Consider the following 56110-nt stretch of genomic DNA (forward strand, 5'->3'; position numbering starts at 1 on the left):
TGAAGGTGCTGCGCTGGTCGCCGCTCACCGAGCCGGTCGTGGTGGTTGTGGGACCGTTGATGGTGGTGTTTTGCGGCGTGGTGTTGCTGAAGGTCCCGGAGAGCTGCACCGGCGTGGGTGTTGCTCCTGTCGTTTTGACGATGATTTTACGACCGTCGTTGGGGTCCAGCTCGGCCTGATAGGGGCCAGAAGGCAGCGCATTGATTTGATCCATCAAGGCGGCTGCGACATCTTGGTAGCTTGAAAAGTTCGCAATGGTCGCGGTGGTCAGCGGACCGACCGATACGGTGGTGCCGTTGATAGTCAAGCCGTAGGTATCGCCGACCCGGATGTTGTCCTGCGACGTGCCGTCCGGATAGTAATTGGTGCGACCACCGATGGTGACCGACGAGGGCGGAATGGTGGTCGTGCCGTCGACCCGCACCTGGCTGACCTGGGCCACCGGGGTCACGCCGGACACTTGGCTGCCCGCCGCCATGTTGGCGGCGCCGCCGGCGAAGGAGCCGGCGACCGGCTGCATCGAGCTTCCCGGCGCGTCGATGCCCAGGCGCCACGCGTTGGCGGCGTCCTGGCGCCAGTTGAACTGGATGGTCCGGGCGTTGCCCTGGGTGTCGTAGACCTGGATGCTGGAGGACGGGATCGGCACGCCCGGCGTCGGAGTGGCCGGCAGGTTGGCGCCCAGCGTGATGCTGTTGGTCGATTGCGGCTTGTCGGTCAGGGTGTTGACCTGGAGCGGCTGCACCACGTCCTTCTTCAGCTGGCCGGTCACGTCGTCGACGATCCAGCCGTTCAGCGCGAAGCCGGCGCTGTTCACCAGATAGCGGTTCTTGTCCAGCTCAAAGTCGCCGACGCGCGTGTAATAGACGTTGTCGGCGTTCAGCGTGCCGGTCTGGGTCTGCACCGTCTCGCCCTGCTGGCCGGGGCCGGTCAGGCCGCGGCTGAGCTTGGACACGCTGAAGAAGCCCTGGCCCTGGATGGCGGCGTTGGTCGGGCTCTGCACCTGGGTCAGGTTGCCCTGGATGTTGTTCATGAAGACGGGCGCCGCCGTCACGCCGCCCGGAGCGTGCAACCGTTCGTTGGACTGCAGCACCAGCGTCTCGAAGGCGGTGTTGACCCGCTTGTAGCCGACCGTCGAGGCGTTGGCGATGTTGTCAGAGATGTGACCGAGGGCCTTCGACTGCGCGCTCAGGCCGAGGACGGCGGTGGTCATCGAACCGAAGATGCTCATGGCCAGGGATCTCCACGCGGAAAGGGCATAAATCGTTGCCATTCGGGTAAGCAAGGACGATGCCAACTGCGCGGCCGTTGTTAGGCCTTTGTTTTGTAATGAAAATCCTGACGAAAGGCCGCGCCGGCCCCGTTTTTGCCGCGCGCTGGGAAAAATTGGCCTAGCAGCCCTTGCGGTGCAGGGAAGAAAGCTCCCGTCGCTCCGTCCGTCCTCCGGTATGACCAAAGGACAGGGCGTGGCCGGACGGGGGCTGCGCTAGAACGGGGGAGGGGAAACGGGATGCGCGCCGGCGGAGGAGCCGCCGGGGGGGAGGCCGCCTTGGACCGCGTGGAGCAATGTCTGATACCCCTGCTGGGGGCGGCCCTGCTGGGGCACGCGCTGAGCAGCGCGCCGCTCCGCTTCGATCCGCCGGACCCGCGGCCCTTCGACGTGGCCGCCTTCAACGCGTCCCTGCCGGGGATGGAGTTGCCGGCGCTGCCGGCCGCGGCGCCGCGTTCCGGCTGGAGCGGAAACGATCCTTACGACTGCTTCTGCGGCGCCAACTGAGCCGCGGCGAACCGTTCCAGCTCCTGGGCGACGGCGTGCAGGACGCTGTCCCAGTCGCCGGGCCTGGGCTGGCGGAACAGGCGCAGCGACGGGTACCAGGGGCTGTCCGCGCGGTCGAGCAGCCAGCGCCAGTCCGGCGCGTAGGGCAGCAGCAGCCACGCCGGCAGGCCGAGCGCGCCGGCCAGATGGATGGTCGCCGTGTCCACCGCGATGACGAGGTCGAGATTCGCCAGGATGGCCGCGCTGTCGGCGAAGTCGCGGACGCCCGCGGTCAGGTCGGGCAGGGCGGCGGGCCGGGCCGCCGTCGCGTCGCCGGTCTGCAGGCTGAACAGCCGCGGGCCCGGCTTGTCGAGCAGCGGGGCCAGCCGCTCGACGGGGATGGAGCGGTTGCGGTCGTTGCGGTGGTTCGGGTTGCCCGCCCAGACGAGGCCGACACGCGGCCCCGACCCTGACCCCGTGTCAATGTCGGCGATCCGGCGGCCCCAGCGCGCCACCTCGTCGGCCTCGGCCGAGAGGTAGGCGGGAGGGGCGGGGATGCTCGCCAGATCGGTGCCGAAGGCGCGCGGCAGGCTTATCAGCGGGCAGTGAAGGTCGTGCGGCGCCGGGGCGGGGCCGCGCACCAGCACCTGGATCTCCGGCCCCAGCGAGCGCAGCAGGCGGAACTGCAGCGGGTGCACGTCCAGGATCACCCGGCCGCCGGCGCGGGCGACCAGCGGGGCGTAGCGAGCGAACTGGATGGTGTCGCCGAAACCCTGTTCGGCGTGCAGCAGGATGCGCCGGCCGTCCAGCGGCTCCCCGGCCCAGGGCGGGGCGGGCAGGCGGCGCGGGCGCCACTCGAACTCCTCCCATCCGGCGCGCAGGTCGCCCCGCACCAGCCGGCCGACGGCGCGCGCCAGATGCGCGTCGGCGTGGTCGGGCCTTGTGGCCAGCAGGGCGTCCAGGCAGGCGTCGGACTCCGCGAATCGGCGCGCGTCGCGCAGCACGACGCCGCGGTTGAGCGCGGTTTCCGGATGGCCGGGGCGCAGCCGTTCCGCGCGCTCCAGCCACGCCAGCGCGGCCGGATAATCGGCCAGGGCGTGGCGCACCGAACCCAGATTGGTCAGGGCGTCGGCCAAGGCCGGGTCGAGCGCCAGGGCGCGGGTCAGCGCGGCATTGGCCCGCTCCGCGTCGCCGAGCGTGCGCAGGACGCCACCGAGGTTCGCCCAGGGCGCCGCCGCGTCGGGGCGGAGCCGCAGCGAGCGGGCGATCAGCGTTCCCGCCGCAGCCTGGGCGCCGCGCTGGGCTTCCGCCACGCCGAGCAGGTGCAGCGCGTCGGGCTGCGCCGGATCCACCGCCAGCACGACGCGGTAGTCCTGCGCCGCCTCGGCGAGGCGCCCGGCCATGTGGTGGTTGACGGCGGCGTCGAGAACGTCCAGGAGTGTCGCCATGCCCGTTGTCTACACCGGGGCCGTGCCGAAGGCGAGCCCCCGGACCTTCCCGGAACGAGGATTCCCATGGACGACCGTCTGCCGACTCACCTCTGGGTGATGGCGCACATCCGCGCCGCCGATGCCGAGGGCGTCACCATGATGGTTCTGCGCAAGGGCGACCCCAGCCGCGGCACGGTCATCCTGAAACTGAACCGGCTGGACCGGACCTTCAGCGTGCTGGTCCAGGTGCGCGACGAGGAACGGCTGCGCTGGTCGCGCGGCACCGGCGCCGAGCCGGTGGACGAGGCGACGGCGGACGCCTACATCGCCCGCCAGACCCGCTACGACCCCGACGTCTGGGTGATCGAGGTGGAGGACCGCAAGGGGCGCCACTGGTTCGAGGGCGAGGTGCGCTGATCCGGCTCCTCGGAACGGCGCCGGATCACACCAATTCCGCCTTGCCCACCGTCGCCCCCGCCGTTGGCGTGACGCGCGGGAAGCGCAGGGTGAAGCGGGTGCCCTCGCCGGGGATGCTCTGCACCGTGATGGTGCCGCGCAGCGTGCCGGTGATGAGGTTGTAGACGATGTGCAGCCCCAGCCCGCTGCCGCCGCTGCCGCGGCGGGTGGTGAAGAAGGGGTCGAAGATCTTCGGCAGGATGTCCGACGGGATGCCCAGCCCGTCGTCGGTCACCGTCAGCTCCACCTGATCCTGCGGCAGCAGGCGGGCGGCGATGGTCAGCCGGCCGGGATGATGCGGCGTGAAGGCGTGGGTCAGGGCGTTGAGGACGAGGTTGGTCAGGATCTGAGACAGGGCGCCGGGGTAGCCGTCCAGCTCCAGCTCGTCGGGGCTGTCGACGGCGATGTCGAGACCGGCCACGTCCTTGTAGACCGGGCGCAGGCTGCGCAGCAGTTCGCCGATGTAGGTCCTCAGCTCGAACCGGCGGCGCTCGTCGCTCGACTGGTCCACCGCGACCATCTTGAAGCTCTGCACCAGATCGGCGGCGCGCATGCTGTTGGACAGGATCAGCCGGGCCATCTCGCCACCGTCGGCCAGGAAGCGCTGGAACTCCGACTTCTTGATGGCCCCGGCGGCGAGCTGGCGGGCCAGCTCCTCGAACTGCAGGGCGAGCTGCGAGGCGCCGGTGATGGTGATGCCGATCGGCGTGTTGACCTCGTGCGCCACCCCGGCGACGAGCTGGCCGAGCGAGGCCATCTTCTCCGCCTGGATCAGGCTGGCCTGGGTCTCCTTCAGCTCGCGCAGCGCCTGTTCGGCCGCGTCGCGCGACCGGCGCAGCGCCGCCTCCGCCTCGACCTCGCGGGTCACGTCCACGACGATGGACTGGACGGCGGTCTCCCCCTTCCAGTCGATGCGGCGGCTGGTCAGCTCGATCCAGCGCTCCGACCCGTCGAGCCGCCGGGCGCGCAGGCGCCGCCGCTCGCTGGGCAGGCCGGTGGCGACGATGTGCCGGTAGTTGTCCTCGACCAGCGGCCGGCTGTCCTCGGCGATGAAATCGAGCACCGAGCGCACCCGCAGCGCGCGGTCCAGGCTGCTGCCCAGAATCTGCAGGAAGGCGTCGTTGGCGTAGAGCGGGCGGAAATCGCGGTGGATGATGATGCCCTGGATGGAGCCCTCGACGAGGTCGCGGAAGCGCCGCTCGTTGTCGGCCAGATCCATCTGGCGCCGGTCGATCTCGTCGATGAAGTAGCGGATGGAGGCGGCGATGTCGGTGATCTCGTCGTTGCCCTCCACCGGCACCGTCGCGTCGCTTCCCGACAGGCGCGCCAGCACCGCGCCGTTCAGCGCGACCAGCCGCGAGGTCAGGAAGCGCCGGAAGAACAGATGGACCAGGATGGCCAGCAGGATGGAGGCGCCGCCCAGCACCATCACGAGGCGCGAGCGCTCCTGGATCATCGCCGCCAGATCGCCGGTGCGGTCGGTGGACTGGTCGTGGATGGCGTCGAACAGGGCCAGCGTGAAGCGGTCCACCGTCTCCACCAGGACGCGCGACTGGCCGGACAGCGCCTGGGCGCGGTTGCGCGCCTGCAGCCGCTCGGCGGAGCTGTCGAACAGCCCGCCCGGCGCCACCAGGATCGCGGCGAGGTCGGCCCGGATGCGCTCCATTGCCGACCCCTCCGGCTCGGGCGTGGCGGCGGCCAGCCGGCCCAGCTCGGCCAGCGTGTTCTCGGCGTTGCGGCGCTCCACCCGGAGCCGGTTCAGATGGTCGGTCTGCATGGCCCCGGCGGCCCGCGCCATCAGCGCGCCCGCCCGAACCGCCCAGGCGCCCAGCATCCCGCCGCCGCCCGGCCCCGCCGTGGCCGGGCCGGTGCCGGGCTCCGCCCCCGGCAGCCGCTCCAGCGCGTCGGCGAGCTGGGCCAGCGCGCGGATCGCGTCCGCCTGACGGGCGCCGGCCTCGATCTGCCGCCCGACCTCGGCGTTGAGGTCGGCCACCGTCGCCGCCAGGATCAGCAGGGTGGACTGGGCCTGTTCCAGAAGCCGCAGCTCGTCGCTTTCGCCATCGCTGCCCGGCTCCCCCTGCTGGTGGAGGTCGCGCATGCGCTCCACCAGCTTCCTCAGGAACTCCAGTTCGCTGATGAGTTCGTCGTAGATGGCCCGGCGCTGCGGGGTGGTGGCCGCGCCGGCCAGGACGGGCAGGCGGGCGACCAGCTTCTGGAGCGAGCCGCGCAGCTCCGCGCTGGTGATGACCTTCGGCAGGGTGGTGGTGGACAGAACCGACACCTCCCCGCGGAAGAGCTGGAAGGAGGACAGCGACACGACGCCGACCAGCAGGACCAGCATGGTCATGATGGTCAGGCCGATGGAGATGCGCAGCACGATGCCGGCGCGCGCGCGCCGCCGGCGCAGGGGCGCTGTGGAGCCGCTGCGGTCGGTGGGCGGCGGCGTGGCCGACTTGGGGGTGCTCGCGTCCATTCCGCGGCTACCGCTGGACCGTCAGGCGGCCGTCGAGCCGCGGTGCGAAGCCGCCGGTGCGGGCGATCCGGCTGGCCAGGATGGTCGAGACGAAATCGGCGTCCCGGTCGTCGACCAGACGCGGGGCGGTGGACAGCATCGCGTAGCCGTCGCCGCCGTTGGCGAGGTAGCTGCCGGTGGCCAGCCGGAAGCGGGCCGCCGGCTCGACCGGCTTGCCGCCCACCGTCAGCGCCACCACGCGCTGGCCGGGCGGGCGCGACGCGTCGACGGTGATGCGGGCGTTGGACAGGTGCGGGAAGCGGCCCTGCAACTGCTCGATTCCCGAAAAGCCGAACTCCAGCGCGTCGCGGAGCTGCTGCCCGGTGATCTCGATCAGGACGGCGGTGTCGTGGAAGGGGAATTCGGTCTGGATGTCCCGGCGCGTCCACACCGTGCCCGCCGCGTAGGCGCGGTCGCCGCGGAAGGAGCCGCCGTTGATCAGCGCCACGTCGGCCTCCATCGCCTCGCGCAGCGAATCGGCGACGGTGTTGGCGAAGGCGTTCTCGCTGGCGCGCACCGCTTCGCGCCGCGTGTCGATGGGCGCGTCCAGCCGGCCCACCTGCATGCCCAGCATGCTGTCCAGCCGCGCGCGGTAGGCCTTGGCCTGCGTGTCCAGCGCCGGGTCGGGGGGCAGGGTGGCGGTGTCGATGGCGCGCACGCCGCTGCTCCACACGGTGCGCGCGGCGCCGCCCTTGGTCACCGTCTCGGCGGTGATGTCCAGGGCGAGCACCCAGGCGGCCTGCGGCTCGACCGTCGCGTTCAGCGTTTTGCCGTCGTAATCCACGGCGATCACCCGCCCGCGGTCCTGGTAGAGCACGATGTCGGCGGCGCCGGAGGCGATCACCTCGCGGTGTGTGCCGCCGGAATCGCCGGTCAGCGCGACGACCAGATCGGCCCCGGCGCTGCGCAGTTCCTTCGCCTTCTGGGCCAGGACCGGTCCCGGCGGCAGGAAGGCGGTGCGCGGCGAGCGGGTGATCTCCCCCGTCCGCGCCGGCGCCGCGGCCAGCACCCCGACGCGCACCGGCCCGGCGTTGAGCATCGCCCGGTCCTCCAGCCCGTCCAGCGGCTTGCCGGTCTGGCGGTCCACCGCGTTGGAGACGACCATGGGGAAGCTCGCCTCGAAGGCGCGGGTCATCAGCACGTCGTCGCCGTGATGGAATTCCCGGTTCAGCGCCGCCATGGCGTCGATGCCGACCCCGTTCAGCAGGTCGATGACGTGCGCCCCCTGGTCGTAGAAGGACAGGACGGAGGGGGCGAGCGCCTGCCCGCCGTGCAGGACCAGCACGGTGCCGCCCGCCGCCCGTTCCTGGCGGACCAGCGTGGCGAGCCGGGCGATGCCGCCGCGTCCCTGCACGTCCTCCAGCTCGGTCGTGCTGTGGGCATAGAGGATGGTGAAGCGGGTGGGGTCCGCCCAGGCGGGTCCGCCGGTCGAAATACCGCTGGTCAGAATCCCGAGAACCAGCGCGACCACCGGGCGCAGCCAGACGCCCCTGCCGAATCCCATGCCGTCGTTCCCCATCCAGCGCCCGCACGGCCGTTGCTGCTGCGGGCCGCACCCCCAGTTCCACGCCGGATTATGCGCGTTCGCGCGTCGGTGGTGAAGCTGTACCGAGGATGACAAATCGCCCCGTTCCACGACGGGACGGCACCGGGACACTATAGGACGGAGGAAATACCGAAAGGCCATTGCCTCCAGCGAGGCTAAAGCTTGTCCGAGCAAGCTTTGCGCCTGCTCTCAAACGGCGGACGCGGCTTGCGGGAACGGATGCTCCTGCACGGCCGCGGGACGGATTAGTCGGTGCGGTCCGCGAAGCCGGTGAGCATCTTGTAGGTAATCTCGGTGCTTGTCGCTGAGAGTATTTCGAATCGGGCTCCCTTGAAGCCGATGACGCGACTCTCTGAGAGATCGAAGTTCAGATCCTGCGAAAAGGCCGGGCGGTCGAGCTCGCTGGTATGCTCCTTGTATCCGAGATGCAGTACCGGCCCAGACTTGCCAGTGTAGACGAGGTAGCGCCGGAAACCAACGCTGTCGAACGCAGCCGCGCGGCTATATCGGATCAAGTTCGGATTGATGTTGATGGCTTCGAGTCCAAACTTTCCTAGAACATCAATTTGGGACGGTGACTTTCCCTTAACAAAGCAAACGGGCTGCCCTTCCTGGCAATCGTTGTTAAATCCACCACAAATAAAACCCTGTCCACAGTAAGCCGCTTGACCGTTGATGATCTGGTCTGCCACATATGGGGTGTCTTTTCGGAATCCTACATACAATGCAGTCATAGCATATTTGAGGTCGTGGCCGAAATAGGCTGCGGGGAAAACTTTAATATTTTCCTGATCAATGATTGTTTCGCCGACTTCGCGAGTGACGGACTTGCCAATTTCCGGGAAACTCTTGATGGAAACCTCCGGAGTGGCGGGTGTCATAGTGACGCAGCCGCTTAACGTTAAGGCAAAAGCCACGAAAATCGCGAGTTTGTGACCCATGACTATCTCCACACATGAAGGTGAGGGTAACCCCCCTGGAATATACCACGGTAGGTTTTGGGGTTTTTAAACTTTTCACGAGCGGAAGAAGCGGTCGGCTCAAGCGCGACGCCGTTGCTCATAGAGCAACCCTGGCCTATGCGGGTGCTGCACTGCACCCATTCCGGATTGGTAATACCAGTTCGAAAGGGTTGCCCCTATTCTCCGCCAGCCCATTCTCGGGGCGTTTCCTCCCTAGACTCAAGGCCGGAGCGATTGCTCCGGCCTTTTTTTCGTCCGCGATGCGCCGGACGCAGAGGGTCGTCCGGCGGGAAATCGGGAAGGCTTGCGGTGGATTGCGGACGGTTAGGGTTGCGGTATCCTGCGGCCCATGCCTCCCCTGCCGCCTCCGGAAACTCTGGACATCGCCCTCAGCCGGACCGCGAAGGTCCCGCTGTCCACGCAGATTCACGCCGCCCTGCGCGACGCCATCCGCGATGGCCGGTTGCCGGGAGGGGCGCGGTTGCCGTCCTGGCGGGATCTGGCCGTGCAACTCGGGGTGTCCCGCGGCACGGTGCGCGACGCCTATGAGCGGTTGATCGACGAACAGCTTGCGGTCGGCCTGGGCGCCGCGGGGACGCGAGTCGCCGAGGGGGCCATGGCGGGGCCGTCCCCCATCGGGCTGGTCAAGGCTCCGTCCTTTTTGGAGTTGTTTTCAAATTTCGAGCGGGCGCCGCTGCCCTTCCAGATGGGCGTGCCGGCGCAGGACGCCTTCCCCTTCACCCTGTGGTCCCGGATCGTCGGGCGGGCGGCGCGGGCCGCGGCGGCGGCCCCGGTCGGCTATCCCGATCCTCGCGGCCATCCCGATCTGCGGCGCGAGATCGCCGCCGTGCTGGCCATCGCCCGCGGCATCCGCTGCACGCCGGAGCAGATTTTCGTCACGGCTGGCTATTCCGGCGCGCTCGGCTTGGTGATTCGGGCCTTGCGGCTGGACGGCGCCACCGCCTGGATGGAGGAGCCCGGCTTTCCCCTGACCCGCCGCGCCCTTCACCTCGCCGGCATGACCGTGGTGCCCGTGCCGGCGGACGCCGCCGGAATCGACGTCGATGCGGGACTCGCACGGGCGCCGGCGGCGGGCTTGGCCGTGGTGACCCCCGGCCAGCAGGCGCCGCTCGGTGTGACCATGACGCTGCAACGCCGCCTCGCCCTGCTGGACTGGGCGTCGCGGGCCGGGGCGTGGATCGTCGAGGACGACTATCTCAGCGAACTGCAACTGAAGGGCCGGGCCGCTCCGGCACTGGCCTCCCTCGACCGGGATGGGCGGGTACTGCACGCCGGTACCTTCAGCAAGACGATCACCCCGGCGCTGCGGCTCGGCTTCCTGATGGTGCCGCCGGGGCTGGCCGGCCTGTTCGGCGAGGCCGCCGCCTGCCTGTCTCCGGCTCCGGCGGCAACGATGCAGCGGGCGGTCGCCGACTTCATGGCGGGCGGGCATTATTTCCGGCACCTGCGCCGGATGAAGCGGCTCTACGCCGTCCGCCAGCAGGCGCTTCTGGCGGCGCTGCGCGACGCCGCAGCCGCGGAGCCGACGATGACGGTGGAGGCGTCGGGAAGCCTGTCCGTCCGTCTGGTCCTGCCACCGGGCCGTCGCGACATCGCCGTCGCCGCGGCGGCACGGGCGGACGGCCTCGCTCCCGTGCCGCTGTCGCCCTGGTATGCCGATGGCCCGGAGGACGCCCACCCCCGCGGTCTGCTGCTGGGCATCACCAACCTGCGGGAGCGGCGTCTGCCCGACGACTGCCGCCGCCTGATCGAACTGGTGAAGCGGAATGGCTGACCCGGCATGGCCGACCCGGCGGAAGGGGCTCAGCGGGCCGCGGCGGGAACCGTGCGGAAGCTGATGGCGAGGCGGTTGTAGAGGTTCATCAGGCCGATGGCGATCGTCAGGTCGGCCACCTCCTTCTCGGAGAACTGGGCGGACACCGCCTGGAACTCCGAATCCGGGACGGCGGTCTCGGCCACCCGCGTCACCGTCTCCGCCCAGCGCAGCGCGGCGCGCTCGCGGTCGGTGAACAGCGTTTCGGCCTCATGCCAGACCGGCACCAGCACCAGCTTGTCGATGGTGACGCCGTTCTTCAGAAGATCGCGGCTGTGCAGGTCGATGCAATAGGCGCAGCCGTTGATCTGCGACACCCGCAGGTACACAAGGTCGATCAGCGTGACCGGAAGCCCGCACTGGCCGATGTAGCCGTGCGCGCCGGCGAGGGCCTTCATGCCGGCGGGGGTGGTGGCGTGGTAGTCGAGACGCGGGGACATGGCGGTTGGTCCTCATTGGGGATGCGGGAGGTTCCCGGCTGCCGCGGATCCTGCACCGCCCGCCGGTCAGCCGTAAGGACCAAGACGTGATGGAAATCCTGCACCATCTTCCGCAAGGGGACCGGTCAGGCGCCCGACAGCTCCCGGCGGAAAGCGCGGTCCATCATGGCGGCCACCCGCTCCAGCCTGTCCCGGTCCGCGCCGTCGCGGGCCGCCGCCGACATCCCCATCATCGCGACCACCACCAGATCGGCCAGCGCGTCGGCGCGATCCGGCGCTTCGGTGGCGATGAAGTCGCGGACCGCCGCGCAACCCTCGCGCTTGGCCGCGTCGGCCAGGGCCTGCGCCTCCGGGTCGGCGCTGTTGCGCGCGCCATCGAGCACGAGGCACCCCGCCGTCCCATTTTGGCCGGGATAGAGCGCCGCGGCGAGCGCCAGCGTCCGTCCGATCACCGTCGCCACATCGCCGCCCTCCGCCAGAGCCCTGGCGAAGATGTTCGCCTCGCCCGCCGCGTAGCGCCGCAGCGCCCGCTCGAACAGCCCGGCCTTGCTGCCGAAGGCGGCGTAGAAGCTCGGCGGCTTGATGCCCAGCTCGGCGCCCAGCTCGGCCACGCCGACCGCGTCGTAACCGCGGGCGTGGAACAGCCGCATCGCCGTCTCCACCGCCTCGTCCACGTCGAAGGAACGCCGCCGTCCACGCGGCTCCGATTTTTTTGTAGCAGTCACTATAAAAAATCCTTGCGCGATGCCCTGGAGTGATTTTATATAGTGGTCACTACATTAATTCAAGGAACCGATCATGAGCGACTTCGCGGGCAAGAACATCCTGGTGCTGGGCGGCAGCCGGGGCATCGGCAAGGCCATCGTCCAGCGCTTCGCGGCGGGCGGCGGGCAGGTCGCCTTCACCTACGCCGGCTCGGCGGAGGCCGCCGCGGCGCTGGCCGCCGAGACCGGGTCGGAGGCGATCCGCACCGACAGCGCCGACCGCGACGCGGTGATCGCCACGGTGGCGGGGCGGGGCGCGCTGGATGTGCTGGTCGTCAACGCCGGGGTCGCCATGATCGGCGATCCGCTGACCTTCGACCCCGACGAGGTTGACCGCATGATCGACATCAACGTGCGCGGGCCCTACCACGCCGCGGTCGAGGCGGCGCGCCACATGACCGGGCCGGGGCGCATCATCGTCATCGGGTCGGTCAACGGCGACCGGATGCCCTTCGCGGGCGGTGCCGCCTACGCGCTCACCAAGGCGGCGGTCCAGGGCATGGTGCGCGGTCTGGCGCGCGATTTCGGGGACCGCGGGATCACCGTCAACGCCATCCAGCCGGGGCCGACCCACAGCGACATGAATCCGGCCGACGGCCCGATGGCCGCCGCCATGCACGGCTTCATGGCGATCAAGCGCCACGCCCACGCCAGCGAGGTCGCCGAACTGACCGCCTTCGTCGCCGGTCCGCACGGCGCGATGATCACCGGCTCGTTCCAGACCATCGACGGCGGCTTCGGGGCCTGACGGCCGCGGTTCTACTCTTCCCCGCCCCAGCGGTCGCGGAAGACGAGGTCCTCCAGGGGAAGCCGGCTGCGCCAGCCGGCTTTCTCCAGTTCCGGGGTTTCGTGGAAGTGGGAGACGTAGCCGAGGCAGAGATAGGCGACCGGGACGATCCGCTCCGGGATGCCCAGCGCCTCGCGCAGCCTGTCCTCGTGGAGGATGCTGACCCAGCCGACGCCCAGCCCTTCCGCGCGGGCGGCGAGCCAGAGATTCTGCACCGCGCAGACGCAGGAGTAGAGGTCCATGGTCGGGATGTGCGTCCGCCCCAGCACCACCGGGCCGGAGCGTTCCCGGTCGCAGGTGATGCACAGGTTGACCGGCGCCTCGCGGATGCCTTCCAGCTTCAGGCGGCTGTAGAGCGCCTTGCGCTCCCCGGTGAAGAGGGCAGCGGCCTCCTCGTTGGCCTGGGAGAAGTCGGCGTGAACCCGCGCCTTCACCGCGGGGTCCTGGACGATGATGAAGTTCCACGGCTGCATGAAGCCGACCGACGGCGCGTGGTGCGCGGCGGTCAGCACGCGGGTCAGCACCTCCTCCGGCACCGGGTCGGGGGCGAACTGCCCGCGCACGTCGCGGCGCGAGAAGATCGCCTTGTAGAGCGCGTCCCGCTCCTCCGGTGCGAAGGCGTGGTCGTTCATGGCGTTTCCCGATCGGGGTCCGCCGCGATGACGTGGAAGAAGGAGGCGAAGACGCTGCCGCGCCGCCCGCCGAGCGGGCCGAGGTCCGACCCGTCCGCCGCCGTCGCGGTGACCAGCGGCTCGTCGGCCCCGCGGTCGAGGATTGAGGCGTAATGGAACTCGTGCCCGCGCAGCGCGGTGCCCGCCCGGCCCAGCGGCGTGTCGCCGAGCAAGACGGCGCGGCGGTATCCCAGATGCAGCTTGCGCTTGGCGAAGGAGGTCCGCACTCCGAGCAGCCCGAGCATCGGGTGGGTGGTCCCCGCCGCGTCCTCCAGCGACTCGCCGAGCGTCATGTAGCCGCCGCACTCGCCATAGACCGGGCGCCCGAGCGCGGCGACGCGGTGCATGCCGTCGCGGAAGCGTCCGGCGGCGGCGAGTTGCCCGGCGTGCAGTTCCGGATAGCCGCCGGGCAGATAGACGGCGTCCGCGTCGTCGGGCGGCGCCTCGTCGGCCAGGGGCGAGAAGTGGGTCACCTCGGCGCCCGCCGCGCGCCAGCCCTCCAGCAGATGCGGATAGACGAACGTGAAGGCGGCGTCCCGCGCGATGGCGATCCGCTGGCCCAGCGGCGGCAGGGCGGGGGCGAAGCTCCCCTCCGGCGCGCGGGAAGCAGTGGCGAGTGCCGCCACCCGGTCGAGGTCGACGTGCTGCGCGATGAAGCGGCCGAGCGCCGCCAGACGCTTCTCAAGGTCCGCCGTCTCCTCCGCCTGGATCAGGCCGAGATGGCGTTCGGGCAGGATCACGTCGGGGGTGCGGGGCAGGGAGCCGAGGACGGGAATGCCCAGCGCCTCGATGGCGCCGCCGGCCAAGGCGAGGTGGCGCGGGCTGGCGATGTTGTTCAGGATCACCCCGCCGATCCGGACGTCGTCGCGGTAGGTGGCGAAGCCCTTGACCAAAGCGGCGGCGGACTGCGACTGACCCTTGGCGTTGACCACCATGATCACCGGCCAGCCGGTGCGCGCGGCCAGCTCCGACGTGGCGCCGGTGCCGGTCGCCCCGACGCCCGCCACCCCGTCGAACAGGCCCATCAGCGCCTCGCAGACCAGAAGGTCGGTGCCCTCCCCGGCGCGGCGGGCCAGCGAATCCAGCAGGTCCGGTCCCATCGCCCAGTTGTCGAGGTTGACGCTGGGCCGCCCGGTCGCCGCCTGATGGAAGGCCGGGTCGATGTAGTCCGGCCCCGCCTTCACCGCGCCGACGCGCAGGCCGCGCGCCTTCAGGGCGACCAGCAGCCCCAGCGTGACGGTGGTCTTGCCGGTACCCGACGCCGGCGCCCCGACGATCAGCCCGCGCGGCGCAGCCTCAGACATGGGGGCCTCAGCCATGGGGACCCTCCTTGGGCAGCCAGTCGAGCACGGGGCGCAGCCGCACCACCTCGCCGATCACGATGATGGCCGGGGGCTCCATCCCGCTCGCCTCCAGGTCGGCGACGCAGGTGCCGAGCGAGGTCACCAGCACGCGCTGCCGCTCGGTCGTCGCGTCGGTCACCACGCCGACCGGCGTGTCGGCAGACCGCCCTCCCTCCATCAGCGCCGCGGCGATGCCGGGCAGGCCCTTCCAGGCCATGTAGAGGATCAGCGGCGCGCCCGTCGCGGCCAGCGCCTTCCAGTCCGGCCCACCCGCGCAGGAATGGCCGGTCGCCAGGATGACCGCTTGGTTGGCCGTGCGGTGGGTGGCCGGGATGCCGGCGTAGGCCGGGCCGGCGATGCCCGCGGTGATGCCGGGGATGATGCGGAAGGGGATGCCCCGCTCGGCCAGCGCCTGCGCCTCCTCGCCGCCGCGCCCGAAGACGAAGGGATCGCCGCCCTTCAGCCGCAGCACGCGGTGCCCCTCGCGCGCCAGCTCGATCAGGCGGTTGGTGATGTCGTCCTGGTGGGCGGAGGGCTTGCCGCCGCGTTTGCCCGCGAACTCCAGCCTTGCCGAGGGCGCCGCCAGCGCCATGATCCGTTCACCGACCAGCGCGTCGTGGACGATCACGTCGGCTTGCCTTAGACCTTGCAGGGCCAGCAGGGTCAGCAGGCCGGGATCGCCGGGACCGGCCCCCGCCAGCCACACGCTGCCGGGCCGGAAGTCGGCCAGTTCCAGAGGAAGAGAGAGGGAGTCGGGCGACGGCTCTGCGGTCATGGACGAGCACTCAGCGACGGAAAACGGTGTGGACGGCGGCGAGGGGAACGGCGACGGAAGCGGCGACGGCAAGACGCTGCGGCGGGGCTGGACGACGGGCGCCTGCGCCACCGCCGCCGCGCGCGCGGCCTGCGGGGCGCTGTTCTCCGGCGACTTTCCCGATCCGGTGACGGTAACCCTGCCCGGCGGCCAGACGCCAGCCTTCGCGCTCGCCTGGACGGAGCGCGGCGACGGCTGGGCGGCGGCGGGGGTGGTCAAGGACGCCGGCGACGACCCGGACGTCACCCACGGCGCGCTGATCCGCGCCCGCGTCAGCCGCGCCGAACCGGGCCAAGGCGTGGTCTTCCGCGCGGGCGAGGGGGTGGGCACGGTGACCCGCCCCGGCCTGCCGGTCCCGGTCGGCGAGCCGGCCATCAACCCGGTGCCCCGCGCGATGATCCGCCAAGCGGTCACGGAGGCCGCGGCGCTGGCCGGCGAGGCCCCCGACATCGTCGTCGAAGTCTCCGTCGAGAACGGGGAGGCGCTGGCCCGCCGCACCATGAATCCGCGGCTGGGCATCCTCGGCGGCCTGTCGATCCTGGGGACGACGGGAATCGTCGTGCCCTATTCCTGCGCGGCCTGGATCGCCTCGATCCAGCGCGGCGTCGACGTGGCGCGGGCGGCGGGGCTGGGGCACGTCGCGGCCTGCACCGGCGACACCTCGGAAAAGGCGGTCGTCGCGCGCTATGGCCTGCCGGAGCACGCGCTGCTCGACATGGGGGACTTCGCCGGGGGCACGCTGAAGTACCTGCGCCGCCAACCGATTCCGCGCCTGACCCTGTGCGGCGGCTTCGCCAAGTTCGGCAAGCTGGCGCGCGGCCTGCTCGATCTGCATTCCAAACGCGGCAGCGTCGACCTCGACTGGCTGGCCGACCGCATGGCCGAACTGGGAGCCGCCCCCCACACCGTGGCCGAGGCCCGCGCCGCCAACACCGCCGCGCACCTCCTGGCCATTGCCAGGGAGGCCGGCCTGCCGCTGGCCGACCGTGTGGCGGCGCTGGCCCAGCGCACGGCGCTGGACACGCTCGACGGCGCCCCCGTGGCGGTCGAGGTGCTGGTCACCGACCGCCAGGGCAACATCGTCGGCGGTTCCGGCTGGGCGGGACCTTAATCCCCTCTCCCCCCCGGGGAGAGGGTTAGGGTGAGGGGGATGTCGGGGGACAGGAGAGTACGGCAATTGCCGGCCCCCCTCACCCCGACCCTCTCCCCAGGGGGGAGAGGGAGTGAAAACCACCCTCACACCCCCAGCCCCCGGTAGCGGCGCACATGCGACCCGTCGTAGAGCGCGCTGCACCGGAAATCCTCCACCCCCAGCGCCGGGCCGACCAGGATCAGGGCGGTGCGCTCCATCGGCGACTCCGCCACCTGGGCGGCGATGTCGGCCAGCGTGCCGCGCAGCACGCGCTCGTCCGGCCAAGTCGCCCGGTAGACCACCGCCGCCGGGCAGTCCGCGCCGTAGAGTGGGGCCAGCCGCTCCACCACCCGGTCAATGACGTGGATCGACAGGTGGATGGCCAGTGTCGCGCCCGACCGCCCCAGCACTTCCAGAGTCTCGTTCGCCGGCATGGCCGAGGCCCGGCCCTCCGTCCGTGTCAAAATCAGCGTCTGGCTGACCTCCGGCAGGGTCAATTCCCGCCCCAGCGCGGCCGAGGCCGCGGCGAAGGCCGGCACGCCCGGCGTGATGTCGTAGGGGATGCCCAGCTCCCGCAGCGTCCGCGTCTGCTCGCCGAGCGCGCTGTAGACCGACAGGTCGCCGGAATGCAGCCGCGCCACGTCCTTCCCGGCCTCATGGGCGGCCTTGAACTCGGCGACGATCTGGTCGAGCGTCAGCGGGGCGGTGTCGACGATCCGGGCGCCCGGTGGGGCGTGGGCGATGATCTCCTTCGGCACCAGAGACCCGGCGTAGAGGCAGACCGGGCAGGACGCGATCAGGTCGCGCCCGCGCAGGGTCAGCAGGTCGGGCGCGCCCGGTCCGGCGCCGATGAAATGCACGGTCATGCGAAACAATCCCTGGAAATCGCCAGCGCGCAGGTGGCGCGCGGGGTGGAACGGCGCGGCAGCAGAAGGGTCGAGCCCGGTCCGGCAGCGGCCAGGGCGGCGGCCTCGGCGACCGAGGCGACGCCCACGGCGGCCTCGACGCGGGCGGAACAGGTCTGCACCCGGTCCTGAACCGCCATCAACGCTGAATCGTCAACGAACTGCAAAGGCAAGGCGAGCAGGCGCGCCGCGTCCGCCACCCCGGCTTCGTTCCGCTTGCGCATCGGTGCCGCCAGCTGAACGCCGCGGCGCGCGCCTTCGTCCAGCGCGGCTTCCTCGAAGGCCGCGCGGACCAGCCCGGCGATCTCGGCGCCGGGGCAGCCCGCCCGGCAACCGATGCCCGCCGCGATGAATCGATCCGCCGTCACAGCGGCTTCTCCGCCAGCCACAGCGTGACCGGCATCAGCGGGCGCCAGCCGGTGAAGCCGCCGATAGGTGCGGCGCGGCTGACCGCGATCTGCGACAGTTGCCCGCCCCGCCGCTTGTGCGTGGCGATCAGCAGCGCCTCGCTCTCCAGCGTCACGGCGTTGGCGACGATCCGCCCGCCGGGCTTCAGTGCCGACCAGCAGGCGTCCAACACGCCGTCGTTGGTCAACCCGCCGCCGATGAACACGGCGTCCGGCGCGGGCAGCCCGTCCAGAGCCTCCGGCGCCTTGCCGCGCACCAGGTCCAGCCCCGGCACGCCGAAGGCGGCGGCGTTGGCGGGGATTCGGGCGGCGCGGTCGGCCTTGTACTCCACGGCGATCGCGCGGTTCGTCGGGTCGCTCAGCATCCATTCGACGCCGATGGAACCGGAGCCGGCGCCAATGTCCCACAGCAGCTCGCCGCGGCGCGGGGCCAGCCAGGACAGGGTGACGGCGCGGATTTCCCGCTTGGTGATCTGGCCGTCATGCTCGAACCAGTCGTCGGGCAGGCCCGGCGTGCGCGGCAGGGCGCGGGCGCCGGAGGCGGCGACGCACTCCACCGCCAGCGTGTTCAGGTCGGCCACGCGCTCCGCCGACCACTCTTCCGCCGTCGCAACGAGGCAGCGCTCGCGCGGCCCGCCCATCGATTCCAGAGCCGTCAGGCGCGACGGTCCGAAGCCGCGCGCCGTCAGCAGCGCCGCCAGCTTGGCCGGGGTCGTTCCGTCCCAGCACAGAACCAGCAGCCGTGCCCCCGGTTGCAGATGCGGAATGACCAGCTCCAGCGGGCGTCCGTGCACGGTCAGGGTGCCGCAGTCCTGCAACGGCCAGCCCAGGCGGGCGGCGGCGAGGCTGAAGGATGACGGGGCCGGAACGATCGACAGTTCCTCAACCGGAACGAGTTTCGACAGGGTGGCGCCGATGCCGTACCAGGACGGGTCGCCGCTCGCCAGCACGCAGACCCGTTGGCCGCGCCGCGCCCGCAGGGCGGGGTAGGCGTCCGACAGGGGGGAGGGCCAGGGCAACCGCTCCTGCCCGCTCAACTCAGGCACCAGCGCCAGATGGCGGGCGCCGCCGGCCAGAAGCTCGGCGCCTTCGACCAGCGCGCGGGCGGCGGGCGACAGACCGTCCCACCCGTCCTCGCCGATGCCGACGACGCTCAGCCAGCGCCCCGGTCCTGTGCTAATCATGGCGCACCCCAAGGAGGACAAGCATGAAGGCGCTGATTCTGGGCGGCACCACTGAGGCCACGGCGCTGGCCCGCCTGCTGAGCGGGCACCCGCGCATCGACGCGGCGGTGTCGCTGGCCGGGCGGACCAAGAAGCCGGTTCTGCCGCCCCTGCCGACCCGCATCGGCGGCTTCGGCGGGGTGGACGGCTTGGCGGCGCATCTCGTGGAGACCGGCATCGGCGCGGTGGTGGACGCCACGCATCCCTTCGCCGAGCAGATCTCCGCCAACGCCGCGGCGGCCTGCGAGCGGGTGGGCGTGCCGCTGCTGGTACTGACCCGTCAGGCGTGGGAACCGGGCGCGGGTGACCGCTGGATCGGCGTGCCGGACATGGCCGCCGCCGCCGAGGCGCTGCGCCCGCTGGGCGGGACCGTCTTCCTGACCATCGGCCGTCAGGAGGTCGCGGCCTTCGAGGCGGTGCCGGACAAGCGCTACCTGATCCGCGCCGTCGACCCGCCGGAACCGCCGCCGAACCTGCCGGATCACCGCCTGATCCTCGACCGCGGCCCCTTCACGCTGGAGGGGGAGGCGGCGTTGCTGGCAAAGCATCGGGTGGAGGTCATGGTCAGCAAGAACAGCGGCGGGAGCGCCACGGAAGCGAAGCTGGAGGCGGCGCGCCGCCGGGGCATTCCCGTGGTGATGGTCGAACGCCCAAAGGGTAATGGCGTGGCTGAGGTGCACGATGCTGAGGCGGCACTCAGGTGGTTGGAAGGGCTGTAGAGTCGGGCCCCCCTCCCGACCTCCCCCCGCTGCGCAGGGGGAGGAGATGATTCCCTCCCCTGCAAAGCGGGGGAGGGTTAGGGTGGGGGCAACGGTCGGCGACACCTTCACCCCCGCACCGCATAGCTGCGCGGCGTGTAGACCCACGGCTGCGCGCCCTCGCGCGGCACCAGCCGGGTGTGCGAGGCGCCGATGATGACGCAGGTCCGCATGTCGGCCTGCGCCGCGTCCACCGCACCCAGCGTCGTGATCGTCAGCGCCTCGTCGGGGCGGCCGACCGCCCGGGCGAGGATCACCGGCGTCTCCGGCGAGCGGAGGTCGCGCAGCGCGTCGAAGGCGGCGCCGAGCTGCCAGGGGCGGGCGCGGCTGATCGGGTTGTAGAGCGCGATGACGAAATCCGCCTCCGCCGCCAGACGCAGGCGCTTCAGCACCACGTCCCACGGCTTCAGGTTGTCGGACAGCGAGATGGCGCAGAAATCATGGCCGAGCGGTGCGCCGGCCCGTGCCGCCGCCGCCTGCATCGCGGAGATGCCGGGATCGACCGACAGCGGCACGCGGTGCCACGCCGCGGGCGCGGCGGGATCGTCCAGCGCCTCGAACACGGCGGCGGCCATGGCGAAGATTCCGGGATCGCCGCCCGACACCACCGCCACCCGGCGGCCCTCCGCGGCCAGTTCAAGGGCGTGGCGGGCGCGGTCCAGCTCCACCCGGTTGTCGGAGGCGTGGCGCACCTGCGGCCCCGGCGGCACGCGGTCCACATAGGGGAAATAGCCGACGAGGTCGGTTGCCTCGGCCAGATCGCGCCGGGCCTCCGGGGTCAGCCAGTCCTCGGTGCCGGGGCCGAGCCCCACCACCTTCAACCATCCGTTTTGAGGATCGGCCGTCATCGCCGCAGCCCCTCGCCGGGGATGACGATCTGCGAAAAGTAGGGAGCCGTCTCCGGCGCCTCGCGGAAGGGCATGACGCGCTGCTCGGCCATGCTCGCCCGCTCGATGTACCAGGCGCGGTCGGCCAGCCCGGCGGCCTCCACGGCGCGGCGGACCTTCGGCAGGTTCTGGCCCAGTTTCATGATGACCGCGGCGTCGGCGTTGCGCAGCGCGCGCAGCAGCGCCTCCTCCCCCAGCGTGCCGGGGATGACCGACAGCACGTCGTCGCGCAGAGTCAGCGGGCGCGGCAGCAGCGAGGCGCTGCACATCATCGATGTCACGCCCGGCACCACCTCTGTCGGAAAACGCGAGGCCAGCCGCAGGAACAGATGCATGAAGCTGCCGTAGAAGAAGGCGTCGCCCTCGTTCAGCGCGGCGATGGAACGGCCGGCGGCGAGATGCTCGGCCAGCTGCTCGGCGGACTCGTCGAAGAAGGCCTCGATCTGGCGGCCGTAATCGGGGTGGCTGGGCGGCAGCTCGACCGTCACCGGATAGACCATCGGCAGCTCGATGTGCTCCGCCGTGATGCAGCCGTCGGCAATGCGCCGAGCCTGTCCGGAGGTGCCGCGCTTGCAGAAATAGGCGACCACCGGGCAGGCGCCGATGGTGCGCATGGCGCGCACGGTCATCAGGTCCGGGTCGCCGGGGCCGACGCTGACGCCGTAGAGGGTGCCGGTGGGTGAGGTGTCGTTGCTCATTATTCCACGTCGCTCGCCAGGGCGTTGACGGCCGCCGCCGCCATGGCGCTGCCGCCGCGCCGGCCCTTGATCGCCAGGAAGGGCAGGCCGAAGGGCGCCTCGGCCAGCGCATCCTTGCTTTCCGCAGCGCCCACGAAGCCGACCGGGAAGCCCAGCACCGCTGCCGGTTTCGGCGCGCCGTCGCGGATCATCTCCAGCAGCTTGAACAGGGCGGTCGGCGCGTTGCCGATGGCGACGACGGAACCGGCGAGCCGGGGCACCCACAGCTCCAGCGCGGCGGCGGAGCGGGTGTTCCCGACCTGTTTGGCAAGCTCCGGCACCGCCGGGTCGCGCAACGTGCAGACGACGGGGTTGTCGGCCGGCAGCCGCGCCCGCGTGATGCCGTGGGCGACCATCTCGCTGTCGCAGAGGATCGCCGCGCCGCCGCGCAGAGCCGTCCGCGCCGCCGTCCCCACGTCGGGGGAGAACATCAGGTCCCGGGCCGCGTCCACCATGCCGCAGGCGTGGATGACGCGCACCGCCACCGCCTTCAGGTCGTCGGGGATGGCCGACAGGTCGGCCTCCGCCCGGATGGTGGCGAAGGACTGGCGGTAGATGGCCGCTCCATCGCGGATGTAGTCGTAAAGCGGCTCAGCGGACACGGGGCAACTCCTCAACAGACAGATCGGCCACGGCGGTGACGGCCTCGGACGGTGTCAGGCCGGACCGCCAGGGCGTGCCGCCGGGGGCGGCGTTCAGCGCGACGTCGTAGACGCCTTCCCGCGCGGTGAGCGTGACATCCGCCGCGCCGGGATGGGCGCAGCCCTTCGCGCAGCCGGAGACATGCACCATCCGCACCGCCTCCAGCAAGCCCGCCGCGCGCCCGGCGATGGCGAGGCCGTCCGCGTGGGTGTCGGTGGTGCCGACGTCGCAGCCGGTGACCCCGCTGCAGGCGGTGAGCTTCAGCCGGATGTCACCGTGGTCGAGGATGCCGCCGAGGGCGGCGGCTTTCTCCGCGGCGCCCTCCTGCGGGGCGGCCAGCAGCAGGGCGCGCCAGGGGGTGATGCGGATCTCGTGGGTGAGGGCGGCCAGCGCTTCCAGCTTGTCGCAGTTGAGGCGGCCAAAGGGGAAGGCGACGCCCAGCCAAGTGGGTTGGTGGCCGAGGAAGAGTCGGGTGGGCGATGTTGCCCCCTCCCTAACCCTCCCCCTCTGCGAGGGAGAGGGAACTGCCGCCGCCTCGCCCTCCACCGCCACCGGCGGGGGAGGGAGGGACCCGCGCGCCAGCGCGGGGGGGAGGGGGCCGGTCAGTATCCCCGCCACCCGCTCCCGCAACACCTCCCCCCCCAGCGCCTTGACCAGCCCGGCCATGCGCCGCGGCGGCTCGGCCAGGGTCTGGCGAAGCTCCAGGAAGGCCCGCGCCAGCGCCGTCGCAAGCTCCACCAGATCGTCGGCGCGGCAGTGCCCCAGCACCACCGCTCCCTCAAAAGTTCCCCCCAGCCCGACGCGGAACAGCGGCCCGTCTGCCGCCTCCGCCACCGCGTCGAAGCGCACGTCGGTGCTGCTGTCGAACAGGGTGGCCTGCCCGCCGCCATCAACCAGCCAGCCGAACTTCGGCGGCAGCCGGTGGAGGTCCCGGTCGGCCGCCAGCCGGGCGTCGAGCGCCAGGGCGTAGGGGCGCACGTCCAGCACCGCCCTCCCGTCCAGCCCGGCGGTGGGCGAGGTCAGCACGTTGCGGACCGCCTCGCTCTCCGCGTCCTCCGAGACGTAGCCGAGCGCGCGAAGTTCGGCGACCAGCGCCGCCATGTCCGCCGCGGCGACGCCGCGCAGTTGCAGGTTGCCGCGGTGGCTGAGATCGACCAGACCGTTGCCGTAACGCCGCCCCAGCTCCGCGATCCGCGTCGCCGAGGCGGCGGGAAGCACCCCCGCCGGAACGCGCACGCGGACCAGCAGACCGTCGCCGACCTCCATCGGGGCCAACACGCCGGGGCACATGCCGCGCCGGCGCGGCGGGTTAGGGCGCGGATTGCGGCGTTGGGTGATCGCGCTCATGCGGACATCTCCTTGCGGCGGCGCAGATCGTCGCCCGTCGAATTGCGGCGTGGGTGCCAGAGACCGCGCTCCAAAGCCTCGGTCAACCGGTCCAGGATATGCCGGGCGGCGGCCGGATTGGACTGCGCCAGGAAGTCCCACACCCGTTGGTCGTCCACATAGGCGTCGTACAACTGGTCGAAATGATGGGGCCGCACCGCCGTGGTGGTCGCGGCGAAGGCGAACAGCGTGTCCACGCTCGCCGCCAGCTCCCCGGCGCCGCGGTAGCCGTGGCGCATCATGCCGTCGATCCAGCGCGGGTTGGCCGCCCGGCCGCGCAGCACGCGGGCGATCTCCTCGCCCAGCGTGCGGACGGTCACGCTTTCCGGCTCCGAACTGTCGAGGTGATAGAGCGCCGGGTCGTTGTCGACCAAGGCGGCGGCGGCGGAGAAGCCGCCCTCATACTGCATGAACCCGTCGGTGGAGAGGACGTCGTGCTCCCGCTGGTCCTGGTGGTGGACGAGCGCGTCGGCCCCGCCGATGCGGCGGCGGAACAGGCTGGGCAGCGGAACGCCCTCCAGCCCCTTGCCGTAGGCGTGGCAGCTTCCCTCCAGATAGGCGGCGCCGAAGTCGGCCCGCGCGCTCCAGTCGCCGCGGGCGATCAGGCCGGGCAGCGCCGTCCCATAGGCGCCGGGGGCCGCGCCGAAGACCCGCGCGCTGGCCCAGCGTTCGGCCTTCGCCGCCGGGGTGCCGCCGGCTTCCAGCTCGGCGCGGTCGGTGCGCAACGCGACGGCGACGGGATTCACGTCCTCCGGTTCGTCTTCCGCCATCACGGCGCGGACGGCCTGGTCGAACAGGGCGATCTGCTGCGGGAAGACGTCGCGGAACAGGCCGGAGATGCGCAGCGTCACGTCCACCCGCGGGCGGCCGAGGACGGAGGCCGGCATCACCTCGAAGCCGGTGACCCGGCCGGACCCGTTCTCCCACAGCGGGCGCACGCCGAGCAGCGCCATGGCCTGGGCCAGCTCGTCGCCGCCGGTGCGCATGGCCGGGGTGCCCCAGCAATCGACCACCAGCCGCTTCGGCCAGTCGCCGTGGTCCTGCAGGTAGCGGGTGATCAGCGCGTCCGCCGCCTGCCAGCCCAGCGTCCAGGCGGTCGGTGTCGGCACGCCGCGCGGATCGAGCGCGTAGAGGTTCCGCCCGGTGGGCAGCGTGTCCGCCCGCCCCCGCGCCGGAGAACCGCCGGGACCGGGCTTGACGAAGCGCCCGTCGAGCCCGGCCAGCAGGGCGGCCATCTCCGCCTCGCCGCAGGCGTCCAGCGCCGGGGCGACGTCCTCGGCCTTGCCGAAGCGGGCGACAGCGGCGAGCAGACGGGCGCGGCGCTCCGGCTCCGGCGTGGTGCCGAAGACGTGCAGCCCGTCGCGGATCTGCATCTCCTTGATGTCGCAGAGATGGGCGTCGAGGCGGCTGAGGATGGCGTCGGGGTCGTCGTCGGGCCGCAGGTTGCAGTCGGCGGCGACGCCGGAGGTCCAGGCGAGGTCCAGGATGGTCTGGCGCAGCGTGCCCAGGCGCCGCGGGTCCAGCCCGGTCGCCATGGAATATTCGTCGATGGCCGTTTCAAGCGCGGCGAGGTCGCCGTGCAGCCCGGCCTCGACCGGCGGCGGTGTCAGGTGGCCGATCAGCACGGCGCCCAGCCGGCGGCGCGCCTGCACGCCCTCGCCGGGGTTGTTGACGATGAAGGGGTAGAGGCAGGGCAGAGGACCGGCGACGATCTCCGGCCAGCAGTCGGCCGACAGGGCGACGGCCTTGCCTGGCAGCCATTCCAGCGTCCCGTGCGCCCCCACCTGCACCAGCGCGTGGATGCCCAGCACATGGCGGAGCCAGAGGTGGAAGGCGAAGTAGCCGTGGCTGGGCGGCGTCTCCGGGTCGTGGTGCTGGGTGGTGGTCAGCGGGCCGTGGCCGCGGCTCGGCTGCACGGCGACGGTTGCGTTGCCGCAGGCCAGCACCGTGAAGCGGAAGGCGGTGCCATCGGCGAGCGGGTCGGCCTCCTCGTCGCCCCAGCATGCCGCGATGCGGGCGCGGGCCTCGGCGGGGGCGAGGCGGCGGTAGTCCTCCAGGCTCAGCAGGGCGGTGGCGCCGCCGGTCAGCGCCTCCATCAGGGCGGCGGGGCCGTCGGGAAGCCCGTCCAGCGCGTAGCCCTCGGCGCGCAGCCGCTCCAGGATGCCGACGACGCTCGCCGGGGTGTCGAGGCCGACCGAATGGCCGATGCCGCCGCCCGGTCCCGGATAGTCGGACAGAACCAGCGCCAGCTTGCGCTCGACCCGCGGCGTGACGCCCAGCCGCACCCAGGCGGCGGCCAGATCGGCGGCGAAGGCCACCCGGTCGGGCACCGGGCGGATCAGCGTCGGGGCGAATTCCAGGTCGGGGTCCGGCGCCCCTTCGGCCTTGAAGGCGATGGAGCGGGTCAGGATGCGCCCGTCCATCTCCGGCAGCACGACGTTCATGGCGAGGTCGGACGGCCCCATGCCGCGGGCGGAGCCGCGCCAGCCCTCCTCGGGCGTGGTGGACAGCACGGCTTGCAACACCGGCGTGCCGTTGGCCTCCAGCGGCGACCCGTCCTCGCGCGCCGCCGAGAAGCCGGTCAGGTTCATCACGACGGCGGCATCGCGGGCGGTCAGGGTGGCGCGCATCCAGGCGGCGCAGTCCGGCTCCTTCAGGCTCGCCACGAACAGCGGCAGCGGGGCGAGGCCGCGCGCGGCCAGCGCGTCGCACAGGGCGTGCACCGGCTCCAGATCGCCGGCCAGCAGGTGCGAGCGGTAGAAGACGACCGGCGCGCAGGGTCCGGCAATCGGACCGGACCAGCTCTCATAGACGCCGAAGCGCGGCACGGGCGCCGGCTCGCGCCAGGGGCGCTCCTGCCCGGCCAGGGTGGCGGCGTAGGCCAGCAGGCTGGCCATGTTGTCCGGCCCGCCCTCGGTGAACCCGCGCCACAGCCGTTGCGCGGCCTCGGCCGGGATGGTGCCGTAGCCTTCCAGGGCGGGGTTCGGCTGGGCGCAGCCGGGCAGCACGGCCAGCGCCACCCCGGACTCCCGGCAGGCGGCGGCGACATGGTCCAGCCCGTAGCGCCAATAGCCCGCCCCGCCGAGCAGCCGCAGAATGACCAGCTTCGCCTTGCGGATCACGGACTCGACGTAGAGGTCCACCGACAGCGGGTGCCCCAGCCGCGCCAGATTCGCCAGCCGCAGGGTCGGCAACTCGTCACGGTGGCGCCTCCAGCAGGCGGCGAGCGCCGTCAGGTCGCTGTCGGAGAAGGACAGGACGACGAGGTCCGCCGGGCTCTGGCCCAGATCCACGGCCTGGGGGCCGGCGTCGAGGTCTTCCTGGCGGGCGGCGAGTAGGTGCATGGTGACGGTGCTTTACGAAAATCCCCTCTCCCCTCTGGGGAGAGGGTTAGGGTGAGGGGGTCGTGCGTGGCGGAACGCCCGGCGTAAGCGCAACCCCCTCACCGGCCCTGCGGGCCACCCTCTCCCCAAAGGGGAGAGGGTTGTGAAGGCTAAAAATCACCCCAGCGCCGTGGTCACGGCGTCGCGGTCCAGGCCCGTTTCGCCGATCACCACCAAGCGGCTGCGGCGCGGCTCGTCGGGCTTCCAGAAGCGGTCGAAATGGGTCTGGATGCGCGTTCCCACGCCTTGCACCAACAGGCGCATCGGCTTGCCCGGCACGTCGATGAAGCCCTTCAGGCGCAGCACGCCATGGGCGGCGGCGACCCGCTCCAGAGTCTTCGCCAGCGCCGCCGGGTCGGGCTGCGGGCCGAGCTCCACGACGAAGCTGGTGAAGTCGTCGTGGTCGTGGCCCTCCTCCTCGTCATGGTGGCTGGGGCGGTTGGCGAGGTCGTCCTCGGCCCCGGCGCCCACGCCGAGAAGCACCACCGGATCAACCTTGCCGTTGCTGGCGCGCAGGATCTTGGCTTCGCGCCCGGTCCCGCCCTCCGCCATGGCGGCGCGGATCAGATCCTCGACCTTCGCCAGATCGGCGGCGTCCACCAGATCGGTCTTGTTCACCACGATCAGGTCGGCGCAGAGGAGCTGGTCCTCGAACACCTCCTCCACCGGGGTCTCATGGTCGAGCTGCCCGGCCTCGGCGGCCTGGGCGGCCAGCGCCGCCGGATCGGGGGCGAAGCGGCCCTCCGCGGCGGCGGCGGCGTCGACCACCGCGACCACCCCGTCCACCGTCACCCGTGTCTTGATCGCCGGCCAGTGGAAGGCCTGGACGAGCGGCTTCGGCAGGGCGAGGCCGCTCGTCTCGATGATGATGTGCTCCGGCGGCTGCGGGCGGGACAGCAGCTTCTCGATGGCCGGGACGAAATCGTCGGCGACGGTGCAGCACAGGCAGCCGTTCGCCAGCTCGATCACGTCGTCCTCGGTGCAGGTCGGGTCGCCGCAGGCGCGCAGGATCTCGCCGTCGATGCCGACGTCGCCGAACTCGTTGATGATCAGCGCCAGACGGCGCCCGCCGGCCTGCTCCAGCAGGCTGCGGATCAGCGTCGTCTTGCCGGCTCCGAGAAAGCCGGTGATGACGGTGGCCGGGGTCTTCCCGGCGGACGGACGGAGGGCGGCGCGATTCGTCATGATCTGGTTTCCCTGTCTCCGCCACACCCGGCGGATTGGATGAATGTCGGTCCGGCGGCAGGTTTCCTGGCTCGCGGGTCGTCGCCGCGCCTCCCGCCTTCCCGGCCTGACGGCCCGTGGCATTTCCGGAGGCGGACTCGCCGCATACAGTTGCGGGGGCAGCCGCGGCCTTGGACTCCATCGGGGTCCGCACCGCATTCCCTATTATCCCCGCGCCTTCACGGCGGACGGGGCACCGTCGGAGGCGCAGAATTGCAGGCGGACCCTCGATTTGCAAGCGGCCATTTGGCGCCTGGAAACCGTGTCGCCGTCCCCGGAACGCTCCGCCGGTCCCGCCGTTGGTGTGTCGGAAGATCGGTACAGTCTGTCTGGAAAGCTGACACTCCGGACGGTGTGCGACACCCACGGTCTCAGAGGGGGAAATAAGTAATTTCAAAGACTTGTTCGAATGCTGCGCGGTTGGCATGTTCTGTGCTTATATCAGCCTAACCAAAAACGCGGACCGGCAGACGACGCGGACGAACAGGGAGGGAAAAGCGGCACCCATGGCCGACGACATCATTCTGGAAGCGCGCGGACTCTCGAAGGAGTTCAAGGGCTTCATCGCGGTGAAGGAGGTGAACCTCCGGGTTCGCCGCGGCACCATCCACGCGCTGATCGGCCCGAACGGCGCCGGCAAGAGCACGGTCTTCAACCTGCTGACCAAGTTCCTGACGCCGACGCGCGGCCAGATCCTCTACAAGGGACGCGACATCACCGCCATGAAGCCCGCCGACGTGGCGCTGCTCGGCATGGTCCGCTCCTTCCAGATCTCCGCGGTCTTCCCGCATCTCAGCGTGCTGGAGAATGTCCGCGTCGCGCTGCAGCGCCCGCGCGGCACCAGCTTCCATTTCTGGAAGCCGGAGGCCAGCCTGCACGACCTGCACGACCGCGCCGAGGAGCTGATCGAGGCGGTGAACCTGACCCCCTGGGCCGGCCACACCGCCGCCGAGCTGCCCTACGGCCGCAAGCGCGCGCTGGAGATCGCCACCACGCTGGCGCTCGACCCGGAGGTGATGCTGCTCGACGAGCCGCTGGCCGGCATGGGCCACGAGGACATCGAGGGCACCGCCGCGCTGATCAAGCGCGTCTCCGCCGACCGCACCATCCTGATGGTGGAGCACAACCTGTCGGTCGTCGCCCACCTGTCGGACACCATCACCGTGCTCCGCCGCGGCGAGATCCTGGCCGAGGGCGCATACGACGTCGTATCGCGCAACCCGCAGGTCATGGAAGCCTACATGGGCACGGGTGAGGTGGGCCATGCCTGACGGTGCGACCGTGAAGACCGCGATGCTGGAAATCCGCGACCTCCAGGCCTTCTACGGCGAGAGCCACGTGCTGCACGGCGTCAACATCGACGTGCGCCAGGGCGAGGTGGTGACCCTGCTGGGCCGCAACGGCGCCGGCAAGACGACGACCATGCGCTCGATCATGGGCATCGTCGGCAAGCGCAACGGCTCGATCCGCTTCCAGGGCAAGGAACTGATCGGCATGGCGCAGCACAAGATCCCCCGCCTCGGCATCGGCTACGTGCCGGAGGAGCGCGGCATCTTCGCCTCGCTCAGCGTGGACGAGAACCTGATGCTGCCGCCGGTGGTGAAGTCGGGCGGCATGACGGTGCCGCAGATTTACGAGCTGTTCCCGAACCTCCAGGGCCGCGGCACCACCCAGGGCACGCGTCTGTCCGGCGGCGAGCAGCAGATGCTGGCCATCGCGCGCATCTTGCGCACCGGCGCCGACCTGATCCTGCTCGACGAGCCGACCGAGGGGCTGGCCCCCGTCATCATCGAGCAGATCGGCGTGGCGGTGCGCAAGCTGAAGCAGCGCGGCTTCACCATCGTGCTGGTGGAGCAGAACTTCCGCTTCGCCGCGACCATCGCCGACCGCCATTACGTGATGGAGGAAGGCCATGTCGTGGACATGATCCCCAACGACCAGCTCGCCCAGAACATGGACAAGCTGCACACCTATCTGGGTGTCTGACCAATCACCCCCTCTGCTGAACACACGCAAAACAAAGCCAATCGAAGGGAGTTCGAAATGCTCAAGACGTTGCTGTGCGGGACCGCACTGCTGGCGCTGACCGCCGGGGCCGCGCACGCCCAGGTCTCCAACAACGTGATCAAGATCGGCGTGATGAACGACCGGTCCGGCATCTACGCCGACCTCGCCGGCGAAGGCTCGGCCATCGCCGCTCGTCTGGCGGCCGAGGAGTTCGGCGGCAAGATCGCCGGCGCGCCGATCGAGATCGTTGTCGCCGATCACCAGAACAAGGCCGACATCGCCGCCAACACGGCGCGCGAGTGGATCGACGCCGGCAACGTGGACGTCATCGCCGACGTGCCGAACTCCGCCGCGGCGCTGGCCGTCCAGGGCATCACCAAGGACAAGAAGCGCATCTTCCTGATGTCCGGCCCGGGCTCGACCGACCTCAGCGGCAAGTCGTGCAGCCCCTACGGCTTCCAGTGGACCTACGACAACTACGCCATGGCCGCCGGCACCGCCCGCGCGCTGGTCGAGCAGGGCAAAAAGAACTGGTTCTTCATCACCGCGGACTACGCCTTCGGCCACTCGCTGGAGGATGAGACCACGAAGATGGTCAAGCAGCTCGACGGCAAGGTCGCGGGCAACGTCCGCCATCCGCTGGGCACCGCCGACTTCTCGTCCTACCTGCTTCAGGCCCAGGCCTCCAAGGCCGACGTGATCGGCCTCGCCAACGCCGGCGGCGACGCCACCAACGCTGTCAAGCAGGCGTCGGAGTTCGGCATCACCCAGTCGGGCCAGAGCCTCGCCGGCCTGCTGCTGTTCATCAGCGACGTGAACGCGCTGGGCCTCCAGGCCGCCCAGGGCCTGCTGCTGACCACCGGCTTCTACTGGGACACCGACGACCAGACCCGCGAATGGACCAAGAAGTTCGAGGCCAAGGCCGGCCGCAAGCCGACCATGGTCCAGGCCGGCGTCTACTCCGCCGTGCGCCACTATCTGAAGGCGGTCGAGGCCGTCGGCTCCGACGATCCGGACAAGGTGGCCGCCAAGATGCGTGAGACCACGGTCGAGGACATGTTCACCAAGAACGGCAAGATCGCCGCCAACGGCCGCATGTTCCACGACATGTATCTGGCCCAGGTGAAAACCCCGGGCGAGTCCAAGGGCCCCTGGGACTACTACAAGATCGTGAAGACCATCCCGGCCGAGCAGGCGTTCCTCGACCCGGCCAAGAGCGGTTGTTCGCTGGTGAAGTAAGGGTTTGAGTTTCGGGGCAGGCCCCCACCCAACCCTCCCTCGCTGGGCGGGGGAGGGCTCAAGTTCCCTCTCCTGCGCAGCGGGGGAGGGTTAGGGTGGGGGCCTCCTTCTGACATCAATCAAAAAAACACAAGTCCGATACACAGGGAGGGACGGTCATGTTCGACTTGCTGGGGGTGCCGCCCCAGGTCCTGTTCGGCCAGCTTCTGCTCGGCCTCATCAACGGGTCCTTCTACGCGCTGCTCAGCCTTGGGCTGGCGGTCATCTTCGGCATGCTGAACGTCATCAACTTCGCCCACGGCGCGCTCTACATGATCGGCGCCTTCGTGGCGTGGCTGCTGCTGACGAAGCTCGGCCTCGGCTACTGGTGGGCGCTGGGCCTGTCGCCGCTGATCGTCGGGCTGCTCGGCGTGGCGCTGGAAAAGACCATGCTGTCGCGCCTCTACAAGCTCGACCATCTCTACGGCCTGCTGCTGACCTTCGGCCTCGCCCTGATCATGGAAGGCGCCTTCCGCCACTTCTACGGCGTGTCGGGCCAGCCCTATCCGATCCCGGACGCGCTCAAGGGCGGCCAGAACCTCGGCTTCATGTTCCTGCCCAACTACCGCGGCTGGGTCGTCGTCGCCTCGCTGATCGTCTGCTTCGGGACATGGTTCGCCATCGAGCGGACGCGGCTCGGCGCCTACCTGCGCGCCGCCACCGAGAACCCGGTGCTGGTCCAGGCCTTCGGCATCAACGTGCCGGTGATGATCACCGCCACCTACGGCTTCGGCGTCGCGCTGGCCGGGCTGGCCGGGGTGCTCGCGGCACCCATTTATCAGGTGTCGCCGCTGATGGGCACCAACCTGATCATCGTCGTCTTCGCGGTGGTGGTGATCGGCGGCATGGGCTCCATCCTGGGCGCCATCGTCACCGGCCTGGGGCTGGGGCTGCTGGAGGGCCTGACCAAGGTCTTCTACCCGGAAGCCTCCAACATCGTGGTGTTCGTCGTGATGGCGATCGTCCTTCTCATCAAGCCCGCGGGCCTCTTCGGACGGGAGCGCTGAGCCATGGCCACCCAAAGCAAGACGGCCAACATCAAGACGGCCGACACCCCGACGACGACCATTGCGCTGCGCCGTCCGGGGCAGGACAGCACCCGAAACGCCATCATCCTCGGCATCGGCCTGCTGATCGCGCTGGCCGCACCCTACGTGCTGTATCCCGTCTTCGTGATGAAGGTGCTGTGCTTCGCGCTGTTCGCCTGCGCCTTCAACCTGCTGATCGGCTTCGCCGGTCTGCTGAGCTTCGGCCACGCCGCCTTCTTCGGCGGGGCGGCCTACATCACCGCCCATTCCGCCAAGGTCTGGGGGCTGGGGCCGGAGGTCAGCATCCTGCTCGGCATGGGCTTCTCCGCGCTGCTCGGCCTCGCCTTCGGCGCGCTGGCGATCCGCCGTCAGGGCATCTACTTCGCCATGATCACGCTGGCGCTGTCGCAGATGGTCTTCTTCATGGCGCTGCAGCTCAAGTTCACCGGCGGCGAGGACGGCATCCAGGCGGTGCCGCGCGGCCATCTGTTCGGGGTGATTGACCTCAACAACTCGCTGTCCATGTACTATTTCGTGCTGGCGGTGTTCCTGGTCGGCTTCGCGGTGGTCTGGCGCGCGGTGCATTCGCCCTTCGGCCAGGTGCTGAAGGCGATCCGCGAGAACGAGCCCCGCGCCGTGTCGCTGGGCTACCGGACGGAGCGCTACAAGCTGCTGGCCTTCGTGCTGTCGGCGAGCCTCGCCGGTCTGGCCGGCGGCACCAAGGCGCTGGTCTTCCAACTCGCCTCGCTGACCGACGTGACGTGGCAGATGTCCGGTGAGGTGGTGCTGATGACGCTGCTCGGCGGCATGGGCACGCTGCTCGGCCCGGTGGTGGGGGCGGCCATCGTGGTCACGCTGGAAAGCTATCTGGCGGCCACCAGCATGCCGGTTCCGGTGGTGATCGGCGCCATCTTCGTGGTCTGCGTGCTGGTCTTCCGCCGTGGTATCGTGGGCGAGCTCCAGGCCCGCTTCGGCCGCCGCTGAACGTCAAGAACCGAACGGCATAAAAAGCCAACATCAGGAACCGCAAGATGGATCAACCGTCCTCTGGTCAATCGCTTTCTGGTCAGCCGCTTTCGGATCGGCCGTTGTGGACCCCGTCGGAGGCGCGCGTGGCCGCCTCCAACCTGACGGCTTTCCGGCAGGCCGCGAGCGCCCGTTTCGGGCTGCGGCTGGACGATTACGACGCGCTCTACGACTGGTCGGTCGCCGGCAAGGAGGATTTCTGGCGCTTCCTGTGGGAGTGGGCCGGACTCAAGGGCGATCTCGGCGGCGTGGCCCTGGCCGACGGCGACAAGATGCCCGGCGCCCGATGGTTCCCCGAGGCCAGCCTGAACTACGCCGAGAACATGCTCGCCAACGCGCCGGACGGCGAAGCGGTCGTCTTCTGGGCCGAGGATAAGGTCAAGCGCCGCTGGTCGGGCACTGAGCTGAAGGCCGAGGTGTCCCGCCTCCAGCAGGCGCTGAAGGCCGCCGGCGTCGGCAAGGGCGACCGCGTCGCCGCCGTCGTCCCCAACATGCCCGAGACGCTGGCCGCCATGCTCGCCACGGCCAGCCTGGGAGCCATCTGGTCCTCCTGCTCCCCCGACTTCGGCGCCCAGGGCATCACCGACCGCTTCGGCCAGATCGAGCCGACGATCCTCTTCGCCCCCGACGGCTATTGGTACAACGGCAAGAGCCACGACATCCGGGCCAAGATCGCCCAGGTGCTGACCGAGCTGCCCACCGTCAAGGCCGCGGTCGTCATTCCGTACATCGACGAGACGCCGGACGTCTCGGCCATCCGCGGCGGCGTCGCCTGGAACGACTTCACAGCCCCCTTCGCGGCGGCGGAACCGAGCTTCGAGCGGGTGGCCTTCAACCATCCGCTGTTCATCCTCTATTCGTCGGGCACCACCGGCAAGCCCAAGTGCATCGTCCACGGCACCGGCGGCACGCTGCTCCAGCACGTCAAGGAGCACCGGCTGCACAGCGACGTGAAGCCGGGCGATCGGGTGTTCTACTACACCACCTGCGGCTGGATGATGTGGAACTGGCTGGTCTCCGGGCTGGCCGCCGGGGCGACGCTGCTGCTCTACGACGGCTCGCCCTTCGCGCCGGACGGCAACATCCTGTTCGACTACGCCGACGCCGAGGGCATGACGCTGTTCGGCACCTCGGCCAAGTTCATCCAGCAGGCCGAAAAGACGGGGCTTGAGCCGATCCGCACGCACCGGCTCGACACGCTGCGGGCGCTGGCCTCGACCGGCTCGCCGCTGATGCCCGAGAACTTCGCGTACGTCTACCGGGCCATCAAGACGGACATCCATCTGGCCTCGATCAGCGGCGGCACGGACATCGTGTCCTGCTTCGTGCTGGGCAACCCGACGGCGCCGGTGTGGGCGGGCGAGCTGCAGACGGCGGGGCTCGGCATGGCGGTGGCGGCCTTCGACGACAGCGGCCACGCGGTCAGCGGCGAGAAGGGCGAGTTGGTCTGCACGCGGCCCTTCCCCTGCATGCCGGTGGGCTTCTGGGCCGACCCGGACGGGGCGAAGTACCGGGCGGCCTATTTCGAGCGCTTCCCCAACGTGTGGACGCACGGCGACTTCATTGAGCGTACGGCGCATGGCGGCTGGGTGATCTACGGGCGCTCGGACGCGGTGCTGAACCCCGGCGGGGTGCGCATCGGCACGGCGGAGATCTACCGGCAGGTCGAACAGCTTCCGGAGATCCTGGAGGCGGTGTGCATCGGCCAGGAATGGGACGGCGACGTGCGCGTCATCCTGTTCGTGGTGCTGCGCGAGGGGCTGACCCTCGACAAGGCGCTGGAGGACACGATCCGCAAGCGGATCAAGGAGAACTGCTCGCCGCGGCACGTCCCGGCGCGCATCGTGGCGGTCAAGGACATCCCGCGCACGCGCTCCGGCAAGATCACCGAACTGGCGGTGCGCGACGCAGTGCACGGCCGCCCGATCAAGAACACCGAGGCGCTGGCCAATCCCATGGCGCTCGACGAGTTCCGCGAGCGCCCGGAACTGGAAGGCTGACCGCCGTTCCGCCCTCTCCCCGAACGGGGGGAGGGCTCCCAAACCATCAAGACAGCAGAGGATAAGCCATGACCTTGACTCAGAAGGTCGCGGTGGTCACCGGCTCGACCAGCGGGATCGGCTTGGGCATCGCGCGGGCGCTGGCCGGGGCCGGGGCGGACGTGGTGCTGAACGGGTTCGGCGAAGCCGCCGCCATCGAGGAACTGCGCGCCGGTCTGGCGGCAGAATTCGGCGTTCGCGTCGGCTACCACGGCGCCGATCTGTCCAAACCGGCGGAGATCGCCGCGCTGATCGGCCACGCGGAGGAGACCTTCGGCTCCGTCGATGTGCTGGTGAACAACGCCGGCATCCAGCACGTCGCCCCGGTTGAGGAATTTCCGGCCGACCGCTGGGACGCGGTGATCGCGCTCAACCTGTCCGCCGTCTTCCACGGCACCCACCACGCCCTGCCATGCATGAAACGGCGCGGCTGGGGGCGCATCCTGAACATCGCCTCGGTGCACGGCCATGTCGCGTCGGTCAACAAGGCGGCCTACGTCGCGGCCAAGCACGGCGTGGTCGGGCTGACCAAGACGGTGGCGCTGGAAACGGCGGGCACCGGCGTCACCTGCAATGCCATCTGTCCGGGCTGGGTGCTGACCCCGCTGGTGCAGAAGCAGATCGACGCGATCGCCTCGACCAAGAACATCCCGGAGCCGCAGGCGAAAGCGGAACTGCTCGGCGCCAAGCAGCCCTCCGGCGCCTTCGTGACGCCGGACGAGCTGGGTGGGCTGGCGGTCTTCCTGTGCTCCGATTCCGCGGCGCAGATGACCGGGGCCAGCCTGCTGATGGACGGCGGCTGGACCGCGCAGTAGGAGCTATGGCGGAACGGCAGGCGGTCGTGCGGGGCGTGCTGCGCCTCTTCCGACCGCCGTCCCGCGCGCCCTCGGTCGTCGGTCCGGCGCCGGACGATCCGTCCCGGCGCTACTCCGCCGCGATCGCCAGCGGGGTGTAGCCCGGGGTGTAGCCGTTGTCCGGCCGCTTCGGCGTGCCCGCCCTGAAATAGTCCAGCACATAGACCCGCACGGCGCTCGACAGATTGCTCGCGTCCACCGCGTCCACCCGCTCGGCGAGGCGGTTGCACAACTCGCCCAAGGTCAGGCTCTCCCTTTGCGCGATCTCCTCCAAGCCCTCCCAGAAGGCGGCCTCCAGCCGCATGCTGGTGCGCTTCCCGGCGACGTAGACGTTCCTGAGCTTCTTCGATGACATGGCATGCCCGCTGCGTGACACGTTGCACTCTTATGTGTGAAGCGTCGCGGAGTTCGAGCCGAAAAACATGTGATGAACTTCACATGAAATGCAGGGTTTCGTGCCGCAAGTCCAGTGATCGCAGGGCGGCTGCCACCCATCCGTGAAATGCACCGGGTTGTGATAGCGCCAGAGGAGAAAACTTGAGGCTCCCTGGCGACACGCTGGTCCAGCCTGGGTGTCAATGTCAGGCACTGGGGAAGGTGGTGCCGTGCCGAAGCCGCATTGCAGCGCATTCGTCGGTCGGGTTTAACGCGATGGTTCTGCGTTGAACCGATGTGCGACAACCCTTGCAACACTTAGCTCGGCCGTTGGGCGAGGTTAAGAACCTGTTTCCAGTAAGGAGATGAACTTCCAGACGGTGATGGCGCAGACGATGTGGAGCATGGCCTTGTAGGTGAGGGCGCGCTTTTCCCGGCGGACCAGGATGCGGCGGTCGCGGTTCAGCCAGGAGTGCGCTCGCTCCACCACCCATCTTCGTGGTTTTCCGGGTTGGGCGGGGGTGGCGGATCGATCCTCGCCCCGGTGCCGGATATGGGCGGTGCGGCCTTGTCGTAGGCGATCTGGCGCGGGCCATCGTAATCGTAGCCCTTGTCCAGGCAAAGATGCTGCGGCTGCGCTGCCGTCGGTGCGGGACGCGGCACGGCGGTGGCTTCAAGCGTTTGTTCCAAAACAGCTTGAAGTCGATCACGTTGGCGCCAGCGACCGCGAGGCCGAGGGTGAGACCGCAACCATCGGTCAGCAGCGAACGCTTGGTCCCCAACTTGCCGCGGTCGGTCGGGTTGGGACCGACTTTTTTCCCCGCCCAAGGGCGCCTTGGTCGTCGCCCCATCCACTGAACCGCGCCGGGTTTCCCAGAGGCCGATTTGGTTGAGTCACGCCGCCATGGCGACGTCCTCGGTTTGAGCATAGTAGCGCGCTTCGGCCTCAGCGGGGGGAATGTTGCCGATGGGTTCGAGCAGACGCCGGTGGTTGAACCAGTCCACCCATTCCAGGGTGGCGAACTCGACGGCTTCCAGGGTGCGCCAGGGTCCGCGGCGGCGGATCACCTCGGTCTTGTAGAGGCCGTTGATGGTCTCGGCCAAGGCGTTGTCGTAGGAATCGCCGACGCTGCCCACGGAGGGCTCGACGCCGACGTCGGTGAGACGCTCGGTGTACTTGATGGCCACATATTGCGCCCCACGGTCGCTATGGTGGATGAGGCCGCTGCCCTTGGCCGGCCGGCGATCGTGGAGTGCCTGCTCCAGGGCATCCAGCACGAAGCCGGTGTGGGCGGTGCGCGACACCCGCCAGCCCACGATGCGGCGGGCAAACGTGTCGATGACGAAGGCCACGTAGACGAAGCCCTGCCATGTGGCAACGTACGTAAAATCAGCCACCCACAAGGCATTCGGGCGGGGCGCCTGGAACTGGCGGTTCACCCGGTCAAGCGGACAGGGAGTCGCCCGGTCGCTGAGCGTCGTCCGCACCGCCTTGCCGCGCGTAACGCCCCGCAGCCCCATGCGCCGCATCAGGCGAGCCACCGTGCAGCGTGCCACGTCGAGGCCCTCCCGCCGCAACTGCCGCCAGACTTTGCGTACCCCATAGACCTGGAAGTTCGCATCCCAGACCCGTCGGATAGCCACGCTCAGCTCCGCGTCGCTTCGCGAGCGGGCCGGCGCCTTGGCCGGATCGACCGTCCGGGCGGCATGGGCGTAGTAGGTGGACGGGGCGATCGGCAATACCTTGCAGATCGGCTCGACCCCGTGGACGGCGCGGTGCGCGTCGATGAAGGCGATCATTTCTTGAACGGGCGGTCGAGCTCCGCCTGGGCAAAATAGGCCGACGCCTTGCGCAGGATCTCGTTCGCCTGGCGCAGTTCCCGGTTCTCGCGCTCCAGCGCCTTGATCCGCTCCTGTTCGTCCGTCGTCGGCCCCGGCCGCTTGCCCTGGTCACGCTCGGCCTGCCGGACCCAGCCGCGCAGTGTCTCCGCCGTGCAGCCGATCTTCGCCGCGATCGAACTGATCGCCGCCCACTGCGAGGCGTGATCCCCCGCGTGCTCGAACACCATCCGCACCGCGCGTTCGCGGACTTCAGGAGCGTATTTGCGTGATGCCGCTTTCGTCATGATGACCCCAGTCTCTCAAGAAACGGGGCCTCTGGGAAACCCGGCGCGGTTCACCGCCCTGGTGCAGCAGCAACTGGGGGCGGATCCCTTCAGCGGGGTCATCTACGTCTTCCGCTCCAAGCGAGCCGACCGGGTGAAACTCCTGCACTGGGACGGCACCGGCTTGACCATCCCCCCGACAAGGAACCTCTGCAAAGGAGGTCGGGTTTGATTCAGCGCCCGGTGTCGGCGCGGAGGCCCTGCGGGCGTTGGCGCACTGGGTGGCGAGGCACCATGCCCGAACCAGCGACAATAACCGAGACGGTGTCCTGGGGCGACCTGCCGCGCACACGCCGGCAGAGGCTGGCGGTGCTGGTGGGGCAATTGGCTTGGCGGATGGCGCAGGGCCGCGCCCCGGCGGAGGCCGGTCATGAGTCGCACGAGGCGGATCAGCGGGACGCTGTCGAGCAAGATCGAGGGCCGCCATCTTGACCGTCAGGCCGTCGTCTATGTTCGGCAGTCGACGCTTCAGCAGTTGGAGCACAACAAGGAATCCACCGCGGTCCAGTACGCCCTGGTCGAGCGGGCCTGCTCGCTGGGCTGGGCTCGACCGCGGGTCGCCGTCATCGATGACGATCTCGGCTGCTCCGCCGCATCCGCCGCTGGGCGGCCCGGCTTCCAGCGCTTGGTGGCCGAGGTTGGGCTCGGTCACGTTGGCCTGATTCTTGGCTTCGAAGTCTCCCGGCTCGCCCGCTCCTGCCGGGACTGGTACCATCTCCTGGAGATTTGCGCCCTGGCCGGAACGCTGATCGGCGACAACGACGGCGTCTACGACCCCGGCCTCTACAACGACCGGCTCCTGCTCGGGTTGAAGGGCACGATGAGCGAGGCGGAACTGCACATCATGCGTGCCCGCTTCGAGGAGGGGCGCTGGAACAAGGCCGAGCGCGGGGACTTCGGCTTTCCGATGCCGCGCGGCTTCCTCCGCCGGCCCTCGGGGGAGATCGTCCAAGATCCCGACGAGCGGGCGCGCGACAGCCTTCACCTGGTCTTCGAGATCTTCGAGCGGCGGCGCAGCATCCACGGCGTGGTGCGGTACTTTCACGCCCACGACCTCCAACTCCCCGATCGGGTGCGGGGCGGGCCGGCCAAGGGCGACCTCGTGTGGGCGCCCGTCACCCGGAATGCCGTGCTGAAGCTCCTGACGAGCCCTGCCTATGCCGGCGCCTACGCCTATGGCCGGCAACGGCCACCGCCAACGGACCCCTCGAAACGAAGCCGGGCGACCAGCCCCGGTGAGTGGCAGATCCTGATCAAGGACCGCTGGCCGGCCTACATCGATTGGGACACGTTCGAGAGGAACCAGCGCCAATTGAAGGCCAACCAGAGCAAGCACATCGGCGTCGCCCGCGGCGGGCCGTCGCTGTTGACCGGGATCCTGGTCTGCGGCCGCTGCGGCTCGCGCATGGTGACGACCTACCGCAACAACGGCCACAGCCTGCGCTACGAGTGCACGCGGCGGATGATCAACCGCGGCGAGGAGCATTGCCAGGGGTTCGCCGGCGAGACCCTGGACACCCTCATCGCCGACCTGGTCCTGGCGGCGCTGCAGCCCGGCGCCGTCGACGTCGCCTTGCAACTCGCCGAGGACGTGGAGATCGAACGCGCCCGGGAGCATCGGCAATGGGAATTGCGGCTCGAGCAGGCACGCTACGAGACCGAACGGGCGCAACGCCAGTACGACGAGGTCGAGCCGGAAAACCGGCTGGTCGCCCGCACACTGGAACGGCGCTGGGAAGCGGCGTTGCAGACCGAGACGCAGCTCGCGGCCGAGCATGCCCGCTTCCTGGCCCGTCAGCCAGTTCGGCTGACCGCGGCGGATCGGGCCGCCATCGAACGGCTCGCCGCCGACGTGCCGGCGATTTGGCGGGCGGCGAGCACCACCGCGGTCGAGCGCAAGGAGATCGTCCGCCTGATGCTGGATCGGGTCGTGGTCACGGTGGAGGGCGAGACGGAGAACATGGAGGTGGAGTGTCACTGGGCCGGCGGCCGCCGAACCCGCCACCGGCTGCGGCGGGCGGTGCGTCGCATGACCCAGTTGGCCGGCCACGACGAGCTTTTTTCCCGGACCACGGCCCTGTTCGCTGACGGACTGCGCCCGCCGGCCATTGCCCGAACCTTGGCAGCCGAGGGCTGGCTTATGCCACACGGCGGACCAGCCACGGAAAAGGGCGTGCGTTCCTGGCTGCAACGCCGGGGCCTGCTGCCGGACGGGCGGCACCGGCCGACGCTGGTGGTGGAACGGGCTCCGGACGAGTTCACAGTGGCAGAATTGTCGGTCCGTTTGGGTGTCCCCGAGGGCACGATCTACCGGTGGCTGTACAAAGGATTGGTCCCGGCACGTCGGGCGCCGGCGGTAAGCCAGAACCTCTGGCTTGTCCGCTTGGAGGACGCCCTGGCTCACGACCAGCAGCGCCGCCCCCGCAAGCCGACCAAGGTCAAGCACGTTACCTGATGACAAGGAACCTGCTCTGGAGAGGCATTATGACGCCAGGACGGTTCTCATCGCGAAGAAATGGGAGGCCGGCCGGTTCCGCTGGCCAGCGATCCGCGACGGCGTGATCCGGCTGACCCCGGCTCAGCTCTCGGCGCTCGTCGAGGGTCTGGACTGGACCCGGGTGCGGGGCGTGCGGGTGCCTCGGCCGACGTCCGCCGGCTGAGCTGCGACACAGCGACTCGCTTGCCGCTTCGGAGGCGAGGACTGCGCAAGCCGCCGCTATACTGGTGGACGTGACGACCGCGCCTGAAACCCTTCCCAGCGATCCGGACGAACTGCGTGCCCTGCTGTTGGCCGAACGGCTCCGGCATGCCGCGGAGTTGACGGCGGCCCGCTCCTCGGCCGAGGAGGAGATCGCCCGGCTGCGCCAGATCATCCGGGAATTGCAGCGCCATCGCTTCGGCCGCCGGGCCGAACCGCTCGATCCGGATCAGCTCGCCTTGGCCTTGGAGGACCTGGAGCAGACGCTGGCTGCCAAGGAGGCCGAGCCCACCGGCTGTGCTGCAGCCAAGCCGGCCCCTTCGCCGCTACGGCGTCGGATGAACCGCGGCAACCTGCCGACCGATCTGCCGCGCGAAGAGATCCTCATCGATGTCGCCGACAAGACCTGCCCGTGTTGTGGCGGCACGCTGCATCCCATCGGCGAGGATGTCTCGCAGCGTCTGGATCTCATCCCAGCCCGCTTCCGGGTGCTGGTGACCCGCCGGCCGAAATACGCCTGCCGCCAGTGCGAGGAGGGCGTCGTGCAAGCCCCGGCGCCGGCGCGCATCGTGGACGCCGGCATCCCCACCGAGGCGCTGATCGCCCACGTGCTGGTGTCCAAATTTGCCGATCACCTGCCGCTCTACCGCCAGGCTCAGATCTACGCGCGCCAGGGTGTCGATCTCGACCGCTCCACCCTGGCCGACTGGGTTGGGCGGGCGGCGTGGTACCTGCGGCCCCTGCACGACCGGCTGCTGGCCAACCTGAAAGCCTCGGGCAAGCTGTTCGCTGACGAGACGACGGCGCCCGTGCTCGACCCCGGACGGGGCAGCACGAAGACCGGCCAGCTCTGGGCCTACGCGCGCGACGATCGCCCCTGGAACGGACCGGAGCCGCCGGCGGTGGCCTACGTCTATGCTCCCGATCGCAAGGCGGAACGCCCCGTGATGCATCTGCAGGGGTTCACCGGCGTGCTCCAGGTCGACGGCTATGCCGGCTATCGCAAGCTGGCCGAGGGCGGAGCCGTGCGCCTCGCGTTCTGCTGGGCGCACGTCCGCCGCGGCTTCTATGATCTCCAGACCGGCGCCTCGGCACCGATCGCCAGCGAAGCCTTGCGGCGCATCGCCCAGCTGTACGCGGTGGAGGCCGAGCTCCGCAGCCGTGACGCCGAGGCGCGCCGCCGAGAGCGCCAGGCCCGCTCGACGCCGCTGATTGCCGAACTGAAGACGTGGCTGGAAAAGCAGCTGGCGACGGTGTCGCGCAAATCGACGTTGGCCGAGGCGATCCGCTATGCGCTCAGCCGCTGGGAGGGGCTGACGCTGTTCCTCGACGACGGCCGGGTGGAGATCGACAGCAACAGCGTGGAGCGCAGCATCCGCCCGCTGGCTCTCACGCGCAAGAATGCTCTGTTCGCCGGCAGCGACGGCGGCGGCGAGCACTGGGCGACCATCGCGTCGCTGGGGGAAACCTGCAAGCTCAGCGGTGTCGATCCGCAGGCCTGGTTCGCCGATGTCCTGACCAAACTCGCCAGCGGCCACCCGATCACCAAGCTCGATGAGCTGCTGCCCTGGGTCTATGCCCGGCAGGCGGAACCCGCCGTGGCCTGAGAACACCGCTTACGACTGGTTCCCGGATCGGCAATCACCAACACTTCCCTTCAGCATTCAGGCCTGCATAGGTTCGCCCAGGCTCTCGGGTGAGACAGGAGGGCGGGTGGCTTGGCCTGAAGCAAGGAGGAAAGTTGTTTCTCTGGGTGTCTTGCGGTCAAAAACTGTTTATATTCCCTCTGGGAACCCGCTTTGATGGCGCACTCTTTGGTGGGCGCATGCTTGAGTGTGTATTGCGATGGCACTCGCCGCCTAGCCGGCTGGGGTCGCCTCATGATTGAAGGGGGCATACATGTCGGAAGAGCATTCTGTGGATCAACCCTTGAAAGGAAAGCAATTTGATTGCTACGGAGAAGTGCTGTCTCTCCTGGATGATGAAATAAGAGAAAAATCTAAATGGGAAAGTAAGGACTGGAAGCGTGTTCAAGTAATCGGATGGGCGTCATTAATTTCAAGTTTTCTGTCAGTTATGCTGGTTTCTTCGGGGGAAGTTCAGGGTTTATTGAGGTTTTTTTGTTGCTGCGATAGCGGCTGTGCCGGCTCTCATGGTTGCAATTGAGAGTGGATTTAACTACACGACGAGGCATAAACTAAACGCAAAAGCTCATAGAGATCTTGTTAAATTAAGGTATAGATTAAAATCTGGAGATAGCCCGCACGTCATTTGGGGCGAAGCGCATGATTGCCTTCGTGACTATGATGATAAAATGCCGGTCGGCGTGGTGGTGCCGGGAGTCGGGACAACATTCAACGTACAGGCCCAAAAAGCCGCGGCCTCAAGCGCGGCTGCTCCAACGCAGCATTCCCCTTAGCGCGCAAACGCCGCCAAGCCAGACAGGAGCTTAGCGGCCCGGATCAAGTTTATCTCAGCGACAATCATCGCTCAAGCCGGAAGTCCGAGTCGTCTCACTAGAACAGAAAATGAACGCGGGGCCGTCGCCGTGTCGCATCCACGTTGCACGGAATTTTTGGCAAATCTTGTAAACCGTTGATTCCTCAGTGAATTGGTCTGCAACCCCTGCAACACAAAACCCCGCCGTTGGGTGGGGTTAAGCACCTGAATTCTCAGGAAATTAGTTGGCTGGGGCGCCAGGATTCGAACCTGGGAATGGCGGTACCAAAAACCGCTGCCTTACCGCTTGGCGACGCCCCAACCGAACGGCGCGATCAGCGCCGGAAGGGTCGGGACCATAAGCGGAAACCCGACCCGATTGCAACAGCTTCGTTGACCCTTACCGCCCCTCCCGACGCCACGCCATCAGCAGCGCGCCCAGCGCCAGCGCCAGCACCGCGGCCACCGGCAGCAACGGCACCTCGGACACCCCCGTCACCGTGAAATCGCCGTTGGCGCGCAGGCCGATCCAGTCGTTGCCGGTCTGCGCCCGGTCGGGGCGGGTGCGGCGCACGTCGATGCCGGGGCGCACGCCGCCCTCGGTGTCGGAAATCCAATGCACGCCGCCGCCGGTCTCCTCGGCGACGCCCGACAGGCGGTCGCCGGTGGAGCGCACGTCGGCCAGTTCCGGCGGGTTGACGGCGCCCACCACGGCCAGGGCGGTGCGCTCGCCGTCGGTGATGCGGTAGATGCCCGGCTCGCCGGCGACCACGGTGGCGCTGGCGCGGCCGGTGCGGTCCTCGGTCATCTCCAAAGTCCGGGTCTCGTCGGACGGGGTGGTGAGGGTGATGCTGCGCGGGTCGGGCTCCAGGGAGCGACGCTCCACCGTGATGCGGTTGCCGTCCACATGGGCGCGCAGGTCGTTCTCCTCCAGTTCCGGCTCCTTCATCAGCCAGTGGGCGAGACGGCGCAGAAGCTCGGCCTGCGGGCCGCCGCCCTCGAAGCCGCGGCTCCACAGCCACATCTGGTCGGACGCCAATTGCGCCACCCGGCCCTTGCCGACGCGGTCGAGGATCAGCAGCGGCCGGTCGTCGGCGCCGTTCATCACCACCGCGCCGTTGCCCGGCACGACCTCCACCTGATGGAACCAGCGGCCCCAGCTCGGCTCGCCGTCCGGGCGGTCGCCGGGCAGGCCGGCGGTCACCGGGTGGCGGCGGCCGACCTCCGTCACGGTCGGCTTGAAGGGGCGGTCGATGGCCTGTCCGGTCGGCTCCGCCGGCATCACCTGGCCCAGCGGCGTGCGGAACAGCGACAGCGGCGTGGCGTAGCCCTGGCCGGACGCCTCCAGCAGGGCGCCGCCCTTCTGCACGTACTCGGCTATGTTCTCCAGATACATCTGCGGCAGCACGCCGCGCCGGCGGTAGCGGTCGAAGATGATCAGGTCGAACTCGTCCAGCTTGATCTCGAAAAGCTCGCGGATCGGGAAGGCGATCAGCGACAGCTCGCGGATCGGCGTGCCGTCCTGCTTTTCCGGCGGGCGCAGGATGGTGAAGTGGACGAGATCGACCGACGGGTCGGCCTTCAGCAGGTTGCGCCACGTCCGCTCCCCGGCGTGCGGCTCGCCGGACACCAGCAGGACGCGCAGGCGGTCGCGCACCCCGTTCACCACCACGGCGGTGCGGTTGTTGGCGAGCGTCAGCTCCTGCCGCGCCGCCTCGACCTCCATCTCCAGCACGTTCTGGCCGCCGTGATTCACCGGCAGCTCCATGTGGAAGTCCTGGCCGACGGGCACGCGGATGGTGCGCGGCGGCCCGCCGTCCTGGCGCAGGGTCACCGCCGCGTCGGCCGACTGGCGGCGCGGCATGTCGTCGACCCGGATGGTCAGCTCCACCGGCTTGCCGACGAGGCCGTAGGCCGGCGCCTGGACGATGGCCAGACGGCGGTCGCCCTCGTCGCGGTTGCCGGTCAGCAGCGTGTGCACCGGGCCGATCTCGGCCAGCCGGGCGAGGTTCTCCGGGACGTCGTGGACCTGCCCGTCGGTGATCAGCACAGCCCCGGCCATGCGGCGGCGCGGCACGTCGGCCATGGCCCGGTTCAGCGCGTCGAACAGGTGCGTCTCGTTGATGGCGGAGGCGCCGGAGTCCGCGTCCCCGGCGCGGACCACCCGCAGCTCGAGATCGTCGAAGGCCTTCAGCCGCTCGGTCAGGCGCTCCAGTTCAGCCTCGGCGCGGGCGCGGCGGTCGCCGATGTTCTGGCTGGGCGAGGCGTCGAGCACGACCACCGCCACGTCCTTGATCGGCTCCCGCTTCTCCTGCACCAGCGACGGGTTGATCAGGGCGAGCGCCAGCACCGCCACCGCCAGAGCGCGCAGCCAGACGCCGCGCGCCCGGCGGACGACGGCCAGCGCCAGGATCGCCAGCGCCACCACGAACAGCGGCACCAGGAAAATCCAGGGCAGCAGCGGCGCCAGAGCGATGGAGGTTCCGTCAAGCAGGGTCACTGGCCGAGCCTCTCAAGGATCGCGGGCACATGGACCTGATCGGCCTTGTAGTTGCCGGTCAGCGCGTACATGACGAGGTTGACGCCGAAGCGGTAGGCCATCTCGCGCTGCCGCTCCCCTCCGGGGACGACGGCGTAGAGCGGTTGGCCGTTGCGGTTCGCCGCCCAGGCGGCGGCCCAGTCGTTGCCGCCGATCAGGACCGGGGACACGCCGTCGTTGGCGCGGCCCTCGCGCGCTTCGATCCACAGATTGCCGCCGTTGTAGCGGCCGGGGAAGTCGTTCAGCAGGTAGAAGGACTTGGTCAGCACATGGTCGGGCGGCACTAGGGCCAGCGGCGGGATGTCCAGCCCCTGCACCATGCCCTGGAGCGCCTGGTTGCCGCCGACTGCCCCCGCCGACTGGTCGCGCGTGTCGAACAGGATGGTGCCGCCGTTGCGCATGTACTCGTTCAGCCGGGCGCGGGCGTGGTCGCTCAGCGCGCGCTGCCCGCCGGACATCGGCCAGTAGAGCAGGGGGTAGAAGGCCAGTTCATCGGTTTCCGGATCGACGCCCACCGCCCCGGCGGCCTCCACCGCGGTGCGGCGGGTCAGCACGTCCACGAGGCTTTCCAGCCCGGCGCGCGAGGTGTCGTCCACCGCGCCGTTCCCGGTGCGCACATAGGCGAGGTAGGTCTCCGCCGTCACCTTGGTCGATTGCGCGTCGTCGGCACGGGCGGGGGACCAGGGCGTCGCGGCCATGGGGAGCGCCGCACCCAGCGTCAGCAGGACCGCCGCGGTGGCCCCGGCGCGGCGGCGCTTGCCGCCGAACCCCTTGCCGCCGAAGCGCCAGCCGCCGAGCAGGCCGCGCAGCATCAGGGCGATCAGCAGGTCGATCATGGCGAGCGACAGGGCGATGCCGAGCAGCGCCGGCTTCAGCGCCACCTCGCCCCGCGTGCCGTAGGGGCCGCGGGCGACGCCGCCGGGCATGGCGCCCAGCGGCTCGATCCGCGTCAGCGTGGCGGTCAGGTTCAGGGCGCGGCGGGACTCCTCCGTACCGTAAAAGCCCGGCGGGTGGCGCGGGCCGAGCACGTCGGCCCCGGCGTCCCCGGCGATGGGGAAGGCGGCGGCCGGCGGCGGCACCAGCCGGCCGAAGCCGTCCAGCACCTCCAGCGGCTCCAGCGTGCCGCCATGGGCGCCCCCGGCGACGCCGCCGCTCAGCGTCACCAGACGGCGCAGCATGTCGACGAACAGGCCGGACATCGGCAGGTTGGACCATTCCGGGCTGGCGGTGGTGTGGACGAGCACGATGTAGCCGTCTCCGCGCTTCTCCGAGGTGACCAGAGGGGTGCCGTCCTGGAGCCGCGCCCAGGTGCGGTCGGCGAGGTCCAGCGCCGGCTCGGCCAGCACCTGCCGCGAAACGGCGACGTCGTCGGGGATGTGCAGGCCGGCGAAGGGGCTGCGGCCGTCGAAGGGCTGGAGCTTCGCCGGCTCCGACCAGGACAGGGCGCCGCCCAGCGCCCGGTCGCCCAGCCGCAGGCGCACCGGGACCAGACGGTCGGGATTCTGGGCCAGCCGCGGCCCGGCGAAGCGCAGCAGCACGCCGCCCTTGCGCACCCAGTCCTCGATGGTCTGGGCCTCCTGCCCGGTCAGGGCGCCGATGTCCGACAGGACGAGCACGGCGAGGTCGCGCTTGAGAAGCTCGTCCGGCTCGCCGCGGCGCACCTCGTTGTAGGGGGCCAGCGCCCGTTCCAGATAGTGCAGGTCGGACAGCAGCGGCTGGTTCTCGCCGTTGGCGCGGCCCGAGGCCAGCCCGACCGGGCGGCGGCGCCAGCGCTCGTCGAGCAGGACGGTGGCCCCGGCGGTGGTGTCGTTCTCCACGCGCAGGCTGGCGGCGTCGTTGCGCAGCTCCGCCGGCACCTCGAAACGCACCTCGCGGGTGAGCTGCCCAGCGTCGAACGCGACGGGTTGGCGGGTCAGCAGGCGGCCGTCGGCCCCGGACAGGCGCACGGTGACGCTTTCCAGGCGGGAGGCGTCGGCGCGCACCACGCGGGCCGACAGGCCGGCGCCCTCCGACGACGGGGGAAGCAGCAGGTGGGGCGGCTTCTCAGCGGAATCGTCGAGGATCTCCAGGGAGCCCATGCGTTGCAGCGTCTCGGCGAGGCCGCGGGCGCTGCGGTCGCCGATGCCGTCCGACAGCCATACGGTGTGGGCGGAGCCCCGCGCGGCGAGCCCGCGGACCGCCTCCAGCGCGCCGGCGCGGTCGGTCGGCCAGGGGTGCGGCTCCAGCGCCTGGATCAGGCGGCGGGCTTCCGAGGCGGGCAGGAGCGGGCTGGCCTTCACCGGCTCGCCCCCGGCGGGCCGGGCGGTCGGCAGCAGGACGACGGGACGGTTCTGCCGCTCTGCCTGCGACACCAGCTCCTCCATGGCCGCGCGGCGGCTCGTCCAGTCGCGGCCCGACGCCCAGCCGTTGTCGATCAGGAGCAGCAGCGGTCCGCTGCCCGGCAGAGCGGCGCGCGGATTCAGCAGCGGCCCGGCCAAAGCCAGGATCAGTAGCGCGGCGACGATCAGGCGCAGGATCAGCAGCCACAGCGGGGTGCGGGCGGGAGTCTCCTCCCGCGCCGTCAGGTCGCGCAGCAGCCGGATGGCGGGAAAGCGCACAACCCGCGGGGCTGGCGGCGTGACGCGCAGCAGCCACCACAGCACCGGCAGGACGGCCAGGGCGGCCAGCACCCACGGAACGGCAAAGGCGATCGGTCCGAAACCCAGCATCGGCGTCTACGCTGTTGGAGGATGGGGAATGGAGTGCGAGGGCTTTGCCCCCTCCCTAACCCTCCCCCGCTTCGCAGGGGAGGGGATTTTGCGTACTGGCCCTCCCCTGCGAAGCGGGGGAGGGAGGAACCCGCGAAGCGGGAAGGTGGGGGCAATACTCCGCCCCACCTAAACCGCCTCGCGCGCCAGGGCGCCCCACAGCCCGAGCAGGGCGGTCTGGGGCGGCCGGTCGGTGCGGTGGACGGCGTAGGTCCAGCCGGCGGTGCGGGCGAGCGCGTTCAAGCCGTCCTGGTGGGCGCGCAGCCGCTCCAGGTAGGTCTCGCGCACCGCCTCGACCCGCGGGACCAGCAGTTCCTCCTCGCCCTCGAAGCCTTCGAACTCGACGCGGCCCTCGTAGGGCAGTGTCTCCTCCGCCGGGTCGAGGATCTGCAGCAGGTGGCCGCGCACGCCGCGTCCGGTGAGCGCCGCCACGGTGGCGTGGATCTCCGGCAGCGGCGACAGCAGGTCGCCGACCAGGACCACCTGGGCGTGGCGGGGCAGCGGTTCGGGCTGCGGCAGCGCGTCGGGGGAATGGGCGTTGCGCGGGTCGGTCATCTGCCCGGCCATGCGGTTCAGGGCGAACTTGCCATGGTCCGGGCGTTGGCCGGAGTTGAGCAGGCCGACCCGCTCGCCGCCGCGCACCAGCAGAACCGCGGTGGCGAGGGTCAGCAGGTCGGCGCGCTCCCGTTTCGTCGGCAGGCCGCTGACCGAGCGGTAGTCCATGGAGGGCGAGCGGTCGCGCCACAGCCAGACGGTCTGGGCGGCCTCCCACTCGTTCTCGCGCACATAGACGGGCTGGGTCTTGCCGGATTGCCGCCAGTCGATCATCTGCGGCGAGTCGCCGGGCTGGTAGCGGCGGAACTGCCAGAAGGTCTCACCCAGCCCGACGCGGCGCCGCCCGTGCACGCCCTGCGCCACCGTGGAGGCGACGCGCTCCGCCGCGACCAAGAGCGGCGGCAGGGTGGCGGCCAGCCCCTCCGCGCGCTGCTGCGCCCGCAGGGTGGTGGCGCCGAGGGCCCCACGGTCGGATGTCGAAGAGGCCATCGGCGGGTCCTTACGACAGCGGGGCGCAGAGGCGGTTGATGATGTCGTCCAGCGTGATCCCGTCCGCCCGCGCCGCGAAGTTCAGCGCCATGCGGTGGCGCAGCACGGGCTTCGCCAGGGCCACCACGTCGTCCAGCGACGGCGCCAGCCGCCCGTCCAGCACCGCGCGGGCGCGGGCGGCGAGCATCAGCGCTTGGCTGGCGCGCGGGCCGGGACCCCAGGCGACGTGGCGCTGCACCTCCGGCAGGTCGGTCGCCTCCGGACGGCCCCGCCGCACGAGGTCGAGGATGCCGTCGACGACGCCCTCACTGACCGGCACGCGGCGGACCAGCCGTTGCGCCACCTGGAGGTCGGCGGGGGAGAGCACCGTCACCGCCTGCTCGTCCAGTGAGCCGGTGGTGGCGATCATCATCCGCCGCTCGGCGTCGCGGTCCGGGTAATCGACGTCGATCTGCATCAGGAAGCGGTCGAGCTGGGCTTCCGGCAGCGGGTAAGTGCCCTCCTGCTCCAGCGGGTTCTGGGTGGCCAGCACGTGGAAGGGCTGGGGCAGGGCGTGGTACTGGCCGGCGACCGACACGCGCCGCTCCTGCATCGCCTGGAGCAGGGCGGACTGGGTGCGCGGGCTGGCGCGGTTGATCTCGTCGGCCATCAGGAGCTGGCTGAACACCGGCCCCGGAAGGAAGCGGAAGGAGCGGCGGCCCTGCTCGTTCTCCTCCAGCACCTCCGACCCCAGGATGTCGGCGGGCATCAGGTCGGGCGTGCACTGGATGCGCTTCTCGGCGAGGCCCAGCACGGTGCCCAGCGTCTCGACCAGCCGCGTCTTGGCGAGGCCCGGCACGCCGATCAGCAGCACGTGGCCGCCGGCCAGGAGCGTGATGAGGGTGAGGTCGACGACCTCCTGCTGGCCGAAGATGATCCGGCCGATGCGGTCGCGGACATGGGTCAGCCGGCCGCCCAGCGCCTCGATCTCCGCCATGAGCTGGTGCGGGTTCTCGCCGGCGGGAAAGCTCTGACTCGGGTTAGCGGCGTCGGTTGCGCTCACGTCTCTGCTCCCGTTAAGACCATGCACTCGGTGGGCAATCCTGTCCGCCCCATCATGACAGCGGGGGGTCGAAACAGCCATCGTGGCAAATCCGCCAGTCCGGACCTATGTGACGAGTATGGCGAAATTACGTTGCGCGGCCAGTTCCCTCTGTGCCCCTCAGGCCCGAAAAAGACGAGAAGGCTAGCGATGAAGGTCGGCAATGACGGGGCGAATGACAAGCGCCCAAATGATACGCGCTCCGGCGGAGCGAGTGGCGACAGCCTGCCCCCCGCGCTGCCCCTGACCGCGCGGGAACAGCGGTTCGACATCCGCATCGCCCGCGACGGCACCTGGTTCCATGAGGGCGACCCGATCCGGCGGATCGAACTGGTCAAGCTGTTCGCCACCGTCCTGCGGCGGGACGAGGCCGGCGACTTCTGGCTGGTCACCCCGGTCGAACGCGGGCGGATCGTTGTCGAGGACACGCCGTTCGTCGCCGTGGAAATGGCCGCAAGCGGACATGGAGACGAACAGGTCCTGTCATTCCGTACAAATTTAGACGAATGGGTTGAATGCGGCCCCAATCATCCAATTCGGGTCGTCCACAATCCTGAAAATGGCGAGCCGACGCCCTATATCCTCATAAGAAACGGGCTCGAAGCGCGAATTCTCCGGCCGGTCTACTACGAATTGGTGGACCGGGCCGATACGCGCGGCCATGATGGTGAGGCTGAGGTGGGGGTATGGAGCAAGAAGGTCTTCTTCGCGCTGGGCAGGCTGCTTGGCGGGTGAGTCTCGATGAGGTCCGCAAGCGCTTTCCGGGAAGCGCCGCCGCCGATCTGCGCCCGGTCAAGGTGCGCGGCGACCATGATCTGAATCCCGGTTTCGAGCCCTCGCAGGGCAAGCTGCGGGAGGCCGCCGTCCTGGTGCCGCTGGTCGACCGTCCGGAGGAGCTGACGGTCATCTTCACCCAGCGCACCGCCAACCTGACCGCCCATGCCGGGCAGATCAGCTTCCCCGGCGGGCGGATGGAGAGCGACGACCGCGACCCGGAGGACACCGCCCTGCGCGAGACCGAGGAGGAGATCGGGCTGGGGCGCGACCACATCGAGGTGCTGGGACGGCTCGACACCTATGTGACGCGCACCGGCTTCCGGGTGACTCCGGTGGTCGGGCTGGTGCGCCCGCCCTTCCAGGTGACTCCCGACCCGACCGAGGTGGCGGAGGTGTTCGAGGTGCCGCTGGCCGCCATCCTCGACCCGACCAACCCGCAGCGCCACAGCCGCGAGTTCCAGGGCGCCCAGCGCTATTTCTACGCCTTCCCCTACGAGCAGCGCTTCATCTGGGGGGCGACGGCGGGGATGCTGGTGAACCTCTGCGATGTCCTGCGCGCCGAAGGGCTGGGGTGCGACGGCCTGGGAAGCGATCGTCTGGGCGACGCGCCCGCCGGCGGCACACCGTAAGGCGGGCGCGGTGCTGCGGATCTTCCTGACGGTCATCCTGCCGCTGGTCCTGCCGACCGCCGGTTACGCCCTCTATGTGCTGGTCGTCGAGCGCCGCCGCCGCGAGGCGGAGGAGGCGCATGTCCCGGCGCCGTGGTGGGCGACGGCGCCCTGGCCCTGGCTGGTCTTCGCCGGGGTGGCGGCGATGGCGGTGACTCTGGGGTCCGTCGCGCTGACCAGCGGGGTGGCGCCGCACACGCCCTACACCCCGGCTCATGTCGAAGACGGGCGGGTGGTCGGCGGCGGGGCGTCTGGCAATTGAGCGTCTCTGGCAATTGAGTGCCTTGCGGGCTAGCCTGCCGCCATGACCGTCAACGCCCGCATCGCTCCCCAGCCCTGGATGACCGCGCCCGAGACGCGCGCCGTGTTCGACGCCCTGGCCGCCGGAGGGGCTGATGCGCGCTTCGTCGGCGGCTGCGTGCGCGATGCGTGGCTGGGCCGCAAGGTCAAGGACATCGACATCGCCACGCACGCGCCGCCGGAACGGGTGATGGCGCTGCTGAAGGCGGCGGGCATCGGCGCCATCCCCACCGGGATCGAGCACGGCACCATCACCGCCGTGGCCGGCAAGGCCCATTACGAGATCACCACGCTGCGCCGCGACGTGGAGACCTTCGGGCGCCACGCCCGCGTCGAGTTCACCGACGACTGGCGGGAGGACGCGGCCCGGCGCGACCTGACCATGAACGCGCTGAGCTGCACGCTGGACGGCTGCGTCTACGACCCCTTCGGGGGGCTGGCGGACATGGCCGCCGGGCGGGTGCGCTTCGTCGGCGACCCGCGCCAGCGCATCGAGGAGGACGTGCTGCGCCTGCTGCGCTTCTTCCGCTTCCACGCCCATTACGGGCGCGGCGCGCCGGATGAGGCGGCGCTGGCCGCTTGCGCGGAGATGGCCCCCCGCCTGCCCACTTTGTCCGGGGAACGGGTGCGGGGCGAGCTGTCCCGCCTGCTGGCGGCGCCCGACCCGGCGTCGGCCTGGGCGTTGATGATCCGGCTCGGCGTGATGGCGCACCTGTTGCCGGACGCGGTGCGCACCGCCCGGCTCGACGGTCTGGTGCGGCTGGAGCACGATCTGGACGAGCCGCCCGAGGCGGTGCGCCGCTTCGCCGCCGTGCTGGACGCCGATCGGGCGGGAGCGCTGGCCGTGGCGCAGACTTTGCGCCTGTCCAACGCCGACCGCGATCGCCTCGCCGCCCTGACCGAGCCGCCGATGGCGGTAGCTCCCTACGATGGTCCGGTGAAGCGGCGGCAGGCGCTCTACCGGCTGGGCGACGCCGGACTGTACCGCGATCTCGTGCTGCTGGCGGCGGTGGACGCTCCCGGCCCGATGACGCTCGACGCGGTGAAGGCGGCGCTGGCGACCGCCGAGGATCTGCCGTCTCTGGTCCTTCCCATCGCCGGGCGCGACCTGCTGGCCATGGGGATGCCGCGCGGCCCGGCGGTGGGCGCGTTGCTGAAGCAGGTCGAGGCGTGGTGGATCGCCGAGGACTTCCGGCCCGGACGGGACGAGTGTTTGGCGGAGGCAAAAAGGCGGTTGGGCAAACCCTCTCCCGCCCCGGGAGAGGGTGCCCGCGCAGCGGGCGGGTGAGGGTGCCGGCAAAGATCAACGCACTATTCTCGGCGGTACCCTCACCCTCCCGCCGCTTTGCGGCGGGTCCCTCCCTCTCCCGGGGCGGGAGAGGGGATTATAAAGGTTACGGCCACTTCACCTCGGGCGGCATGCTCATCAGGATGGCCTCGGTGTTGCCGCCGGTCTTCAGGCCGAAGGTCGTCCCGCGGTCGTAAAGCAGGTTGAACTCGACGTAGCGGCCGCGGCGGATCAGCTGGTGCTCGCGCTGCTCCGGGGTCCAGGGCCGGTTCATGTGGCGGCGGACGAGGGCGGGGAAGACCTCCAGGAAGGCCAGCCCGACGTCGCGGGTGAAGGCGAAGTCGGCCTCCCAGGTCCCGGAATCCAGATTGTCGTAGAAGATGCCGCCGACGCCGCGCGCCTCGCCCCGGTGCGGCAGGAAGAAGTAGCGGTCGCACCACTCCTTGTAACGCGCGTAGCAGGTCGGGTCGTGGCGGTCGCAGGCGTCGCGGAAGGCGGCGTGGAAGTCGGCGGTGTCCTGCTCGTCGGGCACCATCGGGGTCAGGTCGGCGCCGCCGCCGAACCAGCCGAGGCTGGTCACGATGTGGCGCGTGTTCATGTGGGTGGCCGGAACCAGGGGCGAGCGCATGTGCGCGACGAGGCTGATCCCCGACGCCCAGAACCGCCCGTCCTCCGCAGCACCGGGGATGTTGGCGCGGAACTCCGGGCTGAAGGTGCCATGCACCGTCGAGACGTTGACCCCCACCTTCTCGAACACGCGGCCGCGCATCACCGACATCACGCCGCCGCCGCCCTCGCCGCCGCCATGGTCGGGGCGCTGCCAGGGCTTGCGCTCGAAACGGCCCGCCGGCAGGTCGGCATGGGTGCCGGTCAGCTCGTCCTCGATCCGCTCGAACTCGGCGCAGATGCGGTCGCGCAGTTCGGCGAACCAAGCGCTGGCCTGGGCCTGACGGGCGGTTCTGATGTCCATGGCGTCGGTGGGGGAGGTGGTCATGGGCGGGCGTCCGGCGTCGGTCAGGGCGAAGGGTGGGGCAGGGGGGCGTGCAAGGGGCTCGGCCATGCGGCCGTCTGCCGCAGCGCTTCACCCAACACCATCGCGGCACTCAGCGCAACATTCAGCGACCGGGCAGGCGGCATCAGGGGGATGACCAGCCGGGCGTCGGCGGCCTCGTGCACCTCGTCGGGCACTCCGGCGCTCTCGCGACCGACCATGATCCGGTCGTCCGGGGCGAAGGCGAACTCGGTGTAGGGAACGGCGCCGCGGGTGGTCAGCAGCACCAGCCGCCCGGACTGCGGCAGTGCTTGGTAGGCCGCCCAGGAGCTGTGCCGGACCAAGGCCAGCTGGTCGATGTAGTCCATGCCGGCCCGCCGCAGCTTGCGGTCGTCCAGAACGAAGCCGCAGGGCTCGATCAAGTCCAGCGGCACCCCGAGTCCCGCCGCCAGACGCATCAGAGTCCCGGCGTTCTGGGGAATGTCCGGTTCGAAGAGAACGAGGCGCATGAAATTCCCTTTTGGTTCAGCGAAGTCTAATGGTGCACCGCAAAGCGCGACAAGTTGTCCCGATGACAAAACCTTTTCAAGGCGTTGCCGCGACTGTATACCGCACCCCGGATACCCGGGACATACAACCCCGGTCGACGCGGCGCGCACCCACCCACCCAGTGAGCGGACATGCCCGTCAAGTCGTGATAAACACTGGTCCACGTGTCATAGGGCGCTTCGGCGCGCCGCGTATGCCTTGAGGAGATTAACGCTTATGGC

General features: G+C 70.2%; 50 protein-coding genes, 1 tRNA gene, 1 pseudogene, 1 riboswitch and 1 other annotated feature (2 of these 54 cut by a window edge). Of the genes and pseudogenes, 23 read left to right on the top strand and 29 right to left on the bottom strand.

What is annotated here, in order from left to right:
- Nucleotides 1–1228 carry the 5' end (the start) of a flagellar hook-basal body complex protein gene (locus tag ACWPN5_RS17540; protein WP_145690010.1) on the bottom strand. It extends 2201 nt beyond the left edge of the window, so 1228 of the gene's 3429 nt are visible here — the first part of the coding sequence; its start codon is at nucleotides 1226–1228; the stop codon falls past the left edge of the window.
- A 327-nt stretch (nucleotides 1229–1555) separates the two neighbouring features.
- On the opposite strand from ACWPN5_RS17540, the gene ACWPN5_RS17545 reads away from it, so the two are divergent.
- Nucleotides 1556–1774, top strand: a complete 219-nt coding sequence (locus ACWPN5_RS17545) for a hypothetical protein (protein ID WP_492297989.1) — start codon at nucleotides 1556–1558, stop codon at nucleotides 1772–1774.
- Here ACWPN5_RS17545 and ACWPN5_RS17550 read toward each other — a convergent pair.
- Nucleotides 1747–3201 (bottom strand): tetratricopeptide repeat protein, encoded by a 1455-nt coding sequence (locus ACWPN5_RS17550; RefSeq protein WP_492296550.1) that lies wholly within the window; start codon nucleotides 3199–3201, stop codon nucleotides 1747–1749. The two genes, ACWPN5_RS17545 and ACWPN5_RS17550, sit on opposite strands and share 28 nt — an antisense overlap.
- Before the next feature lie 66 nt (nucleotides 3202–3267).
- Between ACWPN5_RS17550 and ACWPN5_RS17555 the strand changes: the two genes are divergently transcribed.
- Complete coding sequence (locus ACWPN5_RS17555; RefSeq protein WP_014197577.1) at nucleotides 3268–3600, top strand: DUF1491 family protein; 333 nt, start codon at nucleotides 3268–3270, stop codon at nucleotides 3598–3600.
- 25 nt (nucleotides 3601–3625) lie between these two features.
- Here the strand turns inward: ACWPN5_RS17555 and ACWPN5_RS17560 are convergent, their stop codons facing one another.
- The 3 genes from ACWPN5_RS17560 to ACWPN5_RS17570 form a co-directional block, all read right to left on the bottom strand.
- Nucleotides 3626–6112, bottom strand: coding sequence for an ATP-binding protein (locus ACWPN5_RS17560; RefSeq protein ID WP_492296552.1), 2487 nt, complete (start codon nucleotides 6110–6112; stop codon nucleotides 3626–3628).
- A 7-nt stretch (nucleotides 6113–6119) separates the two neighbouring features.
- On the bottom strand, nucleotides 6120–7655 hold the full coding sequence (locus ACWPN5_RS17565; protein WP_492296554.1) for a bifunctional metallophosphatase/5'-nucleotidase: 1536 nt from the start codon (nucleotides 7653–7655) through the stop codon (nucleotides 6120–6122).
- Nucleotides 7656–7942: 287 nt separating this feature from the next.
- Nucleotides 7943–8638, bottom strand: coding sequence for a hypothetical protein (locus ACWPN5_RS17570; protein ID WP_492296555.1), 696 nt, complete (start codon nucleotides 8636–8638; stop codon nucleotides 7943–7945).
- 370 nt (nucleotides 8639–9008) lie between these two features.
- Here ACWPN5_RS17570 and pdxR point away from each other — a divergent pair, with 370 nt between their 5' ends.
- Nucleotides 9009–10454: a MocR-like pyridoxine biosynthesis transcription factor PdxR gene (gene pdxR, locus ACWPN5_RS17575; RefSeq protein ID WP_200478903.1), complete on the top strand. Its 1446-nt coding sequence runs from the start codon at nucleotides 9009–9011 to the stop codon at nucleotides 10452–10454.
- Nucleotides 10455–10483: 29 nt separating this feature from the next.
- Here pdxR and ACWPN5_RS17580 read toward each other — a convergent pair whose 3' ends face one another.
- Complete coding sequence (locus ACWPN5_RS17580; protein WP_119506432.1) at nucleotides 10484–10933, bottom strand: carboxymuconolactone decarboxylase family protein; 450 nt, start codon at nucleotides 10931–10933, stop codon at nucleotides 10484–10486.
- A 125-nt stretch (nucleotides 10934–11058) separates the two neighbouring features.
- Nucleotides 11059–11658, bottom strand: a complete 600-nt coding sequence (locus tag ACWPN5_RS17585) for a TetR/AcrR family transcriptional regulator (protein WP_492296557.1) — start codon at nucleotides 11656–11658, stop codon at nucleotides 11059–11061.
- A 73-nt stretch (nucleotides 11659–11731) separates the two neighbouring features.
- Here ACWPN5_RS17585 and bdcA point away from each other — a divergent pair, with 73 nt between their 5' ends.
- Nucleotides 11732–12445 (top strand): SDR family oxidoreductase, encoded by a 714-nt coding sequence (gene bdcA / locus ACWPN5_RS17590; protein ID WP_145690016.1) that lies wholly within the window; start codon nucleotides 11732–11734, stop codon nucleotides 12443–12445.
- Nucleotides 12446–12456: 11 nt separating this feature from the next.
- On the opposite strand, the gene bluB is transcribed toward bdcA, so the two are convergent.
- Genes bluB through cobA form a run of 3 tightly spaced genes read right to left on the bottom strand, consistent with a single transcriptional unit; the run spans nucleotide 12457 to nucleotide 15273 of the window.
- Nucleotides 12457–13116: a 5,6-dimethylbenzimidazole synthase gene (bluB, locus tag ACWPN5_RS17595; protein WP_492296559.1), complete on the bottom strand. Its 660-nt coding sequence runs from the start codon at nucleotides 13114–13116 to the stop codon at nucleotides 12457–12459.
- On the bottom strand, nucleotides 13113–14474 hold the full coding sequence (locus ACWPN5_RS17600; RefSeq protein WP_492296561.1) for a cobyrinic acid a,c-diamide synthase CobB: 1362 nt from the start codon (nucleotides 14472–14474) through the stop codon (nucleotides 13113–13115). Before ACWPN5_RS17600 ends, bluB begins: the two co-directional genes overlap by 4 nt.
- Complete coding sequence (cobA, locus tag ACWPN5_RS17605; protein WP_137141336.1) at nucleotides 14467–15273, bottom strand: uroporphyrinogen-III C-methyltransferase; 807 nt, start codon at nucleotides 15271–15273, stop codon at nucleotides 14467–14469. The genes ACWPN5_RS17600 and cobA overlap by 8 nt, the downstream gene beginning before the upstream one ends.
- Here cobA and ACWPN5_RS17610 point away from each other — a divergent pair.
- A complete protein-coding gene (locus tag ACWPN5_RS17610) occupies nucleotides 15272–16423 on the top strand; it encodes a cobalt-precorrin-5B (C(1))-methyltransferase (RefSeq protein WP_492296563.1) in 1152 nt (383 codons plus the stop codon). The two genes, cobA and ACWPN5_RS17610, sit on opposite strands and share 2 nt — an antisense overlap.
- Before the next feature lie 125 nt (nucleotides 16424–16548).
- Here ACWPN5_RS17610 and cobM read toward each other — a convergent pair whose 3' ends face one another.
- Genes cobM through cbiE form a run of 3 tightly spaced genes read right to left on the bottom strand, consistent with a single transcriptional unit; the run spans nucleotide 16549 to nucleotide 18940 of the window.
- Entirely contained in the window at nucleotides 16549–17310 is a 762-nt protein-coding gene (gene cobM / locus ACWPN5_RS17615) for a precorrin-4 C(11)-methyltransferase (protein ID WP_492296564.1), read from the bottom strand.
- Nucleotides 17307–17717: a cobalamin biosynthesis protein gene (locus ACWPN5_RS17620; RefSeq protein ID WP_200480121.1), complete on the bottom strand. Its 411-nt coding sequence runs from the start codon at nucleotides 17715–17717 to the stop codon at nucleotides 17307–17309. The genes cobM and ACWPN5_RS17620 overlap by 4 nt, the downstream gene beginning before the upstream one ends.
- A complete protein-coding gene (gene cbiE, locus ACWPN5_RS17625) occupies nucleotides 17714–18940 on the bottom strand; it encodes a precorrin-6y C5,15-methyltransferase (decarboxylating) subunit CbiE (RefSeq protein ID WP_492296566.1) in 1227 nt (408 codons plus the stop codon). The genes ACWPN5_RS17620 and cbiE overlap by 4 nt, the downstream gene beginning before the upstream one ends.
- A gap of 23 nt (nucleotides 18941–18963) precedes the next feature.
- Between cbiE and ACWPN5_RS17630 the strand changes: the two genes are divergently transcribed.
- Nucleotides 18964–19698 carry a cobalt-precorrin-6A reductase gene (locus ACWPN5_RS17630; RefSeq protein WP_492296567.1) on the top strand — a complete coding sequence of 245 codons (735 nt, stop codon included), beginning with the start codon at nucleotides 18964–18966 and terminating at the stop codon, nucleotides 19696–19698.
- A gap of 107 nt (nucleotides 19699–19805) precedes the next feature.
- Here the strand turns inward: ACWPN5_RS17630 and cobJ are convergent, their stop codons facing one another.
- From cobJ to cobW, 6 genes are all read right to left on the bottom strand, one after another.
- On the bottom strand, nucleotides 19806–20585 hold the full coding sequence (gene cobJ, locus ACWPN5_RS17635; protein WP_145690023.1) for a precorrin-3B C(17)-methyltransferase: 780 nt from the start codon (nucleotides 20583–20585) through the stop codon (nucleotides 19806–19808).
- Nucleotides 20582–21322 (bottom strand): precorrin-2 C(20)-methyltransferase, encoded by a 741-nt coding sequence (locus tag ACWPN5_RS17640; protein WP_492296569.1) that lies wholly within the window; start codon nucleotides 21320–21322, stop codon nucleotides 20582–20584. The genes cobJ and ACWPN5_RS17640 overlap by 4 nt, the downstream gene beginning before the upstream one ends.
- Nucleotides 21322–21963, bottom strand: a complete 642-nt coding sequence (locus ACWPN5_RS17645; protein WP_145690025.1) for a precorrin-8X methylmutase — start codon at nucleotides 21961–21963, stop codon at nucleotides 21322–21324. Before ACWPN5_RS17645 ends, ACWPN5_RS17640 begins: the two co-directional genes overlap by 1 nt.
- Nucleotides 21953–23350: a precorrin-3B synthase gene (gene cobG / locus ACWPN5_RS17650; protein WP_145690026.1), complete on the bottom strand. Its 1398-nt coding sequence runs from the start codon at nucleotides 23348–23350 to the stop codon at nucleotides 21953–21955. Before cobG ends, ACWPN5_RS17645 begins: the two co-directional genes overlap by 11 nt.
- A complete protein-coding gene (gene cobN / locus ACWPN5_RS17655; RefSeq protein ID WP_492296571.1) occupies nucleotides 23347–26733 on the bottom strand; it encodes a cobaltochelatase subunit CobN in 3387 nt (1128 codons plus the stop codon). Before cobN ends, cobG begins: the two co-directional genes overlap by 4 nt.
- 156 nt (nucleotides 26734–26889) lie before the next feature.
- Nucleotides 26890–27957 carry a cobalamin biosynthesis protein CobW gene (gene cobW, locus ACWPN5_RS17660; protein ID WP_200479601.1) on the bottom strand — a complete coding sequence of 356 codons (1068 nt, stop codon included), beginning with the start codon at nucleotides 27955–27957 and terminating at the stop codon, nucleotides 26890–26892.
- A 39-nt stretch (nucleotides 27958–27996) separates the two neighbouring features.
- Nucleotides 27997–28212, bottom strand: a riboswitch (cobalamin riboswitch).
- Between the two features lie 290 nt (nucleotides 28213–28502).
- Between cobW and ACWPN5_RS17665 the strand changes: the two genes are divergently transcribed.
- The 7 genes from ACWPN5_RS17665 (at nucleotide 28503) to ACWPN5_RS17695 (ending at nucleotide 36189) form a co-directional block, all read left to right on the top strand.
- A complete protein-coding gene (locus ACWPN5_RS17665) occupies nucleotides 28503–29267 on the top strand; it encodes an ABC transporter ATP-binding protein (RefSeq protein WP_145690029.1) in 765 nt (254 codons plus the stop codon).
- Nucleotides 29260–29982 (top strand): ABC transporter ATP-binding protein, encoded by a 723-nt coding sequence (locus ACWPN5_RS17670; protein WP_145690030.1) that lies wholly within the window; start codon nucleotides 29260–29262, stop codon nucleotides 29980–29982. Before ACWPN5_RS17665 ends, ACWPN5_RS17670 begins: the two co-directional genes overlap by 8 nt.
- A gap of 57 nt (nucleotides 29983–30039) precedes the next feature.
- The gene (locus ACWPN5_RS17675; RefSeq protein ID WP_145690031.1) at nucleotides 30040–31242 is read left to right on the top strand and encodes an ABC transporter substrate-binding protein; all 1203 of its coding nucleotides are present in this window, start codon (nucleotides 30040–30042) and stop codon (nucleotides 31240–31242) included.
- Between the two features lie 158 nt (nucleotides 31243–31400).
- A complete protein-coding gene (locus ACWPN5_RS17680) occupies nucleotides 31401–32288 on the top strand; it encodes a branched-chain amino acid ABC transporter permease (protein WP_145690032.1) in 888 nt (295 codons plus the stop codon).
- 3 nt (nucleotides 32289–32291) lie between these two features.
- Nucleotides 32292–33293 (top strand): branched-chain amino acid ABC transporter permease, encoded by a 1002-nt coding sequence (locus ACWPN5_RS17685; protein ID WP_492296574.1) that lies wholly within the window; start codon nucleotides 32292–32294, stop codon nucleotides 33291–33293.
- A 47-nt stretch (nucleotides 33294–33340) separates the two neighbouring features.
- Nucleotides 33341–35335 carry an acetoacetate--CoA ligase gene (locus ACWPN5_RS17690; protein WP_492296576.1) on the top strand — a complete coding sequence of 665 codons (1995 nt, stop codon included), beginning with the start codon at nucleotides 33341–33343 and terminating at the stop codon, nucleotides 35333–35335.
- A gap of 68 nt (nucleotides 35336–35403) precedes the next feature.
- The gene (locus tag ACWPN5_RS17695; protein ID WP_492296578.1) at nucleotides 35404–36189 is read left to right on the top strand and encodes a 3-hydroxybutyrate dehydrogenase; all 786 of its coding nucleotides are present in this window, start codon (nucleotides 35404–35406) and stop codon (nucleotides 36187–36189) included.
- A gap of 109 nt (nucleotides 36190–36298) precedes the next feature.
- Here ACWPN5_RS17695 and ACWPN5_RS17700 read toward each other — a convergent pair whose 3' ends face one another.
- From ACWPN5_RS17700 to ACWPN5_RS17710, 3 genes and pseudogenes are all read right to left on the bottom strand, one after another.
- The gene (locus tag ACWPN5_RS17700; protein WP_145690036.1) at nucleotides 36299–36583 is read right to left on the bottom strand and encodes a ribbon-helix-helix domain-containing protein; all 285 of its coding nucleotides are present in this window, start codon (nucleotides 36581–36583) and stop codon (nucleotides 36299–36301) included.
- Between the two features lie 360 nt (nucleotides 36584–36943).
- Nucleotides 36944–37461: pseudogene (locus ACWPN5_RS17705) on the bottom strand (IS5 family transposase); the annotation flags it as partial.
- 36 nt (nucleotides 37462–37497) lie between these two features.
- Nucleotides 37498–38729 (bottom strand): IS3 family transposase gene (locus tag ACWPN5_RS17710; protein ID WP_492295000.1). Its coding sequence is split into 2 segments (ribosomal slippage): nucleotides 37498–38438 and nucleotides 38438–38729, totalling 1233 coding nucleotides; the frame shifts between segments, so codons are not numbered across the junction.
- Nucleotides 38329–38445, bottom strand: a sequence feature (AL1L pseudoknot). Its footprint overlaps the gene before it by 117 nt.
- Before the next feature lies 1 nt (nucleotide 38730).
- Here ACWPN5_RS17710 and tnpB (ACWPN5_RS17715) point away from each other — a divergent pair.
- From tnpB (ACWPN5_RS17715) to ACWPN5_RS17735, 5 genes are all read left to right on the top strand, one after another.
- Entirely contained in the window at nucleotides 38731–38940 is a 210-nt protein-coding gene (tnpB, locus tag ACWPN5_RS17715; protein WP_492297990.1) for an IS66 family insertion sequence element accessory protein TnpB, read from the top strand.
- A gap of 198 nt (nucleotides 38941–39138) precedes the next feature.
- Entirely contained in the window at nucleotides 39139–41223 is a 2085-nt protein-coding gene (locus ACWPN5_RS17720) for a recombinase family protein (protein WP_492296580.1), read from the top strand.
- Complete coding sequence (gene tnpB / locus ACWPN5_RS17725) at nucleotides 41144–41428, top strand: IS66 family insertion sequence element accessory protein TnpB (protein ID WP_492296582.1); 285 nt, start codon at nucleotides 41144–41146, stop codon at nucleotides 41426–41428. Before ACWPN5_RS17720 ends, tnpB (ACWPN5_RS17725) begins: the two co-directional genes overlap by 80 nt.
- 70 nt (nucleotides 41429–41498) lie before the next feature.
- Nucleotides 41499–43073, top strand: coding sequence for an IS66 family transposase (gene tnpC / locus ACWPN5_RS17730; protein WP_492297991.1), 1575 nt, complete (start codon nucleotides 41499–41501; stop codon nucleotides 43071–43073).
- 292 nt (nucleotides 43074–43365) lie between these two features.
- Nucleotides 43366–43632 carry a hypothetical protein gene (locus ACWPN5_RS17735; protein WP_492296584.1) on the top strand — a complete coding sequence of 89 codons (267 nt, stop codon included), beginning with the start codon at nucleotides 43366–43368 and terminating at the stop codon, nucleotides 43630–43632.
- A 519-nt stretch (nucleotides 43633–44151) separates the two neighbouring features.
- On the opposite strand, the gene ACWPN5_RS17740 is transcribed toward ACWPN5_RS17735, so the two are convergent.
- From ACWPN5_RS17740 to ACWPN5_RS17760, 5 genes are all read right to left on the bottom strand, one after another.
- Nucleotides 44152–44226, bottom strand: a tRNA-Gln gene (locus tag ACWPN5_RS17740).
- Between the two features lie 79 nt (nucleotides 44227–44305).
- On the bottom strand, nucleotides 44306–46405 hold the full coding sequence (locus tag ACWPN5_RS17745) for a hypothetical protein (RefSeq protein ID WP_492296586.1): 2100 nt from the start codon (nucleotides 46403–46405) through the stop codon (nucleotides 44306–44308).
- The gene (locus ACWPN5_RS17750; RefSeq protein WP_492296588.1) at nucleotides 46402–49152 is read right to left on the bottom strand and encodes a DUF4159 domain-containing protein; all 2751 of its coding nucleotides are present in this window, start codon (nucleotides 49150–49152) and stop codon (nucleotides 46402–46404) included. Before ACWPN5_RS17750 ends, ACWPN5_RS17745 begins: the two co-directional genes overlap by 4 nt.
- Nucleotides 49153–49320: 168 nt before the next feature.
- A complete protein-coding gene (locus ACWPN5_RS17755; protein WP_492296590.1) occupies nucleotides 49321–50235 on the bottom strand; it encodes a DUF58 domain-containing protein in 915 nt (304 codons plus the stop codon).
- A 10-nt stretch (nucleotides 50236–50245) separates the two neighbouring features.
- Nucleotides 50246–51277 (bottom strand): AAA family ATPase, encoded by a 1032-nt coding sequence (locus ACWPN5_RS17760; protein WP_200479883.1) that lies wholly within the window; start codon nucleotides 51275–51277, stop codon nucleotides 50246–50248.
- A 189-nt stretch (nucleotides 51278–51466) separates the two neighbouring features.
- Here ACWPN5_RS17760 and ACWPN5_RS17765 point away from each other — a divergent pair, with 189 nt between their 5' ends.
- Genes ACWPN5_RS17765 through ACWPN5_RS17780 form a run of 4 tightly spaced genes read left to right on the top strand, consistent with a single transcriptional unit; the run spans nucleotide 51467 to nucleotide 54349 of the window.
- Nucleotides 51467–52051 carry a DUF1285 domain-containing protein gene (locus tag ACWPN5_RS17765; RefSeq protein ID WP_492296593.1) on the top strand — a complete coding sequence of 195 codons (585 nt, stop codon included), beginning with the start codon at nucleotides 51467–51469 and terminating at the stop codon, nucleotides 52049–52051.
- Complete coding sequence (locus tag ACWPN5_RS17770) at nucleotides 52048–52722, top strand: CoA pyrophosphatase (RefSeq protein ID WP_492296595.1); 675 nt, start codon at nucleotides 52048–52050, stop codon at nucleotides 52720–52722. The genes ACWPN5_RS17765 and ACWPN5_RS17770 overlap by 4 nt, the downstream gene beginning before the upstream one ends.
- A gap of 10 nt (nucleotides 52723–52732) precedes the next feature.
- Nucleotides 52733–53023 (top strand): DUF6111 family protein, encoded by a 291-nt coding sequence (locus ACWPN5_RS17775; RefSeq protein WP_200479881.1) that lies wholly within the window; start codon nucleotides 52733–52735, stop codon nucleotides 53021–53023.
- Nucleotides 53024–53065: 42 nt separating this feature from the next.
- The gene (locus ACWPN5_RS17780) at nucleotides 53066–54349 is read left to right on the top strand and encodes a CCA tRNA nucleotidyltransferase (protein ID WP_200479880.1); all 1284 of its coding nucleotides are present in this window, start codon (nucleotides 53066–53068) and stop codon (nucleotides 54347–54349) included.
- A 106-nt stretch (nucleotides 54350–54455) separates the two neighbouring features.
- Here ACWPN5_RS17780 and hemF read toward each other — a convergent pair whose 3' ends face one another.
- A complete protein-coding gene (gene hemF / locus ACWPN5_RS17785; protein WP_492296598.1) occupies nucleotides 54456–55343 on the bottom strand; it encodes an oxygen-dependent coproporphyrinogen oxidase in 888 nt (295 codons plus the stop codon).
- A gap of 20 nt (nucleotides 55344–55363) precedes the next feature.
- Nucleotides 55364–55849, bottom strand: coding sequence for a tRNA (cytidine(34)-2'-O)-methyltransferase (locus ACWPN5_RS17790; protein ID WP_492296600.1), 486 nt, complete (start codon nucleotides 55847–55849; stop codon nucleotides 55364–55366).
- Between the two features lie 256 nt (nucleotides 55850–56105).
- On the opposite strand from ACWPN5_RS17790, the gene petA reads away from it, so the two are divergent.
- Nucleotides 56106–56110 carry the beginning of a ubiquinol-cytochrome c reductase iron-sulfur subunit gene (gene petA, locus ACWPN5_RS17795; protein WP_145679343.1) on the top strand. Its footprint extends 565 nt past the window's final position, so 5 of the gene's 570 nt are visible here — the first part of the coding sequence; it begins with the start codon at nucleotides 56106–56108; its stop codon lies off the right edge, out of view.

It is taken from the genome of Azospirillum sp. UENF 211521, from assembly GCF_058780535.1.

Coding starts and splice junctions, on each gene's coding strand:
- ACWPN5_RS17550 (WP_492296550.1), bottom strand. CDS start 3,201: ATGGCGACACTCCTGGACGTTCTCGACGCCGCCGTCAACCACCACATG.
- ACWPN5_RS17555 (WP_014197577.1), top strand. CDS start 3,268: ATGGACGACCGTCTGCCGACTCACCTCTGGGTGATGGCGCACATCCGC.
- ACWPN5_RS17560 (WP_492296552.1), bottom strand. CDS start 6,112: ATGGACGCGAGCACCCCCAAGTCGGCCACGCCGCCGCCCACCGACCGC.
- ACWPN5_RS17565 (WP_492296554.1), bottom strand. CDS start 7,655: ATGGGATTCGGCAGGGGCGTCTGGCTGCGCCCGGTGGTCGCGCTGGTT.
- ACWPN5_RS17570 (WP_492296555.1), bottom strand. CDS start 8,638: ATGGGTCACAAACTCGCGATTTTCGTGGCTTTTGCCTTAACGTTAAGC.
- pdxR (WP_200478903.1), top strand. CDS start 9,009: ATGCCTCCCCTGCCGCCTCCGGAAACTCTGGACATCGCCCTCAGCCGG.
- ACWPN5_RS17580 (WP_119506432.1), bottom strand. CDS start 10,933: ATGTCCCCGCGTCTCGACTACCACGCCACCACCCCCGCCGGCATGAAG.
- bdcA (WP_145690016.1), top strand. CDS start 11,732: ATGAGCGACTTCGCGGGCAAGAACATCCTGGTGCTGGGCGGCAGCCGG.
- bluB (WP_492296559.1), bottom strand. CDS start 13,116: ATGAACGACCACGCCTTCGCACCGGAGGAGCGGGACGCGCTCTACAAG.
- ACWPN5_RS17600 (WP_492296561.1), bottom strand. CDS start 14,474: ATGGCTGAGGCCCCCATGTCTGAGGCTGCGCCGCGCGGGCTGATCGTC.
- ACWPN5_RS17610 (WP_492296563.1), top strand. CDS start 15,272: ATGGACGAGCACTCAGCGACGGAAAACGGTGTGGACGGCGGCGAGGGG.
- cobA (WP_137141336.1), bottom strand. CDS start 15,273: ATGACCGCAGAGCCGTCGCCCGACTCCCTCTCTCTTCCTCTGGAACTG.
- cobM (WP_492296564.1), bottom strand. CDS start 17,310: ATGACCGTGCATTTCATCGGCGCCGGACCGGGCGCGCCCGACCTGCTG.
- cbiE (WP_492296566.1), bottom strand. CDS start 18,940: ATGATTAGCACAGGACCGGGGCGCTGGCTGAGCGTCGTCGGCATCGGC.
- ACWPN5_RS17630 (WP_492296567.1), top strand. CDS start 18,964: ATGAAGGCGCTGATTCTGGGCGGCACCACTGAGGCCACGGCGCTGGCC.
- cobJ (WP_145690023.1), bottom strand. CDS start 20,585: ATGACGGCCGATCCTCAAAACGGATGGTTGAAGGTGGTGGGGCTCGGC.
- ACWPN5_RS17640 (WP_492296569.1), bottom strand. CDS start 21,322: ATGAGCAACGACACCTCACCCACCGGCACCCTCTACGGCGTCAGCGTC.
- cobG (WP_145690026.1), bottom strand. CDS start 23,350: ATGAGCGCGATCACCCAACGCCGCAATCCGCGCCCTAACCCGCCGCGC.
- cobN (WP_492296571.1), bottom strand. CDS start 26,733: ATGCACCTACTCGCCGCCCGCCAGGAAGACCTCGACGCCGGCCCCCAG.
- cobW (WP_200479601.1), bottom strand. CDS start 27,957: ATGACGAATCGCGCCGCCCTCCGTCCGTCCGCCGGGAAGACCCCGGCC.
- ACWPN5_RS17665 (WP_145690029.1), top strand. CDS start 28,503: ATGGCCGACGACATCATTCTGGAAGCGCGCGGACTCTCGAAGGAGTTC.
- ACWPN5_RS17670 (WP_145690030.1), top strand. CDS start 29,260: ATGCCTGACGGTGCGACCGTGAAGACCGCGATGCTGGAAATCCGCGAC.
- ACWPN5_RS17675 (WP_145690031.1), top strand. CDS start 30,040: ATGCTCAAGACGTTGCTGTGCGGGACCGCACTGCTGGCGCTGACCGCC.
- ACWPN5_RS17680 (WP_145690032.1), top strand. CDS start 31,401: ATGTTCGACTTGCTGGGGGTGCCGCCCCAGGTCCTGTTCGGCCAGCTT.
- ACWPN5_RS17685 (WP_492296574.1), top strand. CDS start 32,292: ATGGCCACCCAAAGCAAGACGGCCAACATCAAGACGGCCGACACCCCG.
- ACWPN5_RS17690 (WP_492296576.1), top strand. CDS start 33,341: ATGGATCAACCGTCCTCTGGTCAATCGCTTTCTGGTCAGCCGCTTTCG.
- ACWPN5_RS17695 (WP_492296578.1), top strand. CDS start 35,404: ATGACCTTGACTCAGAAGGTCGCGGTGGTCACCGGCTCGACCAGCGGG.
- ACWPN5_RS17700 (WP_145690036.1), bottom strand. CDS start 36,583: ATGTCATCGAAGAAGCTCAGGAACGTCTACGTCGCCGGGAAGCGCACC.
- tnpB (WP_492297990.1), top strand. CDS start 38,731: ATGACCCCAGTCTCTCAAGAAACGGGGCCTCTGGGAAACCCGGCGCGG.
- ACWPN5_RS17720 (WP_492296580.1), top strand. CDS start 39,139: ATGAGTCGCACGAGGCGGATCAGCGGGACGCTGTCGAGCAAGATCGAG.
- ACWPN5_RS17735 (WP_492296584.1), top strand. CDS start 43,366: ATGTCGGAAGAGCATTCTGTGGATCAACCCTTGAAAGGAAAGCAATTT.
- ACWPN5_RS17750 (WP_492296588.1), bottom strand. CDS start 49,152: ATGCTGGGTTTCGGACCGATCGCCTTTGCCGTTCCGTGGGTGCTGGCC.
- ACWPN5_RS17755 (WP_492296590.1), bottom strand. CDS start 50,235: ATGGCCTCTTCGACATCCGACCGTGGGGCCCTCGGCGCCACCACCCTG.
- ACWPN5_RS17765 (WP_492296593.1), top strand. CDS start 51,467: ATGAAGGTCGGCAATGACGGGGCGAATGACAAGCGCCCAAATGATACG.
- ACWPN5_RS17780 (WP_200479880.1), top strand. CDS start 53,066: ATGACCGTCAACGCCCGCATCGCTCCCCAGCCCTGGATGACCGCGCCC.
- hemF (WP_492296598.1), bottom strand. CDS start 55,343: ATGACCACCTCCCCCACCGACGCCATGGACATCAGAACCGCCCGTCAG.
- ACWPN5_RS17790 (WP_492296600.1), bottom strand. CDS start 55,849: ATGCGCCTCGTTCTCTTCGAACCGGACATTCCCCAGAACGCCGGGACT.